Source organism: Lyngbya sp. PCC 8106 (assembly GCF_000169095.1).
In the GTDB taxonomy this organism is placed as follows: domain Bacteria; phylum Cyanobacteriota; class Cyanobacteriia; order Cyanobacteriales; family Microcoleaceae; genus Capilliphycus.
In genome coordinates this window covers 1-57,671 of sequence record NZ_AAVU01000018.1, presented here as the reverse complement: position 1 = coordinate 57,671, position 57,671 = coordinate 1, and the positions used below count along the sequence as shown (strand labels likewise).

Sequence of the window (57,671 nt, the reverse complement as noted above, 5' to 3'; positions counted from 1 at the left end):
ACAAATACAGCAGTTATTACTCGTAATGATTTGGGTGGGCCGCGTTTTCCAATGATTCCCTATGCGGATACGGCTTTACATGATGTTCGCTTTGATTTTGAATCACCTTACGACAGTCAACAAGCTTGTACTCAACGAGGAACAGACCTCGCTTCTGGGGGAATTTATGACCATGTGGCGGGTGGTTTTCATCGATATACGGTTGACCCCACTTGGACAGTACCGCACTTTGAAAAAATGCTCTATGATAATGGGCAAATTGTCGAATATTTAGCTAATTTATGGAGTGCTGGAATCACAAAACCTGCTTTTGAACGGTCAATTTCAGGAACGGTGAGTTGGTTAAAACGAGAAATGACGGCACCAAAAGGGCATTTTTATGCGTCTCAAGATGCCGATAATTTTACAACTCCTGAAGATGTTGAACCGGAAGAAGGGGAGTTTTATGTGTGGAATTGGCAAGACTTGGAGGAGATTGTTTCACCGGAAGAATTCGGAGAACTTCAAGCCCAGTTTAGCATTACAAAGTCAGGAAATTTTGAAGGTAAAAATGTTTTACAACGTTGGAATTGTGATGCACTAAGTCAACCTATTGAATCAGCACTCGCAAAATTATTTGCTGTTCGTTATGGTGCAAAACCTCAAGATTTGGAAACTTTTCCTCCTGCTACCAATAATCAAGAAGCAAAGTCTAAAAATTGGTCAGGTCGGATTCCTCCGGTTACAGATACAAAAATGATTGTGGCGTGGAATAGTTTAATGATATCCGGTTTAGCAAGGGCTGCAACGGTTTTCCAACAGCCTGAATATCTAAAAATTGCCACAACAGCCGCTCAATTTATTTTAGAGAATCAATGGGTTGATGGACGACTACATCGGGTAAATTATGATGGAAATCCTGATGTTTTAGCCCAGTCTGAAGACTATGCGTTGTTCATTAAAGCGTTAATTGATTTGCATCAAGCCAGTTTAATCGAATCAAGTTTTCAACTCCCTGAATATTGGTTTGAAAAAGCAGTTAAAGTTCAACAAGAATTTGATCAGTTTCTCTGGAGTGTCGAGTTAGGGGGTTATTACAATATCGGAACGGATACAGGTCAGGAATTATTAATGCGAGAACGGAGTTATACTGATAATGCCACCCCAGCGGCGAATGGAGTCGCGATGGCGAATTTAGTGCGGTTATTTTTACTGACTGAACAGTTAGATTACCTCGACAAAGCTGAACAAGGAATTCAAGCTTTTAGTAGTATTATGGAAAAGTCGCCCCAAGCTTGTCCGAGTTTATTTGTGGCGTTAGATTGGTATCGGAATAATACTCTAGTTCGTAGCAGTTCAGAACAGATTAAAGCCTTGAGTTCTCAACACTATCCAGTGACGATTTTCAGAGTGGATTCTAATCTTCCAGAAGGGTTTACTGGGTTAGTTTGTCAGGGGTTGAAATGTAAAAAACCCGCTCGAACTTTTGAGGAAATGCAGCAACAACTCCAAGAGAGTCAAACTCGTTCATAAGTCGTCGGACAAAATGAACATTTGAAACGAATAAACTTCTACTCTCTGGCTTTCTTTGATCAAAAAAATGGGTTTTGGGTTGAATCCTTTATAGAGATTATTTGAGTGAAGTTTTCAGCTTGGGGAATGATGATATTGCAGTCGGTGAAGTTTGGCAAAGAGTCCGTTAAGCTGTAAAAGATGCTGGAGATTGCCTTGTTCAGCAACTTGTCCTTGATCAAGTACAATAATTTGGTCTGCTTTTTCAATCGTAGACAAACGATGAGATGTTCAGAAATCGTGTCTAGGGCGTTGGTGGCCTCGTCAAGAATCAGAATTTCTGGGTTGCGAATAATGGCACGGGCTAGGGCAATTCGTTGTCGCTGGCCGCCAGAGAGTCGAACACCGCGATCGCCAAGTTTGGTATCATAACTATCAGGCAGTTCTAGGATAAACTCATGGGCATTTGCCTGTATAGCGGCGGCAATAATTTCGTCTTCAGTTGCATCGAGACGACCATAGGCGATATTGTCTCTAACATAGAGGAAGAATATGATGTAAAATTTTCTCAGCAATTACTTTAATATCAGTATTGACTTGTTGCTGAGTCATTTCTTCAATTGTTTTCATAGGACGATTAGACTTCAAAAAACCAGATTTTTGTTTGATAAAAAATTGATTCTTGTTTGCAATCTTAGAAGCGATAGGCTGAGTCAGCATCATCAAAATACTTTTCAATGGAAGAAGATACAAACCTAACCGTAAAAAAGGTGTGATGCCATCGGTTTGTAAGGCTTTGTATACCCAAAATAGTGTACTCTGATGTTGACCTGTACGACTGCTAGCGCTGGCTAAGTACATATAAAAATACTATTCGATAACTGCTGAATAATAGCAGGCATCCGGGGATATTTTTGGCGGATCGATTCCCAAATCAATTCCCGAGATATAGAGGGGGAGATGATTTTTATTCATTTTTGGGATAATTGACTCATCATTGAGGACTGGTATAGTCTTGTTAAATGAGTTAGGAAAAATTATTAATCTGAAAAAAGAACCCAACTAGCAAGAGACAAGACTACTATTTTTATATTCAGTCAAAGTGCTATAGCTATAAATTTATGCTTAAATAAACTATAGCAATTTTCATCTAATTTTGTTAGATTAATGCCTAAACATCCTCAGTCAATGTGGCGACAGCTTAATACATCAACGCTACTGCGTTTTTTATTACTATTTATGTGCGGTTGGGCGATCATTCAGTTGATTAATTACTTTTATTCTGTAATTGTAATTTTTACAATTTCGGGGACGTTTGCAGCTTTACTCAATTATCCAGTTCAAAAGGTTTCTCGTTATATTCCCCGAGGTTTTTCAATCGCAATTGTCTGTACAACAGCTTTTGGGTTATTAATAGGTTTGATTGCCGTTTTAGGAATAGAGGTTGTTAATCAAGGACAAGGATTTGTGACCAGTTTACTTGATTTTGTTCAAGATTCTGATGTAAATCCGGTCGAAAATTTTTTAGATTCTATTAATATTGAAAAGATGATTCAAGCCTTACAAGCCGGACTATTAACGGGTTTGGGCTTTGTTCAAGGTGCTTTTTCTAACTTTTTAAGTTTGATTTTTATTGTTGTAATTTGTGTTTATATGCTGATTGATGGGATTAAGATTTGGTCAGCTTGCTTAAAAATAGTACCGATTGAAATTCGAGATCGCTTTTCTTTAACGGTTCAAAAAAGTTTTATTGGTTTTTTTCGCGCTCAGTTTTTGTTAGTGCTATTTTTATCAATTTCTGGGTTTATTGCTTTTAAAATTCTAGGCGTTCAATATGCTTTATTTCTCAGTATTATTTTAGGCTTAATTGATGTGATTCCAGGGGTTGGTGGAACATTATGTGTCATTATCGTGAGTTTATTGGTATTTCTCTCTGAAGGAGGTTGGATGGCGATTAAAGTGTTAATTGCCGCAACAATTGTACAGCAAATTCAAGATAACCTGATCTCTCCTAAACTGATGAAAGACAACTTAAATATTAACCCAGTGTTTCTTTTTTTTGCTTTATTTGTGGGGGAAAAAATTGCCGGGATTTTAGGAATATTTCTCTCAATTCCCATTGCTGGAATGCTGATTATCTGGTTTAGTGAACCCCAAGATCAAGACATTTTCTTGGAAGAACATCAGTGATTTTTTATTCACTGGTTTCTTTTTGGGGACGGGAAAATAACGCTCGAAACCAACTCGCTTTACTGAGACTATTTCCCCAAATCACAATGCCTGTAATCAACATAAATAGCAACCCCAACCCATTTAAAAGAACATAAATCGGTTCGAGTTGCTTCCCGAGATATTCCCCTTCGTGAATCACCATTAAAAAGTGAACTTGATCGCGAGACAAACCGAACCAACTTTTTCCTAAACGATAAGCAACTCCTGTCGTTGCAGTAATCAAAAACGGCAGAATAATAATCGGTGCGAGTTGGCGATGAAATTGACGAAGGGTACGGAGATTCATAGGAGAACGGTTAACAAAATACTCTCATTCTGAGTTTATCGAATATCTGAAACTTTGTTAATAGTGAGCGGCTTATTCAACTCTACAGAATCATTATAGGGTTGAGAAGGGGTTTGAGGTTGAAGGGCTGGAGGTTGGGGATTGGGTTGCTCGGGTTGGCTATTATAATCTTGATAACTATCATAATTATCGTACCCATCATTATAATTTCCATAGTCGTTGTAACCATTAGAACGAGGGGGTTCAGGTTCAGGTGGAGGTGGATTTAGCCATTCTTCCCAAGTTTGAATTTGAGGTTGAGCCGCATTGTAAGCATTAGTACCGTAAGGAATTTTCTTCAACGTGGCGATCGCCGCCGGTAAATCATAAACCGACTCATCCAAACCAATTTCTAACATTTCTTGACTCCATTGACTGATTAAATTATCCGCCCGTCCTCGCCAAGAACTTGAAGGAGACACCTGAGATGCTAATTGAATTGCTTTTACATAGCTTTCGACAGTACCACTAGCGGCGATATTTTCTGCATTTTGAACATTTTTAGTATCTTGAAGTTCGGCTTTCCACTCATCAACCTTCATTTTGGCTTCAGGATAAAGCACAATTCCGGGTTTAATTTGTTCAGCAACAGAAATCGCTCGGGCTAAATCTCCATCGGAAGCAATTTGAACGGCTCGATCTAAAATAGGTTGATATTCTAAGCGTTGGCTTCTTTCTGTCCACTCAGAAATCCGATCTTGAGCTTCATCATAAAGCACCCGTCCTTGGCTAATTTGTTTAGCTTGAGAAATAGCTTCTTTGAGAGATTTCACATCACCAAAACTGGCGAGTTGATCCGCATTTTCTAATAAAGGACGATCTTCAATTTCTTCAATTTTCTGAGTCCACCGAACCATCTGAACCTGTGCATCTTCGCCCCGAGGATTAGAGGTCGGAATACTTCTGAGTTCAGCCACAGCAGCTTTTAAGTCTTTTACCGCACCTGAACGGGCTAATTTACGAGCTTTGTCTAAAGTCGCAACATCAACAATTGCTTGTTGCCAGTTCCGAATATATTGTTGAGCTTTATTATGAAAAGGACGACCTCGGCTGATTTTTCGAGCTTGAGCGATCGCATCTTTCAAGCCTTCGGCGGTATCCAAAGAGGCGGGAATATGAGCGCGAGACAAGACGATAAAATCTTCGATCTCTTGATCCAATTTTGCTCGTTTAGGGATTTGCTGCGCCATACTAATCGAACGTTGCCAATCTCCTGATTTTAAATTATCTTCTGCCAGTTTCAGGGCAACTTTGCTGTATTCTGTAATATCTTTACTCGCCTTTTCATACAGATAGCTTTCTGAGCCAATTACTTCAACTTGTTCGATAGCTTTGATGATACTATCAAATCCTCCTTCTTCTGCGATGCGACGGGCGGCTGCCAATTTTTTGCTTTCTTCTCGAACAATTTGCACAAAATCGGTGAGTTCTTGATACTTTGTCGTTTCCCAATATTGATTTCCGATATTCAGTAAACGACTTGCTTCCCGAAAAGCCAAATTCGTCTGTTCTTGGCGCAAATGATCTTCAGATTTGCGATAAATTTCCTCAGCGTCTTTCCAGGTAGAATTCCATTCTTTAATCCGTTCTTCTACTTTCGCTAATGCGGGAGTATCTTGGGGAACTTTGCGAGCGCTTTCTATGGCTTTTTTGAGTTCACCCGCTTGATACAAGTTTTCACTCACCTCTAAAATACCCATCGACCATTGTTCTATGCGACGGTTAATTTCTGGACGCAAGGGGTGAGTTTTCGACAAACTATCAATCAATTCAATTGCGACCAATAAATCAGAAACCGTTTCTTTTTTGGCGGCTGTTTCTGCACAGTAAAGACGCAAGGAAGCCGAAGCGATTGGCCAGAAGATTTTCGGACAATTGGGTAACGAAGGCGATCGCAACAGCATCGAACTGGCTAAATATCCCACTCCACCTGGGGTGATGATCATCAATACCAACCACAACGGCGTTAGCTTCAGCAGCAGCCTTCCCTTAGACGGCTTGGAGGTCTGCTGGGGTGGCGGTGTCAAGATGGGTTCAGCCGGAGGAATCGTCAAAGTTGGCGGAATCACTTTTTGCGGAATAACTTTTTGGGGTTCGGGGTCTGGCTTTGGTGTTTGAGTTGATTTTTCCTCAACCCCCGACTCCAACAACGCCCGCAACTCCTTAAGTCGTTCAGCACGACTTTTCCGCAGCGACGAATGTTGTACGGACAATTGAGGATCTTTTTCTGGTTGCGCGGATAATCGTTCTATCCAACGGCTTTGTTGATTGTGCTTTTCACTCATAGGTACGCTAACCCAAAACAGCTCTCACCACACACACGCCTGACTCCCGACCCAACAGTAGAAGTAGGGGCGATCATCTACCGTAAGATGAAGGGGGAGAGAGGTTCAAGCTCAGAGTATAGCGGCCATTGGTATACAACTGCTCTAACTCGATGATTCCTATGCTCCCCGACTCCCCCATCCTGATTTGGCATGACCAGGGTTTTGATTTTAGTCTCGATCCGATTACAATTTACAACTTTACCAAGCTGCCATCAAAATAGGATCGATCTTTTCCGAATCTTAGGTGAATCGGTTCGCGATCGCAACTCCTCAATCAATTGAGAGAGATGATCACAATTGGCTTGATAGACTTCCCCGCAAAATTCACACTTGGCTTCGGCGCCGTTGTCTTTTTCGATCATGTCCCGGAGTTCGGCTTGTCCAAACATTTTTAAAGCGTTTAAGACTCGTTCAAAGGAACAACTACAATCAAAGCGGACGATTTGCGCCGTGGGTAGAATATTTAAGCCCATATCCCCCAACAGGTGTTGGAAAATGTCAGGTAACGTTTTACGCTGACGTAGTAGGGGAGTAAACCCTGATAATTTTTCTACACGAGATTCTAGGGTCTTTACTAATTCTTCATCGGTTGCGGCTTTGGGCAGGACTTGTAGTAATATTCCTCCTGCGGCTTGGACGCCATCACTATCGACAAACACCCCCAACACTAAAGCAGAAGGGGTTTGATCGGAGTTGAGAATATAGTAAGTTAAATCGTCGCCGATTTCACCAGAAACTAATTCTACGGTACTCGAATAAGGGTAGCCATAGCCTTCATCCCGCACCACATACACAAACCCATTGCGACCAACAGCACCTCCAACGTCGAGTTTTCCTTTTTCGTTGGGTGGAAGTTCAACTTCAGGATTTTCGACATAGCCTCGGACAGTACCATCTAACCCGGCATCAACGAAGATTCGACCAAGGGGACCGTCTCCTTTAATTTGAATGTTGACTCTCGCTTCGGGTTGCTTCATACTCGAAGCCAATAATAATCCTGCTGCCATTGTGCGACCCAAGGCGGCTGTGGCAATAGGGGAAAGTTTGTGGCGTTGTTTGGCTTCTTCGGTTAAGCGGGTTGTTATGACTCCCACCGCCCGAATTCCATCGGCCGCCGCCGTAGCGCGAATCAGTTGATCAGCCATGCTTACATTTCTTTACACTACCTATTCTTCACTATTGTAGTTTTTTCTGAGGTCTTGGCTGAGGTCGAGTGCGATTGCCTCTGTCAATGACGCAGCGCGCGTCAATCGCTTACCATATAAGACAGTGATTAGTGTTTTCTGTAAAAAGCTATCAATCCCATTTGAACTCCTGTACGGGTAATTCCTCAATTATCCTGACTATACTCCTGAACTTCTGACTAACAACTTTAAAAGACTATGCTGGGTACTTTTCAACAAAGCAATCTTCGTATTGAAGTCGAAGCGTCAGAAGTGGCGATTCGCGAGAGTTTATTGCGTCCAAGTCAGCTTCAACAATGGTTATGGCCTCAACAGTTTTCACCCGGGCTTCCGGAACAGTTTCAAACTGGGATGACGTTTACCAGTTCTATCGGGCCTGTTACTATTCAGCATTATGTGGATGTGGCGGAGTCGAACTGTCTCCGTTTCCTGTTGAGTCAGGGAATAGATGGTTTTCACGAATGGTATTGGGGTGAGGGTTGGATTCAGTCCCGACTTGAAGGAATTTCGGTGATTCCATTGAATTTAGGTCAAACGATCAATTTAGTGCGATTAAAAGATTTTTTAAGTCATCAAAAAAAGGGTGTGACTAATTCGCCTTCTTCTTGAATACTGAGTTGGGCGGGTTGATTGAGGTGATCTGTTAGTCTCATTGTTGGAGAACCCGTCCCGACAGTTAGGTTGTTATTTTGTGTTATTATTTTTATAAATTAGATTTTTATAATTACTTTCTATGTTAACAATTAAATCCTCTCAAGTCCCTTTACTGGGGTTGTCTTTAGAAGAATTAACGAATTGGGTTCAAGAACAAGGACAACCTGCCTATCGCGGCAAACAACTCTATCAATGGATTTATCAAAAGGGTAGTAAATCTCTATCAGAAATCACAGTTTTTCCGAAACAATGGCGAGAAACTGTGGCAAATTTTTCTATTGGTCGTTCTACAATTCATTATCGATCAGTTGCGCCTGATCAAACGGTTAAATATCTGTTAAAGTTAGCGGATAATAATATCATTGAAACCGTTGGAATTCCCACCGAAAAGCGCCTAACAGTTTGTGTTTCCTCTCAAGTTGGTTGTCCGATGGCTTGTGATTTTTGTGCAACGGGAAAAGGGGGATTTGTTCGCAATTTAGAAACCCATGAAATTATTGACCAAGTATTAACGGTTCAAGAAGATTTTGGGCGACGAGTTAGCCATATTGTATTTATGGGAATGGGAGAACCTCTGCTGAATACAAAAAATGTCGTGGCGGCGATTAAATCTCTTAATCAAGATGTAGGTATCGGACAGCGAATGATCACGGTTTCAACTGTAGGAATTCCCCAACAAATTCGTGATTTTGCGGGCTATCAACTTCAAGTTACTCTCGCAGTCAGTTTACACGCTTCTAACCAAAAGCTACGAGAAAAGTTAATTCCTAGTGCTGACCATTATCCCCTCGAAAAACTGATTGCAGATTGTCGAGAATATGTCAATACAACCGGAAGACGAGTCAGTTTTGAATATATTCTTCTCGCAAATTTCAATGATAAACCCGAACACGCGATTGAACTAGCAACTCATCTACGCGGCTTTCAAAGCCATGTGAACTTAATTCCTTATAATCCTATTTCTGAAGTGGATTATCAGCGTCCGACTTCACCACAAATTAATACCTTTATGAAAGCGTTAAAAGAGCGACATATTGCCGTCAGTGTGCGGTATTCTCGCGGTTTAGAAGCGGATGCAGCTTGCGGACAGTTACGGGCTTCTCAAGTCAATGCTTCTCAAAATTAGCAAACACTTTGACTCTTTTCTAAGGATATTTTTCTCTTGTTGAAAACCTTAGTATTGAGATGAAGTTAAAGGAGAGTTAACCCCTCCTTATTTTAGCTTCTCAAGGCTACTTCACATCAAAAACAACCGATTTAACAGACTGTAATTTACTGGCATAAAGACCTGGTGCCTGTGCTTCGATCACATTTCCCGTTTGCGGACAAGTGACCATCAAATAGTCACAAACTCCGCATTCAGTTTGAGTGCGATCGCTGTAGTGCCAACGTTCGGCTAATGCACCACAATTAGGACAGTGAACTGCTTGTTTTGTTACCGTTTGAATGGATTTTTGTGTTGTAGTCGTCATTTTAAACACCGATTGTGTAATTGAGTAAAAATTTTAAAGTGAGGTTCAATTCATTCCCGAATTCAGACTGTGGGGATGTAAACCGATATGAATCTCTATCATTCCGACAATTCTAGAGTCATAGAAAAGCAGGATAAATCTTTTTCTACTTATCCATCCAGTTTGTCATCAGCCATATCCCTTACAAATCCTTCTTTCGGCATATTTCATTGATCCCCTACAATAAATTCTGTATATTTTACTTATTTAATAGACTATCTTATCACAGTTTTCTCTAAAAACAAGTAAATATCTTCGTAAAGATAGTTTAAAGCCACTTCTCGAAAATGATTACAAAAAGTAAAACAAATCAGACAAAAAGCACCAACAAGATTAATTTAATATCATTAGCGATCTTGTGCCTCAACTGATGCCACTAAAGCGTCAAGTTCTTGCTGCATTTGAGTCTTAACCCGTTGATAACAAACATCAACATAATCCTGATTTTGAGAAGCTTCTCGGCCAGACCGTTCAAAATGAATCGGCGCACAAATTCGGGTATACATCTGAACAGGCAGGGGCAAATTAGGCAATGGCCCGATGCTAATTCCCCAGGGAAGACCGAGATAAATCGGAAAAACTTCAGGGTCAATATCCATGAACCAAGGCATTCCCAAGTCATGTAATTGTTTGACTTGTTTGTAACAATCTGCTAAGACAATTAAAGTGTCGTGAGCGCCCCAAGAAATCACCGGGATAATATCAGCTTCTTCTCGTAAAGCCAATTTGATAAAGCCTTTACGTCCCGCAAAACAAATTTGATTTCGCATAGAATGGAGACGAAAAACATCCTCAGCGCCTCCAGGATAGACCGCCACTGCTGCATTCCGTTGAAAAGCGGCGATCGCCATTCGCGGATGAGCAACCACAGCGCCACATTTGACCGCCTGACTCGCCACTGAAGGGGCTACTTTCCACATATTCCGGTGCATCAACCCATAAAGTAAGCGATCGCTCCCAAACCGCCGAAACCAGTCATACAGACACATATGTGTATCCGGTGAAGCTAAACCGCCATTGTGAGAACCGACAAGCAAAATTTTCCCTTCAGAGGGGATATGATGCCAACCATCGGTTTGAACTCGAAAATAGTAGCGATAAAACCATTCCCAAAAGGGCATTAAAGCGTTAATATAATCGGGATCGCGTTCATCTAAAGACCAACCATCGTAGCGAGAACGAGAAGTGGGCGGACTGGAATAAGCGAAATCTGACACGGGAGTTAAGAAATGTAAACACTACCAAAACCTAAGATAATCTAGTTTTCCTACAAATGGCAATAAATTAGAGATTGGTTTTGCTTGTTACACAGTCTAATGGCAAACTTAAATCTAGAGGGTCAAGCGGTGTTATCAGAATTTTGATCTGAAATTGTCTCAGAAGCGATCGCAATTCAAGCAAAAACGGTTTGGGGACAGTTGGGCGTGATGGATGAAACTGTGACTAAAGTTGCTGATAATTCTAGTTTAAATCTGATTATGGATCGCTGTATTAAAGTTGAGTATACACGCCTAAATATAGAGCATTTTCGTTCTCAAGCCAATTGAGGTTCTGGATGTAAAGAATAGGTATCCCGTCCCCGTTGTTTCGCTTGAGATAAAGCTCTAATCGAGGCACTCATTAAGGCTTCTGCGGGACAAGATTCTGAACTGGGAACAACACTAGAAACCCCTAAACTTAAGGTAACAAATTCACTAACGTTAGATTGACTATGAGGAATTTGAAGTTGTTGAATGAAAGAACAAATTGCTTCAGCCACTTGGGAAGCTTCTGAGGAATTTGTATGAGGAAGAACGACTGCAAATTCTTCACCCCCATAACGAGCAACCAGATCCGCCGGGCTACGAGTGGTTTGTAAAAGGGCTTGAGCAATTACTTTTAAACAGTCATTTCCAGCTTCATAACCGTAAGTATCATTGTAGTGTTTGAAGTAGTCAACATCGCATAAGATAAAAGATAAAGGAGCTTGTTCACGTCCGAGTTTTCCCCATTGTTGACCCAGATATTCTTCAAAGCGCCGACGGTTGGCAATTTGGGTTAAATCATCAATCGTTGTAATCCTTTCTAATTCCTCAGTTGCGCGTTGAACAACAGCTTTTGCTTGTTTGCGATCAGTGATATCGTTGGGAATCGTGAGTAAATAATCTTGTCCGTCATATTCCAATATTTCTGCGGATAAGAGTACGGTTCTAATCGTTCCTAATTTAGTTCGATAATTAAATTCTTGATTGCGAATTGTTCCTTCTGATTGTAATTGTTGAACTACTCGTTGTCGATCATCTGGGTTTACCCAAAAGTCTAAATCATCGGCTGTTTTTCCGATAACTTCATCAAAACTATAACCCGTTAAGCGACAAAAGCTTTCATTCACTTCGATATATCGTCCTTCGGCGAGGGTGCTGATCGTTAGAGGATGAGGACTACAGCGAAAGGCTTTAGAAAACTTTTCTTCTGATAATCTAAAGGCAGATTCTGCTAGTTTTCGATAGCGAATTTCTTCTTGTAAAAGTTGATTTTTTTCTTCGAGTAGGTGATTTTGTTGTTCAAGTTGTTTGGTTAAACTGCGTAATTTTAGGTGAACATTAACTCGGGCGATTGCTTCTTCATGTTGTAGAGGTTTTGTAATATAGTCAACGGCACCCAAAGTAAATCCTTTAAGTTTATCTACGGGATCTGTTAAAGCAGTCATAAAAATTACGGGAATGTCTTTGGTAGAGTCTAAAGCTTTAATGCGGCGACAGGTTTCAAACCCATCAACTCCAGGCATCATCACATCTAACAAAATTAAATCTGGCTTAATTTTTTCGAGTTTGTGGAGACAACTTTCACCATCTTTTGCAATTAAAACTTTAAAGCCAAAATCCTTTAAAAAATCAGACAATACTTTAATATTTGTAGGATTGTCATCAACAATTAAAATCAGTTCTTGTTGTCTGTTTTCCATCATAACTTAACTCCTATAAAGTAACTTTATTTGATTAGGTTTATAATACCTTCTTCGTCAAATTCCTGTGCCATTTCCAAAAGTTTAACCGCAAAGCCAATGTAACTTTGATCTAGAGATTTAAGTCTTTCAGCTTCCTGCTCAATTGTTTCAAAATCACCAATTTCTAAAGCTTCTTTGACAGCAATCAACTCTGAATTATCAGGAAGCAAGACATCTACATTTTTATCATATTTTGCAGAATAACTCATACCTGTTGGGATTTCATTATCTTCATATATCCAAGAGATTTGCAGTAAAGTCTGTAAAGTTTCTAACAAATCTTCAAGCTGTAACGGTTTAGGTAAAAAAGCATCACAACCTGATTCTTGGCTTTTTTGACGATCCAAACTAAAAACACTTGCAGAAGTTGCAATAATATTAGTGTGCTTAAATTCTGGAATTTGGCGGAGTTTTCGAGTCATTTCAAATCCATCCATTTGTGGCATGACTAAATCCGTAATAATAATATCAGGTTGACAGATAATTGCTTTTTCAACCCCTTCCTCACCGTGAGTTGCTTCTACCAGTTGAAAACCAAGCGGTTCTAACATATTAATCAGAATTGAGCGATTATCCCAACGATCATCAACTACTAATATTGTATATTTTTTACCTTTATACCCTCTAATAATTGCAGGCATAATCAAACTTGCATCAACCCATTCTGAAGATTCATGTAGATCCAAATCAACCCAAAATTTACTCCCTTTCCCAACAACACTTTCCACATTTAATGTACTCCCCATCATTGAGACAATTTTTTGGGTAATCGCTAATCCTAATCCCGTACCTTCAGCTTTACGAAAGCGATCACCGACTTGTTCAAACGGAATAAAAATCTTCTCTATTTGTTCAGAAGGAATACCAATTCCCGTATCTTGAACTAAAAATCTAATTTTGTGAGTTGCACATTGAGGAGGCGTAAAACATTGATCTGGATGTCCGACATCACAAACCTTTGCCATGCCATTTTCGATCAGTTCAGTCGTAAAGATTACACACCCTGTATCGGTAAACTTAATGGCATTACTAATCAAATTAATCAACACCTGACGGACTCGTTTTTCATCCGCATGAAGACTTTTAGGGAGATGTTGACTGGTTTGATAAGTAAAAGAAATATTCTTCTGTTCAGCCCGAACTCGACAAATTTCTGACACACCACAAAGAAAGGTTAAAAAATCAAAATCTGTCGGATGAAGTTCAAGTTTTTGAGCTTCAATTTTAGAGAGATCAAGGATATCATTAATTAATGTCAATAGGTGAGAACCACATTGTTTAATCACTCCTAAACCTTTTCGTTGCTGTGGGGTAATATTTTTATCCCGTTGTAAAATTTGAGCATATCCTAAGATACCATTTAAAGGTGTTCTTAATTCATGGCTCATATTGGCTAAAAATTCACTTTTTGCCCGACTCGCACTATCGGCTGCTGCTTTAGCCCGCTTGAGTTCTTCTTCGGCTCGTTTCCGTTTGGTAATATCCCGAACAAATGCAGTATAAATTCGTTTATTTCCAAGTTCTAACTTAGAAATTGAAGCTTCAATCGGAAATTCTTCACCATCCCGTCGCCGTCCAAATACCGTATTTCGTTCGCTCATTTTACGAGCCGATAATGGGGCTTGAGTGAAATCTTGGATATGCTGATGATGAGCGTCAACAAATCGTAACGGGAGTAAAATATCGAGGGCTTGACCGAGAACTTCGGCTTGAGAATAACCAAAAATCTTTTCTGCACCTTGATTAAAAAGAGTGATGTGTTGAGTTTCATCAATGGAAATAATCGCTTCGTCTGCATTATCTAAAATTCCAGCAAATCTGGCTTCTGAGTCTCGTAAAGCCCGTTCAGCTTCATTTTTAGCTTGAGCAATCGCAATTAACGCTCCGACTCGTTGCACTAAATTAATATCCTCTTGAGTCCAAACTCTTGGCGATCGCACATTGTCAAGACCAATAAACCCTACATTTTGATTAACATCTGCCCCGGTTAATTGCATGGGAAGAATTAATAAAGATTGAGTCGTCAGACGCTTAAGTTCAGCTTTTTCTGCTTCGGCTTCATCCGGTAATTGAGTAATACTGGAAACTTGAAAAGGTTTTCCTTTCAAAATCGTTTGCACAAACCAAGGAAAAACTTCAATCGGAACACCTTGATAATCTTGAATGAAAGATGGAACATTGAGGGCGCACCATTCATGAGTTTGAGTGAGCTTCGTATGATTATCGGTATACCGAAAAACATAGACCCGATCACAATCCATAAATTCACCTGTCGCTTCCAAGGTGAGATGAATGGCTGTATCAGTATCTTGGTTGAGAAACTGTTCGGAAATACGACTGAGCAAGTTATCTTTTTGGGCGCGATATTCGAGTGCTTCTTCGGCTCGTTTGCGATCGCTAATATCGGCATGAGATCCGGCAAACCGAACGGCTTCCCCATTTTCATCAAATAAGGCTTGTCCGCGAGATAAAATCCATTTATATTCACCATTTTTACAGCGCATTCTAAACTCAAAGGTAAAGTAAGTGGTTTTGCGCTTAATATGGTCTTCAATTGCAGCTAAAGTTGGAGGTAAATCTTCAGGATGAACTCGCTCTGACCATTCATCAAGGGTGTTTCCGATTTCATGATCTTCATACCCTAACATTTCTTTCCAACGGGGCGAATAGAAGCTTTCATTGGTTTGAACATTCCAGTCCCAAATCCCATCATTGCTTCCTCGTAAGGCGAGCTGCCACCGTTCTTCACTTTTTCTCAGTTGTTCTTCTTCACGTTTAAGTAGACGATTTTTTTCTTCAAGTTCCCAAGTTCGTTCAGCCACTTTTTGTTCAAGAGAGGCATTGAGTTGTTCTAATTCTTGATTAATTTTATGGAGGGCGGCGTTTTGTTCTGAGAGTTGTTTGTCTCGTTGATAACTTCGTAAAGCGGCTGTTACCGTCAAACATAGATCGGTTTCACTCCACGGTTTAGCAATATAGCGATAGAGACTTGCAGAATTGACAGCATTGCCAATTGCGTCGGTACTTGCTTGTCCGGTGAGCAGAATTTTTAAGGTTTTACGAGAGCGTTCGTGAATCTGTTTGAGAAGTTCATCCCCGGTCATATTGGGCATGATTAGATCAGAAATAATCAGGGGAATTTCAATCTGATCGAGTTGTAGTTCTTCGATAATTTCTAGTGCTTCTTCTCCACTTTCTGCCAGTTCAACGTTGTATTTTTCTCCCAAATAGGGTAAGAGCTGATTTCGGAGACTAATCAGCACAACTCGTTCATCATCTACACAAATAATAGTAGGTTTTCCCATCACTTTCCCCTCTAAATTTGAGGTTTTTCTAATCTTTTCGCCGGGATATTTAGAAGTTTTTATAGAGATTTTTAACTTTTATTTTATTTTTCAGGTCTAGATTTTAAAAATATCAATTTAAAGTGCATATTATAGTTTATGATGTGGACTGATTAAAATGAATCAAGGAAATCTTAACCCCAATCGTAATTTTTACTAAGTATGGAATTGATTCCTGACTAAATTGACCCCCTCGGATGAGCGAGTCAACAGATGAATGATGCGATTAACCCTACCGAAATAGTCGGTTTCAAGACAGACTATTTTCCCACCTTGATCAGAGGATAAGCTAAAATTTCCACCCAATCAGTTCAATCTGAACAAATTTCTATCTAAGATTTAGCGGTGTTATCAATAGGTATCCATACCGTAAAACTTGTCCGTCCCGGTTGACTCTCCACTTCAATATGTCCCTGATGTTGCTCGACAATCTGGCGGCAAATATCTAATCCTAAACCTGTTCCCACTCCTGCTGCTTTTGTGGTGAAGAACGGGTCAAAAATTTGGTCTTGAATCTCGATCGGAATCCCACAACCGGAATCGGTAATTTGTATCCGGATAAAGTTCTGATGGCAAGTTCCAGTAATCTCTAGTTTCCCCTGAGTTCCCATCGCCTGAATTGCATTCTGAATGAGATTCGCCCAAACTTGATTGAGTTGTTCAGGATAACACCGAATTCCGGGTAGATTTTCATAGGTGGTACTCACTTGAATGCCTTGTTTCAACTGATGTTGGTAAAGGACTAAAACGGTATCAATCTCCTCAGAAATTTGGGCGGTAATCATGCAATTACAGCGATCTGAATGCACATACTCTTTCAGTGCTGTAACAATCGTGGAAGCTTTATCAACGGCTAATTTAATATTTTCACTATTTCTATATTGCAACACCAGATAATAAGCAGTCTCTAAAATCATCATCGCGTTAGACGCTTTTAAAAGGCGTAATAGAGGAGGTTCTATATCTGTGATTCCTATTTCGACTAACATTGAAGCGAGGGTTTCTGCTTGTTCGATTTTGTGGTTGCTTAACTCTTTTTCTAATGTTCGTTTTAACTGACGTTCTTCCCGAAAAGATAGGGGGAGATTACTGGGGCGGGTTGCGGCGAGTAAAGTCAGAAAATCTTCTTGCTGAGTTGTCGAAAGTTCTTTGAGAAGAAGTGGCAGTTTTTCTAACGTATGTTCTAGGGCGTTAGATAGGTTTTGAACAGAAGCATAAATTGCCCCTAAAGGAGTATTAATTTCGTGAGCAATGCCAGTAATCAGTTGTCCGAGAGCGACCATTTTCTCGGATTGTACAAGTTTTTTTTGTGTTTGTTTTAATTCACAAATTGCTTGTTCTTGTGCTTGAGTCTGTTCAGCTACTGTTTGATGAAGATGATTGTAGCGGTAAGCATTATTTAATGAAATTGCGATTTGAGGAGACAGGCGGTTGAGGAGTTCTTGAAAAGCGGGTGTAAAAGCGTTCGTAATCAAATAGTTTTCTAAATACAAAACCCCAATGAGTTTATCCTGACATCGGAGGGGAAAACAGAATAAAGATTGGGGTTGAATCAGACAACTCGGAATCAAATCAACCTCTTGAGAAATATCATTCAACACCAGAGAAGTTTGAAGGTGAAGGACACGATTCACAATCGGCATCAAGAGGGAACTTTCGGCTGTTTCTAACGGTAGGGATTTTAAGATTTGTATAGAATTCGACTCAAGACTTCCAGAAGCTTCGATTACCCAATCCCCGGATTTTTCTAAAATCAACCACGCCTGACTGACCATTTCGGTTTCGAGGATAAGATTGATCAGGGTCAGCAGGAGTTTGTCAAGTTCGAGTTCTTGAGAGAGGCTTTGATAAGCGGCGAGTAGCCAATCGAGATCAAGCGTTGTTGAAAGGTTGGAGCCGGAAGCCCCCTGTCGAAAGAAAGGTTCACCAAGAGTCTGTCTATCGGGAAGTTGACAAGATAGAAAAGACGCTGCACCGGATGATTGAAAATTATTGTGATCGCGAAGCCTGGGCTTGCTGGTCTTGTGATTCGGTCGCCTGATATATTCCATTAGTCCCTCTGAACAATCAACCCGAGTCCCTGATGGGTAAGTTTCCCGTGACAACACTATACATGGTGCTGAAAGTCAACCTTTATTTTAGCGATGTGTTCTAGCAGATTACGATTTGGGGTTTTTTTCAAACTCTCCTCAAGTCGGATACATTTGGGGTCGTTCTCCTATATTATTAACCTCATGTCTTTTTCTCTGGATAGATTTTGAATCAGAATCAGCAATTGCATTTTCAGAAACGCGGCCAATCATCAGTAGTTCACGGCTATATTGTTTGATCCCGAGTTTGATCTTGCCGTTTGCGACTCTAACTGCTAGGCTAGCTGACTAAGACGGTGGTGCGAATTTTATCTTTTTAAATTTGGGTATCCTGATTTTAGAAAGGATTGACTGAAGCTGATCAACACGATCGCGCTGAGGCAATCTCAATATTTTTTTCAAAAAAACACGATTTACAACAAAAACACTGAATATTATGCTTTCTGTACAATACAAATCAAATAAAAACCGTTTTGCTGCCGTTTCTCAAGCGTCTCGTTCACTTTTAAAAACAGTCTTATTGGGATCTCAGGTCATTGGCGCATCGTTATTGTTCCTGGGGGCTAATCTCCCGGCGGCAGATAGCCAAACTCCTTCCTATTCTGTGGGTTACACGATGTCTTCCCCTTCTCCTTCCGAAAATGTCCCGGCTTCGATCTCTGAAATGGCACAAAAGGTAACAGTAAGAGTTTTTGCCAACCGAAGTGTTGGGTCGGGCGTAATTATCAATCGTTCTGGACAAGGATACACAGTTGTCACAAATGCTCATGTTGTTGAAAATAACTCCGGCAATTTTATGATTTTGACCGCAGATGGCCAAATGCACGGAGGCCGCCTGGTATCTTTATCCCGAAATCTTGATGTTGCGGTACTACAGTTTAATAGTAGTGGCTCCTATCAAGTGGCAAAGCGGGGAGATAGCAGTCGGGTTGCAGTCGGAGAAACAGTCGTTGCTGCGGGATTTCCGAATTGGTTGAATAGTCCAGGACGGATGCAAGACACTCGGGAGTGGGGAAATCGGCCGTTTCAACTCACTCAAGGTCAAGTGGGAATGGTACCGAACCGAAGCTTAGTTGAAGGGTATCAACTGGGTTATACCAACGACATTCGTAGTGGAATGAGTGGTGGCCCGGTGTTTAACCAACGAGGTGAACTGATTGGCATTAACGGTCGTTCTAAGTTTGCCCTCTCCGCAGATAAGGTCTATCGTTATAGCGATGGCTCTAGTCCTTCTCCAGAACAAGTTCAACAAATGAAAGCTCTGAGTTGGGCAATTCCGGTTTCTTATCTGTCGTTACAAGGCTTGTCTTAACTGCTTTCACGTTTGGTTGGACTTCAACGATTTTTAACCGATCTGTGGTTTTTATGAGTTTGTCGATGATTCGTCAATCAACCGACATCTCTGAGTTGTTGTCACTCTACTTCTTGTACCTGCTGACCGGAGAAACTCTCATCTCCAAGATTACTGGTTTTGAATTTTGGAGACAGAAATCTCTGAACCTGTTGTCGGGTCTGTCACTTCGTAGCGATAGATGGTGACTCCACCTTGTCTAATCCGATTGATTTCTTCGGTATGATCTTCGTTGTGGTATCGAGCCGAAGGTGTTCTCGGAGTTTCGGAGATCACACCGAACATTCCAATCGTGACTAAAGCAAGAGCAGCAGAAATTTTGAAGGGGTTATTCAGGCTTTGGTTGTTGGGTTTGATGGATCTGCCAAACATGATAGATTCTCCTGTTGATCGGGTTGAGATAGTTGAATTGAGATAATTGCAGGGTGAGCAGCACTGAGGTGATGGACTTTTTCTAGATGTCAGAAAGCTTCATTGTCCAACTTGATTGGAGATTTTCATCTCAGAAGTCTTACACTCTGTTAAAGATTCAAAGTCTGATTCGAGGTTCGCTGCCAGTTGACGGTTTTGTGACTTAGCATGAGCCTGAAGACTGAGAGCGGTGATCATGGCGATCGCCATAATGCAGGCTTCTGTGATGGTGAGGTTTGAGCTTTCGTTGCTCTGTGGAATAGATGCTTTCTTGACCGAGTTCATAGAAACTAGAAGTAACGTTTGAGTTTGTTATTCTCCCAGTCAACTTCTACTTCCCATCTCTGATGATTTTTATCCATCTGTGAGTTAATATTTTCACTCACTTGATTGAGATTGTTGCGCGATAGCCCAGGTTGAGACTGAACTTCTAATTGATCTAAACTGACGCTCAACTGATTATTGTTGAGATTTTGATCAATAACTTGATTGTTAGTCTCGTGAACCTCTTGCACTCTAGAATAAGAAGTTGTTGTCACTGCGGAGATTTCTTCTTGAGCTGCGGAGGGATTGGCAAAGCTAGACAATAGAAGCAGTGCGGTAGTGAGTTGTATTGCTTTCATGGTTAGCCCTCGTGAAGTTCTAAAGGTTGACGATTCTTCAATCAAGGCGATCAATAAGTTGAGCAGCGTTTAGCTTTGGAGAAAGACAGGAGTTGTACAATAACATCTGTATCTATGAGCGGTTTTTGACAACTCCTGAAATTCTTGGGGTAAGCTCAATTAGTTGTAAAGCGGCTCACCACTCGCAGTTGCATCTCCAAAGTCTTGGAGGTGTTCAACGAACACGTCGCCTTGATCCCGATTTCCTGGAGATAAAGTGAACACTACATTTTGGAAGTTAGCGTCACCGGGTTCTTCTGAGGCGAAGATTACGCCTTCGTAGTTAACGACTCCGGCTTGGTACATTTCTTCTAAAGAGGTCACACCTAAAGAGTCAGCCAAGTTTGTTAAACGAGTGCTAACTGCCGCAGCGCGACGGTCAGGAGTGTAAGATCCTTGAGGATCACTAGAAGAAAGAGTAACTTGCCAAATTACTAAAGGTTCAGATGCAACCTGGACGACTTCCCGTTTCAGTAAAGAATTTCCACCGAGAAGACCAGGATAACGAGTGTCGTAGGTTTCCCGTACAATCATGGGAACCGTACCGTATTGATTGTTTTCGGCGTCAATTTCAACAGTTTGAAAGACAACCCGTTCTTGAGTAAAAGTATCAGGTTGAGCTTTGGCTTGGGAAATACCAACGACTAAACCAGCAGTTACGATAGCAGTGGTGACGAATGCTTTGATTGTGCTTTTCATGAGTTAGACCCTCCAGGTGCTTTAAAGAGAGGTTGTTTTGTTCGGTATGTTCTTAGATTAAAACAATCCTATAGCCCTGTCAGTAAGAACAAAGTAATGTGTTCCAGTAGTTTTATGGGTGGGTGTGTTACCTGAAAGTTAGCCAAAAGTGATCGAAAAGTAAGTGAGATTTGAGAGTGTTGTATTTCTTCCTACAATCTCAAGGCTACTTCTTGATATCTTTGGTGTTCTATAAGTAATTTTACTCCTAATTTCACTTTTTGAATAAAAGCAAAAAAATATTATTTAAAATTTGATGAGAGGAATTATCTAATGTCTCAGTTCAGTCGATTATCAGGATTTTTCTCTATCTAGAGTAACGAATGTGAAAAGGTTCTAGATAGATTAGATAATAAGGTTGCCAACCCAAGATAGAGTTATTTTATATCTTTTGAGGAGAGGATTTACACTCTATCGTCCTAAAAAGAAGATAAGCTATTTTACCATTGTTTTATTTATTTGGTCGAATAAAAAACAAAAATTATTCATCATCAACGTTTCTCTTTTTATTAGATGAACGGCTCAAAAAAGAGTAAACAATCGTCAAATTTCTGTTACTAAAGTTACAAAATAGAAAATTTTAGACATTCTGCTTTTGATCGAGTCAGATGATGATTCAGCATTTGCATACCTTGTCTCTTATATAGAGTGGTATGAGCTTGGCTTAGGACATATTTTCCAACCCGAACCGAGTTAGGGAGGAGAATTGTTGTACTCACGGAATTGAGTTGCTCTATATATAGCGCTACGCGCTAGGGAACAGGGAACGCCGGATCAGGGAACAGGGAACAGCGCAAAGTGCGGTGAGTCTAGTGCGGTCTTGCGGTCAGACCCCGGCGAGGTTTCCTCGCTTAGGGAACGCTGACCAAGAGAGGGGGTTTCCCCCATGAGCAACTTTGCAATCTTAGGGAACAGTAGACTGTGAAGGAGTTTTAGGATTTAGAAATGACAATCATGTATTCACGTAGTGCTATAGCAATGCTAAATGAGTCATGATGATCAATCAGCCTGAAACCCAGGCACAGTAAGGCTCCAATATTACAACCTATTTAGGATTGCTATATATATATAAGGTGTACTAAAGTCAGCACCCCTGAGTTACAAGCATCGCTGTACGCGATCATCAGACAAAAATTTGATGAGTGAGGTTCACGGGAAGACAGTAAGTGTGAGGTGTAGTATTCTTTTTTCAATTTGATATAGGGACTACATTATCGACAAGTATTAATCGTCACAACAGCCAAATTAATCAAGCTGGGTTTAAAATCTCCTTAGTGGGTGATAGTCTCACCCCAATCTCTGTAATTTTAAGGCTGAGTCAGTACAATTTTTCTTTTTTCTTATCCGATACCATTTTATATAAAGTTAACTTAATCCAAAAAGCCACTCAAAATCTTACCTCATGAGGAAGTGTTGTCATTCACTCAGGTCAATAGTTTGAACAAACTCTGAGTTAATCATAAATTAGACCAAAAATTGTTCGATTTAACGAATTAATGAACGGATATTAGTCACGGGTCGCATCAATTTTTATTAAAACGAACTCTCTGCCTATTGGCAAAATTGTCAAGAATTCTAAGGCTCAACTGGATAAAAACCCTGGCTTTACAAAACCTTTATAACTTGTTTGTTGTTTTTACAAAAGCTTTACTCACTTCTCTATCTTTAGACTGATTTTTTTCACAATTTTGTTTAAGATGATAGAAGAGAAAAAGAAACCAAAGATCACCCTCAAAGCAACTATGATCAATAACTGTTCAGCTCCTAAGCCAACGATATCAGTTATTATTCCTGTCTATAATGGCGGCGAAAAATTTCAGCGATGTCTTCAAAGTTTGGCAAAAACTTCACTCAATGCAGAGGAAGTGATTGTAGTAGCTGATGGAGATACAGATGGTTCTTGGTTGCTCGCTGAGAACTTTGGAGCAAAAGTAATTCGACTCCCCAAAGCAGGAGGCCCTGCAAGAGCGCGTAATCTCGGGGCTGAAGCTGCAAAAGGTGATATTCTGTTCTTTATAGACGCAGATGTAGAAATCTATCCGGATACGATTGAAAAGGTCGTCAATGTGTTTACAAATGAGCCGGATTTATCAGCTCTAATTGGTTCCTACGATGATGCACCGGGAGCAGATAACTTTCTCTCCCAATACCGAAATTTATTTCATCACTATACTCACCAAATCAGTCAAGAAGAAGCATCTACATTTTGGGGAGCTTGTGGTGCCGTTCGTAAAGAGGTTTTCTTGGAAGTTGGAGGTTTTGACGAAAAATATCGTCTTCCTTGCATTGAAGATATTGAACTCGGCTATCGACTTAAGAAAGCAGGTTATAGTATTGGCTTACGGAAAAGTATTCTAGTTAAACATCTGAAAGAATGGCGACCGATTTCCATGGTAAAAGCAGACTTTTTCTGTCGCGCATTACCTTGGACTGCTTTGATTCTACGCGATCGCCAGTTAAATAATGACTTGAACTTACAATACTCCAATCGGATTAGTGTTGTCTTAGTTTATGCTAAGATTGGTGCATTATTGGCAACACCTTGGTTATCTCAAACTTCGATCATTGCCTGTCTCTTAGCCTTAGCGTTTGTGGTTTTAAATGCACCAGTTTATCAATTTTTTCATCACAAACGAGGCTGGTTTTTTACCCTTCGAGCTTTGCCTTGGCACTGGCTGTACTATTTTTATAGTGGGTTAGCGTTTGCAATTGGTTTCGTTCGTCATTGGTTTCAAGTACAACTCACTTATCGCAAAGCATAAAGCGTGAATGATATTTTTTGTGATCATCGACTCAGCAGTTTTTCAAACTCGCTCAAGACAATATCACTACAATTTGTTTTGTGATCGATTCAGCAGCTTTTGAAACTTGCTCAAGATAATATCACTAAATTAAGACTTTTGATCTTTACATCAAGTGAGATTTATTCTGGGTTGATAAAATGTTGATGAAATCAAGAAATAATTGATATTTTTTGAAGTTATTTCTCGCAAATTTTTTCTTTTGTGCGAAATTCTGTACTCAGCATCCTATAAAATTACAGAGTTCTCCGAAGACTGCTGAAAACGAATATCTGTTAAAATCTAAACTCATCGGAGTTCAACCTTTTTAGCAGACACATATTTCGGCTCTCAATTCCTGCAAAAATTACGTCATCAGAGGTTACAAATGCTACATCACCCCGTTGTCATTATCGGAGCTGGTCCTGCTGGTTTAACTGCGGCTTATGAACTCACGAAGCGTGGAGTATATCCTCACGTCTTAGAAGCAGCAAGTCAAGTGGGAGGAATTTCTAGAACGGAAGTATATAAAGGATATCGCTTTGATATCGGTGGTCATCGTTTTTTTACTAAAGTAGATGTTGTTAATCAATTATGGCAAGAAGTTTTGGGAGACGAGTTTATTCAAGTTCCTCGACTGTCTCGCATCTATTACCAGAACAAATTTTATGACTATCCACTATCGATTTACAATACACTCTTAAATCTAGGTGTAATTGAAAGCTCGTTAATTTTGATGAGTTATTTAAAAGCAAAAGTCAAAGCCAAATTACAACCCGATCTAGAAGCGGAAACCTTTGAAGAATGGGTTACAGATAGCTTTGGAAGTCGGCTTTATCGAACATTCTTCAAAACCTACACCGAGAAAGTTTGGGGAATTCCCTGCAACAAAATTGAAGCCGAATGGGCAGCTCAACGGATTAAAGGTTTATCTCTGAAAAAAGCAGTCATCAATGCTTTATTTGGCAGTAATGATACCAAAACTTTAATCAAAAAATTTGACTATCCAATTTACGGCCCGGGTATGATGTGGGAACGTTTCCAACAAAAAGTAGATGAAAAAGGCGGTCAAGTTTCCCTCAATACTCGGGTGATGAATGTTAAGCGAGAAGGTTATCATATTACCGAAATAACGGCTTATCAAGACGGTCAAGAAATGACAATCACAGGCGATAATTTTATTTCCAGTATGCCTGTCACTGCATTGGTTAATCGACTTGATCCTTTGCCTCCTGATGAAGTTCTACACGCTGCAAAATCTCTGTCTTATCGAGACTTTTTAATTGTTGCTTTGATTATTGATCAGCCTAAACTATTTCCTGATAATTGGATTTATATTCATAGTCCAGAAGTTAAAGTGGGTCGAATCCAAAACTTTAAAAACTGGAGTCCGGCGATGGTCCCTGATCAAACAAAAACCTGTTTGGGTTTAGAATATTTCTGTACAGAAGGCGATGAAATTTGGAAGTTGTCAGACACCGAACTTTTAGATTTAGCAACTCGAGAAATAGAAAAGCTAGGTTTAGCAAAAGCCAGTCAAGTAGAGGATGGAACAATTCTCCGTCAACCCAAAGCTTACCCCGTTTATGACCGAGACTATCGCCGTCATTTACAAGTCATTCAAGATTATTTATCACAGTTTGACAACTTACAAACCATTGGTCGTAACGGAATGCACCGTTATAATAACCAAGACCATTCGATGTTAACTGGACTGTTGGCTGCACAAAATTTACTCGGCGACAATCACGATCTTTGGAATGTTAACACAGAGCGTTCCTATCACGAAGAATTTACTAAAGAAGAATGGAAAGGTCGTGAAAAACCTGAATTAGTAATGAAATAAAATTAATGAGTTGATGGGGTTAATATTTCGATAATTCCCATTAACTCTTTATCTGTTTGCTTTCTCTGGTAAAAGCCTTAGCTAAAATTTCCTGGAAATGGAACATTCATCTAGACCTTTCGTGTCCGTAATTGTTCCTGTTTATAATGATACGGAACGCTTAAAACACTGTTTAAAAGCACTGGATCAGCAGACCTATCCTCAAAGCTGTTATGAAGTGATTGTAGTGGATAATGGTTCTGATCCGGCTGAAAAAGTAGACCGTGTTGTAGCTTTGTTTAATCAAGCGTTTTGTATCAATGAAAGCACTCCAGGTTCCTACGCCGCTCGAAATCACGGAATATCGGTTGCCAAAGGGGAAATTATTGCTTTCACTGATGCTGATTGTATTCCGGCTTTAGATTGGCTCGAACAGGGTGTAACGAATTTGCAAAAGGTTCTAAATTGTGGATTAGTTGTAGGAAAAATAGAGATTTTCTTTCAAAATTCTGATAAAATCACACCAGTTGAACTCTATGAAAGTATTACAGCTTTTCCCCAAAAAGAACTTTTAGAAAAATATCGATATGGAGCCGGAGGAAATTTATTTACTTGGAAAAAAGTCATAGAAAAGGTTGGTGTTTTTGATGCAACATTGAAATCAAGTGGAGATGTCGAATGGTGTCGGCGAGTTTTTGATCAGGGCTATCAGCAAATCTATGCGGAGGAGAGTTGTGTTCAGCATCCCGCTAGGACATCTTGGCGAGAATTGTATAAAAGAACAATTCGGCTCGTAGGAGGAATCTATGATTTACAGCAAAAGAAAAACCTGAGAAATTTTCCGAAAAACCTCATTTTTATCTCCTTGTTGGTGAAAAATTTAATTCCGCCTTTGAACTTTGTCATCAATACATTTTTAGATGAACGATTGACAAGTCTCAAACATAAACTTCAGGTTTCCCTAGTAATGTTTGTTGTACGGTATATCAGCGCTTGGGAAATTCTCAGACTGAGGTTTGGAGGATTATCTGCCCGAGAGTAATATCGATTAAAAACCATGAAAATTGCATTTATAGTCGGTCATTTTCCGCAGTTGTCGGAAACCTTTATTATCAATCAAGTTATAGGTTTAATTGATCGAGGTCATCAGGTTGATATTTACTCGAGTTCTCTTGGTGATACAACTAAAACTCATCCGGCGATCGCTAAGTACAATCTGCTTGAACACACCTATTACTTTCCTGAAATTCCTGAAAATATTCTCTGGCGAGTAATGAAAGGAATCGGATTACTACTCACTCAGGGCCATCAAGAACCCGGGCGTTTTCTCGATGCTTTAAATTTTTTCAAATACGGTCAGCAAGCTCTTTCTCTGTGGTTGCTTTACACGATTATTCCCAAATTTGATCGCCAGTATGATATTATTCATTGTCAATTTGGAACTCAAAGTTATCGAGGAATGTCGTTTCGGACAATTAATGCTCCAAATGCTCGATTAGTCACAACGTTTCGAGGAGATGATATTAGTCGATTTGTGCAGGAAAGAGGCCAAAAAGTTTACCAGAAATTATTCAAGACGGGCAACTTATTTTTGGCAAACTGCGAATTCTTTAAACGTCGAGTTGTAGAGCTAGGGTGTGATGAAAGTCAAGTATTTGTACATCGTTCCGGTCTAGATTGTCGTCGATTTCCTTTTACTCCTCGTTCATATCCAGCCGATGGAAAAATTCGGATTGTTACAACAGGTCGGCTGGTGGAAAAAAAAGGAATTGAATATAGTATTCGAGCGGTAGCCCAACAAGCTTTAGTCAACCCCAATTTAGAGTATAATATTATCGGAGATGGCATTTTAAGGGAAAGCTTACAAAAATTAGTGGACGACTTAAATGCCAGTAATTTCATTCATTTATTAGGTTGGAAAGATGAAGATGAAATCATCGAAATCCTCAATCAATCCCATATTTTTATGGCTCCGAGTGTCACAGCGGCTGATGGAAATCAAGATGCTCCCGTCAATGTTTTAAAAGAAGCGATGGCGATGGGTTTACCTGTAATTAGTACCTATCATGGAGGAATTCCAGAGTTAGTAGAAGATGGAGTTACAGGTTTCTTAGTTCCTGAACGAGATGTAGATACTCTAGCTGAAAAACTCGGTATTCTGGTGAAGAATTCGCAATTATGGCTAGAGATGGGAAAAGCTGGACGAACCTATGTTGAAGAACACTACGATCTCAACAAACTGAATGATATTTTAGTCGAACTATACCGAAAAAGTTTGACATCGGGTTGTCAGAATAAGAACTTAAATGTTCAGATTCCACCGTCAGTTAAGAGTATAACTCAATCATCACTTTAATCATTTTACAGAGGTTATCGAAATGGAAAACTTATCAATAAAAACCGAACCCCAAGTGACAATTGTTGCTGTTCCTCGCGAACGGTTTAGCTGCACCCGTGAGTCCCTAGAAAGCATCTATGAACACACAAAGATACCGTTTGAATTAGTCTATATTGATGGAAATTCTCCCAAACATATTCGAGCTTACTTGCAAGAAAAAGCTGAAGCGAAAGGCTTTAAAATCCTACGAACCGATTATTATCTATCTCCCAACCAAGCAAGAAATATAGGTTTAGCTGAAGTTCATACAAAATATTTAGTCTTCATTGATAACGATGTTGTTGTCACACCCGGTTGGTTAACTCAGTTAATAGAATGCGCCGAAGAAACAGATGCGACAGTTGTCGGCCCTCTCATGTGTCAAGAAAGACCCTTGCATGAAATTGTTCACTGTGCGGGCGGAGATTCTCATATTTGGGTTGATAAAACGGGTCGGCGACGGTTTCGAGAAAAGATGTGTTTGCAAGGTAAACGGGTGAGCGAAGTTCGCGATCGCTTAAAACGCCAAGAAACGGAGTTAGCCGAGTTTCATTGTACATTAATTCGCCGCTCTATCTTTGACGAAATCGGTTTTCTAGACGAAGCCATACTGAATACAAAAGAACATTTAGACTTTTGTATGTTGGTTCGTCAAGCGGTCGGAACAGTCTACTTTGAACCCGATTCTATTGTCACTTATGTACCCGGCCCTCCACTAGAATTTAGTGATTTACATTACTATATGTTGCGCTGGAGTGATGCTTGGCAATTGGCAAGTTTGCACCGTTTGCGAGAGAAATGGAATCTGGCTGAGGATGAGTATTTCAAAACTAAATACAAAAAGGTCGGATGGCGACGATACGGCACTATTATTGTCCCCTTAGTTTTGCGTTTAACTTGGGGTATGGGAAGTGATCTTTTAGCTAGAATTATTGGCAAAATCGACCATATATTTATTAATCGCTTCTTGACTACCCGCCATGCTCATCAGCAACGGAAACTTCATCAATCAATGTCAACTAACCCTTAAACCAATTAAGGTATTCTTGGGATGGGAAAATCCTAAAGCTTAAATATGAGCATTAAACAGAAGGCAATTCAAGGTGTTGTTTGGTCTGTCATACAAAATTGGGGAAGTCAGGCAGGTTCGCTAATTGTATTTTTAATACTAGCTCGCTTGCTAACTCCAGAAGCCTTCGGTTTAATTGGTCTAGCGAATGTTTTTTTGGCGTTCATGCGAATCTTTCTAGAACAAGGATTTTCCCAAGCCTTAATTCAACGTCAGGAAATTGAGCCGGAAGAACTAGACACGGCTTTTTGGACTCATGTGGTGAGTGGCTTACTACTGACAATTATTAGCTTTTTATTGTCGGGATTTATTGCAGGTATTTTTGATCAACCAAAGCTAATACCTATCATCCAATGTTTCTCATTTTTGTTTTTCTTTAAATCTCTAAGTCATGTTCATAAAGCAATTTTAAGCCGGGAATTTGCGTTTAAAGTCATGGCAGTTCGGACAATTATCGGTATTACCATCGGTGGAATTGTGGGAATTGTCATGGCTTTATCTGGGTTTGGAGTTTGGAGTCTGGTCAGTCAGCAATTTATATATGAAGCGGTAGAAGTTTTTATTATTTGGGGTGCAATTGACTGGCGACCAAAACTGAGATTTTCTTTCAAGCATTTGCGAAGTTTGTTAAGCTTTGGCTCGAATATCCTAGCTTTAAAATTTCTAAGTTTTTTTAACAAGCGAACGGACAATTTACTCATTGGTTACTTTTTAGGAGAAGTGGCATTAGGATATTATATGATTGCTTTTCGGGTTTTAGAAGTGATGAATCAACTTTTAATTAGTACAACCAAACAGGTGGCATTGCCAACTTTTTCTCGGCTACAAACCGAACCTGAGCGCTTTCGACAAGCATTCTATAAAGTTACTCTATTCACGAGCTTAATTGCTTTTCCGACCTTTTTAGGAATGATCATTTTCACTCCCGAATTAGTCTTAGTGCTATTTGGAGAACAATGGCTACCTTCAGTTCCTGTGATGCAAATTCTAGCTTTCGCTGGAATTATTAATGCTATTTCTTTTTTTAATAGTTCTGTATTTATAGCTATGGGTAAACCTTCTTGGAAGTTGAAAGTGAGTTTACTTAATGCAATATTGAACTTTATCGCTTGTTTACTAGCAGTAAAATCGGGAATTGTTGCAGTCGCTGCCGCCTATGTGATAAGTAGTTACTTGGGTTTTCCGGTTAGTCAGTGGGCAATTAGTAAGCTCATTCATATTCCTGTGCGTACCTATTTGAAACAATTTATTAGTCCAGCAATTTGTTCATTAATTATGATTTTTGGAATTGTAACTTTTAAATATTTTCTGATTAATTTAGTTGATGAAAAGATATTAATCATTCTTGGTACAGCAATAGGAATAGTAATATATGGATTGTCTGTTAGAGTTTTATATCCTCCGATCTTTGAAGATTTACTTAAGATAGTAGAGATGATTAAATCTCCCTCTAAAAAGCTCTCAAAAAGTTAAAATTAAGTCAACTTAGTTATAATAAATAGTATAGGGCATCAAATTCTACACGCTCACATTATGTCACAATTAAACTTACCGATAAAAATAGACTTCAGCTTCTCTAAAAACCAAGCTTTAATCGAAAATAGTATCATTATTGCTTTTCTTCTTTTCGGCTTGGTGGGTATTCTTCACCACGAAATGTGGCGGGATGAATTTCAAGCTTGGTTACTGGCTAGAGATAGTGCATCCCTGATAGAACTTTTTCACAATATGCAGTATGAAGGACATCCGGGTTTATGGCATCTCTGTCTATATGGGTTAAGCCGAATTACCCACAATCCTTTAATTATGCAGATTTTTCATCTATCTGTATCGGTTATCATTGTTTCTTTAATCGTCAAATTTTCTCCCTTTTCTCCTTTACATAAATTTTTACTCAGCTTTGGATATTACTTTTTTTATGAATATACAATTATCAGCAGAAACTACAACTTAGGAATATTATTTATTTTCCTATTTTGTATTATTTATTTAAAAAATAAGGTCAAACCTATATTAATTGCTACAGTATTAGCATTAATGGCAAATGCCAATGTTTTTGCTTTCATTCTTAGTTTTGCATTTGCATTGACTTTAATTGACAATTTTTATTCTCAGATTAAAGCAAATAAATTTAACAAGCAAAAATTTTTGACAAGTTTATTGATTTTATTTTCCGGTTGGGGGCTTTCATTATTACAAATTATTCGGCTCTCAATTTCCCAAGAACAAGTTATTCGCCCTATAAAATCTTCTGCAAAACCGATTCAATCTAGTGTAAGTTTCTTCCAAGAAATTAAGCTTGCAGGTAGTACATTTACAGACATCTGGAGAAGTTATGTACCTATTCCATTTCACCTAAATAATGAATTTTGGAATAGTAACATTCTGATTGATAATAGCATGAACACTCCCACTATAGCGGATATATCATTAAATACAATGATTGCAGCCTTAGCTTCTTTGGCTATCCTACTGATTAGTATTAAACTTTTATGTCAAAATCGGCTAATACTAACAATTTATTTGCTAGGAACAGCTAGTATTTTAACTTTTAACTATTTGATTTTTAGAGGAGAAATGAGGCATCAAGGTCATCTTTTTATTTTATTTATAGCCTGTCTCTGGATCTTAAAAAAACTGTTATTAAATAAATACAAATTTACTTATAAACAACAATTTATAAATCAATTTATAACTGTCATTCTTTCGATTCACTTACTGGCAGGTGTTCATGCCTATAGTGTTGATTTATTATATCCTTTTTCTGTGGGTCGAGAAACCGCTCAGTATATACAAGAAAATGATCTGGATCATTTAATCATAGTCGGTCAAAAAGACACTCAAGCAGCCGTTATATCTGGCTATCTTGGTCAACAAATTTATTATCCAGAGAGGGGAGAATTTGGGAGTTTTTGGACTGTTCAAACTAAGATGAAAGATATAAAAATGATTGCAGGACTCATCCGTGATCACCCCAATGACACTTTACTGGTTTTAACTTATAAACTAAAATCCGATTCTGTTTTCCCACCGGATATTAATATTACTGAACTGAAACACTTTGTAAAACCCACCATAGAAACTTACGAAAGCTCATTCTACATCTATATAGCTAGAGAGATAGAACCCAATCTAGACAACCAAAATTCAGATCAATAGATTATATATTTTAAAAGTAAAAATTTCTCTATCAATAAAACTCGCAAAACCTTAAAACCGATGTCACAATTAAACTTACCGATAAAAATAGACTTCAGCTTCTCTAAAAACCAAGCTTTAATCGAAAATAGTATCATTATTGCTTTTCTTCTTTTCGGCTTGGTGGGTATTCTTCACCACGAAATGTGGCGGGATGAATTTCAAGCTTGGTTACTGGCTAGAGATAGTGCATCCCTGATAGAACTTTTTCACAATATGCAGTATGAAGGACATCCGGGTTTATGGCATCTCTGTCTATATGGGTTAAGCCGAATTACCCACAATCCTTTAATTATGCAGATTTTTCATCTATCTGTATCGGTTATCATTGTTTCTTTAATCGTCAAATTTTCTCCCTTTTCTCCTTTACATAAATTTTTACTCAGCTTTGGATATTACTTTTTTTATGAATATACAATTATCAGCAGAAACTACAACTTAGGAATATTATTTATTTTCCTATTTTGTATTATTTATTTAAAAAATAAGGTCAAACCTATATTAATTGCTACAGTATTAGCATTAATGGCAAATGCCAATGTTTTTGCTTTCATTCTTAGTTTTGCATTTGCATTGACTTTAATTGACAATTTTTATTCTCAGATTAAAGCAAATAAATTTAACAAGCAAAAATTTTTGACAAGTTTATTGATTTTATTTTCCGGTTGGGGGCTTTCATTATTACAAATTATTCGGCCTTTGATTTCACAAGAACAACTCATTCGCCCCATGCAATCTTCTGGCGAACAGATTCAATCTAGTCAGAGTTTATTGCAAGAATTGACAATTTTAGGGAAAATAGTTACAGATATATGGAGAAGTTATGTTCCTATCCCATACCAATTAAATAATAATTTTTGGAATACTAATATCCTCATTCACGGCAACATTTTTCCGACTGTAGGGGGTATATCATTAGGGGTGTTTATTGCAGCTTTAGGTTCTTTTATTCTTCTACTCATTGCTATTAAAATTTTAGCTTCAAAACGGTTAATATTAACCCTTTATCTGTTTGGAACGGTTAGTATTATGGCTTTTAGCTACCTCATTTTTCACGGGGTTATGAGACACCGAGGTCATCTCTTTATTTTATTAATTGCCTGCTTATGGATACTCAAAAAAGAGTTGATAAAACAGCACAACTTAACTTCTCAACAAATAGCTGAAAGTCGATTCAGAAATCAATTTTTAACGGTCATTCTTTCCTTTCATTTACTCGCAGGTATTCATGCCTATAGTATAGATTTATTTTATCCTTTTTCCGTTGGTCGAGAAACAGCCCAATATATTCAAGATAACAATCTTGATGAGTTAACAATAGTCGGTCAAAGAGACAGACAAGCATCTGTTATATCTGGCTATCTTGGTCAACAAATTTATTATCCAGAGACAGGAGAATTTGGGAGTTTTTGGACTGTTCAAACTAAGATGAAAGATATAAAAATGATTGAAGGACTCATCCGTGATAACCCCAATGAAACTTTATTGGTTCTAACTTATCAACTGGAATCTGATTCTGTTTTCCCTCCCGACATTAAAATCACTGAACTAAATCGCTTTGTTAAGTCCACGATAGAACCGTTTGAAAAATCGTTCTATATCTATACTGCTAAAGAGGTAGAATCCAATCTAGAAAACTAAAATGATCCGATAAAAGTAACTAATTTTGTTGTAAAATAATATTAAAATAGTCAGATAAAAATGATGAATCAGCCTTTTTTCTCCATCGTAATTCCGACCTATAACCGCCCAGATAGACTCCAGAACTGTCTTCAGTCAATTACTCATCTCGACTATCCTCGCGATCGCTTTGAAGTCATCGTAGTTGATGATGGTAGTCAAGTCTCTCTCGAACCCATTGTTACTCCTTTTCGTCAACAAATTGAGATCACTTTCATCACCCAACCGAATGCAGGCCCCGCTTCTGCACGTAATACGGGGGCGGCTCAAGCCAGGGGAAAATTTATTGTTTTTACCGATGATGACTGTCAACCCAAACCCAATTGGTTAAACAGTTTAGAGACTCAATTTACTCTGACTCCAGATAGCCTATTAGGAGGTAAAACACTAAACGCCTTGCCCGAAAATTTGTATTCAACCGCCAGTCAATTACTGATAGATTATCTGTACGAATATTATAATACTGACCGCGAACAAGCCAGCTTTTTTGCGTCTAATAACTTTGCGCTTTCTAGAGATGGTTTTCATCAAGTCGGACGGTTTGACACTACATTTCCCCTCGCTGCCGGGGAAGATCGGGAATTTTGCGATCGCTGGTTATATCAAGGTTATCAAATGGTTGCTGTCCCCGATGCTCAAATTTATCATGCTCACAAGTTAACATTACGCAGCTTTTGGCGACAACATTTCAACTATGGTCGAGGTGCTTTTCACTTTCATCAATTACGTTCTAAAAGAGGAATCGGAGAAATTAAAGTTGAACCTTTATCTTTTTACTTTAAGTTGCTGAGTTATCCCTTTTTCCAACCCGAGCATCATCAACCCCGATTAATCCTTTCTGCACTGTTTTTTGTCTCGCAAGTTGCCAATGTTTTAGGCTTTTTCCGAGAACGCATAAATTCCAAATCAAAAGTTAATCCTTCTCCACTTTCCGTTGAAAGCCATTGATTTCGTCTGGACAGATTGGAGATAATTTATAACACAAATACGGAGAAATTAATGTTGTTAGAACTTCTGCTTAAAAATAAAAAGCTTAAAAAACTTCCCTGGTTGCTTCAACTTAGTCTGGCTCATGGGGCAACTCTAGGAACTAGCGCTCAATTTGCTGACGAGTTTGCAGAGGTAGAAACCTACTGTACATTTATTGGCTATTCCCGAAGCGGACATAGTTTAGTAGCAGCTTTACTTGATGCCCATCCCCATATTGTCATGGCTCACGAACTGCGTGCGGTCAAGTATGTCAATTATGGCTTTGGGCGAAATGCCCTCTATTATCTACTATTTCAAATGACTAAAGTTAGAGGACATTCTTGGATGCGTGGGGGCGGATACACCTACAATGTACCGGGTCAATGGCAAGGTTCTTTTGAAAAGATTCGGGTGATTGGCGATAAGCATGGTGAGTTTACGGTTTGTACCCTCGCTGACAACCCAAAGTTACTTAAAAAGCTGCGAGATGTGGTCAAAGTACCAGTACGATTTATTCATGTTGTCCGTAATCCATTTGATAACATCGCAACGATGGCACTGAGGAAAGCAAAGCAGAATTCGTTGGATATTCGGGGAACTATAGATCGCTATTTTAGTGTTTGTGAATCGGTTATGAAGGTGACAGCAATGGTTGATCGAGTAGATCTATACGATCTTCGTCAAGAAGATTTTATTGAAGATCCGAAAGGGCAACTTCGTGACCTATGTCTCTGGTTGGGAGTAGAGCCATCATTAGATTATTTAGAGGCTTGTGCAAGCATCGTTTTTGAGTCGCCGCATAAAAGCAGATCTAAAATAGAATGGAGCGAAGATTTAAAGCAAGAGGTTGAAAGTAAAATGCGCTCGTTCCCGTTTCTGGAAGGATATACTTTTGAAAATTAGAAAATAAAAAATCCATGATAACTATGCGCTTAAAAAGGATAAAACTGGCTCCTGGATATCACGAATTTTCCCTAAAAATGCTTTACTGCTGTCTTTTTTCGGGAGTATACAGTGCCAATTTTTCTTTGAAAGAAGGCGTCTTTTCCTTCGTTCAGGTCAAGTCTTTCCACTTTCAAGTTGACTCCGAGCAATCAACGAGCCGCCGTCTCTTTTTTCAACCTCGTAAGTGGGAGGTCAAGCCATGAATAATCCCCGGATCAGTATTATTATTCCAACACATAATCGACCTCATTTATTACCGAGAGCGGTTCAGAGTGCGCTTAATCAAACCTACCCAGATTTAGAAGTAATTGTGGTCGATGATGCTTCACAAGAACGTGCAGATCTCCCAGATGATCCAAGATTACGAGTCATTTTTTTAGAAAAGAACATAGGCGGCGCGGGGGCGCGAAATGTGGGAACTAAGGCAGCTTTAGGACGCTGGGTGACTTACTTAGATGACGATGATTATCTACTGCCTCACATGGTAGAAGTTTCTCTGTCAACATTGCAAACAACAACCGCTAATCCTCCTGTTGCGGTCGTTTCGGGACTTCAAAAAGTAGATGAGGCGGGTAAAGTGATTGCCACACGCATTCCCCCCACCGTTTGTCAGAAAGGAAGCCATTTCTTTTTAGAAACCCCAGAACCAGGACGTTCTTTCCACACCAAACAAACCCTAGTTGTGGAACGGGATCTGGTTTTAAAAATTGGGGGATGGGACGAAACCTTTCGCTCTCGGGTTCATTCTGAATTCTTTTTACGACTAAATCCCCAATGTACTCTGATAGGTTTACCGAGCGTAACTTATCATCTCCTCTCTCATACTACTGATCGAGTATCAGGCAATCAACAGCTACGACAAGAAAGCTTTTATCGTTTGATTCAAAAACATCAGGATGTCTTTAGGAACCATCCTAAAATGTTTGCTGAGTTTGTCTACAAACACGCAGTAACATCCTCTGAAATCGGACAGAATAAAGCCGCTTTTAATCATTACCTTTGGGCTTTTAAACTTCATCCCGCTCACACCTTTTTTCTGAGTGCTTGGTCTGCTTTTTCTCAACTATCAAGAAGCTAAAAAAGCTATTTTTAACGGCTTAAAATTATTCTTGATTATCTTTTATCTTCATAAACAAGACATAGGAGCTTACATGATTCTCGACATTTTAGAACTTGATGAACAAACGACATTAAAAGGTCAAGTAATTGTTCTTGGCTCCGGCATTGCGGGGGCTGAAGTGTCAACCCATCTCGCCCGTCATGGCCGGGATGTAATCTTAGTTGAAAGTGGACGCGATCGCTTTGATCCCGCGATTCAAGCCTTAAACGATGTGATATTTCTGGGGAAACGCCACCGCGAGTTAAATCCGAATACATATTACCATCGATACTTACCTCCTGAGCTACGGGGAGTCAGTCGGGTACGTCAGTTTGGGGGAACCAGTAACGTCTGGACGGGGAAATGGAAATATCTACAGCCTTCTGACTTCGACGGAAGAGATTGGATACCCAACAGTGATTGGCCGATAGACTTTACCGATCTTTTAGAACATTATCGTTCTGCTGCCAAAGATTATGGATTTGGTGATTTAGAGGCCGAAGCGGTACGCCCTGAAATCTTGGAACTTCGAGCTAAAATTGCAGCCTATGGCTTGAAAATGAGCAGTTTTTATTGGGAGAAAACCCCTACCCGCACAGCAATCCGTTTTGGGGAAGAAATGCGTCGTTCGCCTAATCTACAAGTGATTCAAGGTGCGACAGCAACGGAGTTAAAACTCGATCCTTCAGGCCAGCGAGTGACTGCGGTGGTTTGTCGCTCTCTCGAAGGTCGAGAAATCTTGGTTGAGGGTAATGTCATTGTTCTTGCTACTGGGGCGTTGGAAGCAGCACGTCTGTTATTGGCATCTAACCGCCAAATTCCCGAGGGTATCGGTAATACTCATGATCTGGTTGGTCGTTTCTACACCGATCACCCGAAACATCATACTGGCACCCTCTTGCCGGGTCATCTGACTCGACAATACGCCCACGAGTTGCAATATGCGCCCAAACCTCGGTTTTGTATTTGTTTTGCTTTAGATGATGATACTCAGCGCGAACACCAGCTTCTCGAACACGTCTTATACATTAAGCCAATCTACGAAAAACTAACAGACCGACTCAAACGAATCATTCAACGTCGGCCGATTTGCAAGGATAATAACGGAGTGGTGGCTACATACCAAGTCAAGTTTGTGACGGAGCAACTTCCCCAAAAAGATAGCCGTCTTAAGCTCGGTACTGAACTGGATGCCCTTGGTGAACGAAAATTAGAGGTTGACTGGTGCTTTACTGAGCATGATCATCGTTCTATGAAGAAAACCTTAGAATTATTGACCCAACGTTTTACTGATGTTGGTATTGGCACATTTGAGTTTGGGGATGATCCGCCCTGTATAGATAATATGACCGACGCCGCCCACCAAATGGGAACAACGCGCATGGGTAGCTGTCCTGAAGAGGGGGTGGTTGATATTAATTGTCGGGTGTTTGGCACGGATAATCTTTATGTCGCTAGTTCTGCCGTCTTCCCAACTGGGCCTTCCTATTCTCCTACTTTTACTATCTTAGCTCTCGCCCGTCGTCTTGGTCAGCATTTGCTCAAGCAGACAACGTTTAAATCAGTTGATTGTCTTAATATAGCTTCTGTAAATGACTCTCATACAACTTTGGTGACTGATGGGGTGACAAAGAGACTAGAAGATTGACTCAATAAAGTTGCTTGAATCAATTTTTCCCCAGGTAATAATGATTTTTGATTCGAGTTCTGGTGTCTAGATCTTAATCATTTTTTAGATTAAAAGCATCACAAATAGAGCGATCGCTTTGACTCATCTGAGGATAATTGTGCAAATAATTTTGCACCCAAGCACATCCTTGATGTAACAGTTGATCTTGATCCAAAACTTGGGGGATATTCCACAGAATCACACTTTGATCTTCACTAGCGGTCGCCAACGTTTGACCATCAGAACTAAACGCAACTTTCCGAACCGGGCCATTGTGACCGTTGAGAGTGGAAAGCAAGACCCCTTGATTGTCCCAGAGTTTCACGGTTCCATCTTGACTCGCGGACGCTAGGGTTTGACCATCGGGACTAAATGCGATACCCAAAACTTCAGCATCGTGGCTATTGAGGGTGTGGACTAACCTCGGGGGTTGATTCGCCTGCAATTTCCAAAGTTTAACCGTTTGGTCTTCACTACCTGTTGCTAACATTTGACCATCGGGACTAAACGCCACAGTCTTCACTCCCCCTTGATGGGCCTCCAACGTGGCTAACAAAACACCGTTAACATCCCAAAGTTTAACGATTCCCCCCCGACTTGAGGCTGCTATCGTTTGACCATCGGGACTCAAAACGACATCCCAAACCTCTGTGTCAAAACCGTTGAGAGTTTTTAAGACAATCGGGGGATTCTTTGGGGACAGTTGCCACAATTTCACCGTTTTATCGGAACTCGCGGAAACCATCATTTGACTATCGGGACTGAAAGCAACAGCGTAAACCAAATCTTGATGGTCTGTTAAAGTCGTGCGTAGCGTTCCGTCAGCATTCCAGAGTTTAATCGTTCTATCCCAACTCGCCGAAGCCAGGGTTTGACCATCAGGACTAAATGCGACCCCACTCACCTCAGCAGTATGACCTTTCAAGGTTGAACGTAAACTGCCGTCTGGGTTCCAGAGTTTCACCGTTTTGTCACGACTGGCGGTGGCAATCGTCCGGCTATCCCCACTCCAGGCAACGCCCCAAACCTCGTCCGCAGAAACTCTCAACCGTGTCAGTAGGCTGTTGTGAAGCATCCAGAGTCTCACGGTTTTGTCGCCACTAGCCGAAACCAAAGTTTGACCATCGGGACTAAAGGCCACTTTCCAAACTTCATTGTCATGCCCAATCAGGGTATTTTGCAAGCTGCCGTCGCGGTTCCAGAGTTTAATCGTTTGGTCGCCACTGGTTGAAGCTAAGGTCTGACCATCGGGACTGAACGCCACGGCATACACTTGATCATTATGCCCTATCAGGGTATTTTGCAAGCTACCATCGCGGTTCCAGAGTTTGACAGTACCATCAAAACTCGCTGAGGCAATGGTTTGACCGTCGGGGCTGAAGACGACTCCACAGACTCCCGCCCGATGGCCGTTGAGGGTGGTTTGTAAAACTGGGGTTTTCAGTGTCTTAATCGTCCAAAGTTTGAGGCTGTTGTCTTCACTAGCAGATGCTAAGGTTTGACCATCGGGGCTAAAGGCAACCCCTCGAACGGGGCCTTGATGACCTTTTAAAACACTGATTAAGGTGCCGTCAATCTTCCACAATTTAACGGTTTTATCTCGACTTGCTGAGGCAATGGTTTGACCATCGGGGCTAAAAGCAACCCCATAAACTTCTGCATCATGGGCGTTTATTGTGGTTCGTAAACTGCCATCAATATTCCACAATTTAACAGTTTTGTCTCGACTTGCTGAAGCAATAGTTTGACCATCGGGGCTAAAAGTAACCGCATAAACTTCGAGTTGATGACCGTTGAGAGTGGTGCGTAAACTGCCATCAAGATTCCACAATTTTACCGTTTTATCAGAACTCGCTGAGGCAATGGTTTGACCATCCCGACTGATGGCAACTTGCCAAACCCAATCTTGATGTCCGACTAAACGGTTAGATTCTACTACACCATAAAGGGATTGATTTAAAACTTGTTTGACTCTATTTTTGAGAGTGGGATTTTTGACCGTAACTTGTTGTAATTTTTGCTGGGCGCGTAGGGCTTCAACTAACGCATCTAATTGATGGTTTGAAGTAAATAAGGATTGAGAATATTGAGTAATTGCTCGGATTTCGTTCGTGAGTGAATTTTGCCATTGTCCGACTGCTACTGTTGCTAAACTACGGCTAAAAATAAACCTCCACTTAATCCAGAAAGGGTTAGTTTTCGGCGTTGCTTTTTTTGTTGAGTTTCACTATCGCGCAAAGCGATACTTTTTTCAATAAAATATTGATCACTTGAACTTAATTCTTGAGGGCGTTGCTGTTGCCAATATTCAGCATCGGCGAGTAGTTTTCCCCGTAACAATGCACCTGCATCATGATCGCTTTTTTCCCATTGATGAAATAGGGTGCGTAACTGTTCTTGCCAGGAGCGAAAGTCTCCATCTAGTTTTATCCACTGTTCTAGTCGTTGCCAATTTTTGATTAGGGCTTCGTGAACGATTTCGACAGTTTCTTCTGCGGTAATTTCGTTACGGTTTGTCACTACTAAACGGGCAGAAGCCAGATGAGTTACAATATCCCAATTTTCGGGGTTTATTTCATCACAAGTGGCAATTCTACGACTAAAATCGGTTCCTTCTCCGGGTTGAACTAACTGTAAAAATATTCGTTGTGTTCTGAGTTTATCGCTTAAATCAAGTTGATTATAAATTCCTTCAGCGTGTCGAGCCAGTGCTTTTTCTACGCCTCCAATTTCTTCATAGGCTTCATGGGTTAGCCAGCCTTGTTGTTGTTGCGGCCAAAGTTCTGTTAAGGCAAATTCTAATAAGGGTAAACGACCGGGTTCTAAGGTGGCTTCAATTAGTTTTTCAGTGAGTCCAGCTTCGAGTTGAACCTGCATTTTATCAGCAGGCTTTTCGATAACGGTTTGTAATTCTTCTCGACTCATTGGACCGAGGTTATAAACTGAACCTTGCAAAGCATCACTTAAGGGCCGATAAGATAAAGCATGACTATAAAAATCAGCTCGTAATGTTACAATTAGAGAGAAGCGAGGAACTAGACTAATGACAGTTAATAATCCGTCTAAAAAAGCTTGACGTTCTGCGTCGCTGGTTTGGGTATACAGTTCTTCAAATTGATCAATAATTAAGGCAATTCGTCGATGGAGAAAGTTTTGAAGATAGCGATAGATAATTTCTGCTAAAGCGTGTTTATCTTGCTTGAGTTCAACGGCGAGTTCAAGTTCGAGTAAACGATGATGATAGGGTTGATCTTGAGTGGTATTATTTGAGGGTTTCCAGTGAATCGCCTGAATTAATGCAACTGCTAAAGCTTCAATCGGATTTTGACCCGGACGGATAGAAATAATTTGCCATTGTTGAGTGATATCTTGGCGAAGTTGAGGTACTAATCCTGCAAAGACTACGCTTGATTTTCCACTTCCACTCGCCCCAACTACAGCAACTAAGGGATTATTTTTAACAGCAGAAACTAAGGTTTCAGTAAAGGTTTCTCGCCCGAAAAATAAGTCGGTGTCTTCTTCGCTAAAAGCAAATAAACCCCGGTAAGGACAAGGTGGACTTCCCCCTAATTGTAACCAAGTAGGAGCCTGAACTGAGGGATTTTGACAAATAATCGGTAAACCCGAAGCACCTGGAAATTCATTTTCGAGGGTTTGGAGTTGAAAACGGGCTTGTTGAACCGAGCGATAAAAAGAGAGTCGTTGAATAGCAAAAGTCTCTAAAAAATGCCTTAAAAATTCCTGGGCGACATAATTGGGTACGGGTTCGCGCATGACAATTACAGTCGGAATATGCAAATGTTCTAAAGCTTTGGCGAGTCCTAAACCGTCACAAGAATTAAAAATTGCCAGTTTTAATCCATTAAAAATAGCTTTCTGGAGAGTTGTTGAAAGTTCCTCTAAAGTGAGGTTATTATCTGTAGGATGGTCGTTGAGATAAATGCGCCCGGTTTGGCTTTTGGTTTGACTATGACCTGCAAAAAAGAGAATATCCCAACCTCGACTATCTGCGAGATGTGTTTCAAATTCTTGACGAGTGGGATTAATTAAAAACTGGGGTTCTGCATCAATTAAATTTTGCAGAATTTTCCGTTCCGTTGTTAAATCAATTCCTCGACTATTACCAAAAACAGCTAAGATTCTAACGGCAGTTTTTGTAGAGTTAACTTGAGAAGATGCAGGAATGCGATATTCAGGTTGACTGAGGGCGAGTTCTGCGAGAGGATAATCCTGAAAAAATTCCCAATTTTGCCACGGAAGACGTCGTAAAATTTCATCTGGCGTTTCGAGAATCACTCGAATTTCTTGGGTAGAGTTTAGATGAAAACGTAACTGTTTTTCGAGGTTAGAAAAAGATTCCGATTTTAGCCAAGAATTGAGTTGGGCTTGAAATTGATGATTTAATTCTTCAAAACTGACTTGGGAAACATTTGTCACCCCTCCAAGTTCAATTTCAAAATCGTCGTCGTCATCATCTTCTTCTTCACTCAAAGACAGTAAAGCATGACGCTGACACAGACTTTGATAAACAATTTTCCAGCTTTGATAGAGTTCAATTAAGGCTGGTTCTGGTGGTAAACTGGCGACAAATTGTGCTAAAACAGAAGACGTTTGATTGCGAATTTGTACACAAATACTCGGAAAACCGACGTGTAAATTCCCCATACCCAACGACAACACAACCACTTGGCTGAGTTCAGATTTCAAATTCTTCTCTAATTCGGGTATCATTCCAACTGACCTCAATAATAAATTTTTGTCCAGATTTTCCTGTAAAAGGATTAAGTTGGATATAGTTGTCGTGGCTACGGGAAGTGACTTCTTGACATATTTTACCTGCTTTTGATTGCCAAGTCAATTGCACAGAAGGTGGTAAATATTCATCATTTACAGTGGGATGAAGTTGCACTAAAACTCGTGTTTTTTCATCGGGTTTTGGGGTGACTGTTACTAACATTATAAAGCGGCGACTATTTAACTGCATCCCCAGATTAATCAGCTTTCCCCGTTTGATTTCTTCAGAGACACAGCGAGTATTAAAAGACAAACTCAGTTCGGGAGAAACTAAAGCTTCGAGGGGTTGCCAAGCCGACTCAAAAACATTCTTAAGCCACTCATAAATTTTGGCACAGTTGGAAGATTCAGGCGCTACTTCTGGTTCCAAATTAAACTGTATAAAGTTACAGTAAAACAATAAATGATTGGGTTCAATATCAAATAGATCTAGTGGGATAAAATGATTTATTTCTGATGATTTACAAGGATAACGATCAGTGATTGTTAAAAGTTTTTCCTGAGAAATCGAACCTCTAAACAGCATTTCTTCTTCTTCTTCCATCACTTCAGCCACAACATAAAAGTCAGCCAAACGTTTAGGTTGAATAAAAATCTCTTGAGGCAAAGAAATAAATTCATCGAGTACGTGTTCAACAGCAATAATACCAATCTTGAATTTTCCAAACTGAAAATAACCAATTTTTTCTTGGCTAGAATTAAGATTTTGATGAATTTTTCCGGGAGACAAGCGTTCAGTAAACCATCGTTCCAAACCTAATAATGCTAACGCATTTAAGTAAGTTTGCCATTGCTTTTCTTCTTCCATTATAGGATTACTGACAATCATCGCCTGTTCAAAATCCTCACATTCTAGCGTGATAACTTCTGAGACCATGAATTTTAAATCTTTTGTAAGGTTTTGATTTCCTGACATGACAAACTCCAATTAGCTAGATAAGTTGACTAAGATAAGCACGTAAATATTCAGCGTAAATACTTTTGAAAGAACGGTTTTTTCCAGTTCTCATTTCTTCAGTCGCATTCTGAAAAACTTCCTGATCTGCGAAAGCTTCAACCGCTTGTATGATTGTGTTTAAATAATCCGGTTTTGGCGGAATTGAAGTCAAACCCATTTTTTGAGCTTTTTTTAAGACTTCTTCCAGAAGATTTTGAACTGTCATCGTGCGAATTTTATTTAAAAGTTCACCCGGATTTAAAATTCTTCTGGTTTGATCCCAACTTGTCATTCCCAATACAGGAGCAATTTCTTTAAGGGACATTCCTTGATTATAATAAAGTTGTAAACCCGGAATAAATTGAGAAGCTTTCTCCGCATATTTTCGACTTTTTTTGAGTTTGTGAATCTTGTGCTGAACTTCTTTTTGAATGGCTTGGCTTAAAATTTTACTCAGTTTTTGATGTAAAAAATCAACGATTTCCTGTTGTTCAATTTCGATTTGAGGTTCATACTCTTGTTGAATATCAGGGCGGATTTCATACTGATTCTTATCTTGATTATAGACCTCTAGACATTCTCGGTTACTCCAAACTTCATATTGTCTGAGTTGTTTTGCAACTTGCTTGAGATCTTTAAAAACAAGAGCTTCACTGCTAATAATTACCTGATGTTCTTGAAGTTTACTTAACATTTCTTGCAGTTGCTCAGGAGATGGATCAGGACATTTTCTAGCTCCTTTTGATTGTTGACGGCGATCGCGACGATAAACCTGATGAAAAGCTTCTACTAACAGGCGATCACGAGTTGAAAGAAGTTCAAGTTGTGTAGAACGAGTTCGATTTAACAACGCCCAATCACTAATTTTTTGAAATCCATAATCAGATAAAAAATTCTTAATGTCTGGATGTTGTTTCGTTTTAAAATAAACCCAATTTTTCAAACTCATGTTTGTAGGATGATCAGCCTGGAAACTTTGTAAGATTTCCACCGAAAAAAATGGAAAACTATTAAGCTTAAGACTCCCATTTTTTTGCAAAATCAATTGAGTTTTTTGGTCTTGATCTAGCACAATAAAATGCTGACCATCATCGTTGAGAACAAACGGTAATAAATCTCGGTATTTAAAACTGTGTCCTCCTCCAAATAAACGCTCAATTCTTTGACAAGCTCTCAAAATCGGTTCAGAAACTGCACAACGTAAGCAAAGTCCAGCTAAAGCACGAGTTTGTAAGTCTATTTCTATATTTTGAGCTTTAAAATAACTCAAAAGTAGGGTTTCAAAAGACTCCTTAGACGAAGGTGAATGTTCTGATTTGAGCAGTTGTTGTTCTAAAAATTCTTGTGCTAATGTAATCCCATCAGTTTGATATCCAACCTTTTCACTAGCTGGATGAATTCGGAATATTTTGCAATATCTCGACAAAACACCCATAAACACAGCATTTCTATTTAAACTCATTGAGGTAGATGTTTGGCGGTTCTGGTGTGAATAAGATGCTATAACACCCCGACCTTTAAAATCAGGCATAACTTGAGGTTTCCTGCAACAAAAGGAGTACAAAGTAAGTTCAATTTTTGGGCTTTACTAATCTCCTTTAGGTTTCTAGACTATATTTGATCTCTAGATGTCAGCCTTTTAAGCTGATGCAGTTTGGAAAAACTTCTGAGCTATACGGATCTGAGTCATCCGGTGAGTGATCAACCGATCAGCCCTTTTCGGAAATTCATCACTGCATTAACCCATGATCTCAACCTCTATCTAGCAGACGGTAGAAAAATTCAACTTTCTGCGACAACTCAGTGCATCAGAGCGATCTGATCACCAGGAGATTGAGATATTATGAACATCCTACCGTCAATTCTCTCTTTTTTGAATTGGTATTTTCAACCTGCCGAGAAGGTTTTGACAACCCACTCACCCACGAGTTCACCTGTTGAGTCACCCCAGAAAATTGAGGGAAAAATCATCCCAGACCCCAGTGATCTTCAAGATCCCATTCAAATTAAACCTGACAATTTCTATGACCCTCGATTTCTGCCCAATTTTGCCAGTGATAATTTCAACGATTTGAGTCGTTATCATGCAATAAAACCGCATTTGAAGTGAACTTAATTTCTACACTTTAGAGACATTAAATTCTCCAAAAATTGATGATCACTAAAATTTAGCACAAGCATTTAATCCATTCTTGTGACTGTCTAAGATTGTTTTATTGTTGTTACCCAAAAACTCGGTTTAACTTTTCCTCCTCATCCCCTCTCCGAGAAGAAGAAGGGGAAGTTATGCTTGACTTCAAAAAAAATCAACTAAAATGATTCAATCTTTTCTAGCGAACTTGACTGTTCAATTTCTTCTAAACCCCGAATATTATCTGCAATTTTCTTGACTAAACTTGCAGTAGGAACCGCTAATAGCAAACCCAAAACTCCGGCAATTTTGACACCTGCTAATAGAGAAACAATCACTAAAGCTGGATTGAGTCCCGTAATTCCGCCAATCAACCGAGGGGCGATCACATTCTCATTAATTTGACCGATAATCAAAGCAATAGCTAAGACCTTTAGCCCCAAGAAAACATTATGCAATGCCAATAAGGTACTAATGACTAAAACAGCAAAAGTTCCCCCAAAAGGAATCAAACTTAATGAACCAATTCCAAATCCAAACAGCAACCAAAAAGGAATTTGAAAAATCAAAAAAGCGAAAGATAAAGCAATGCTGAGAATTAACGCTAAAATCGCTTGCCCAGAGTAATAGCCGCGAAAACTTTGTTGAATTGTGAGCTGTATTTGCTCACTCCATTCTCCCGGTAGCCAGCTTATTAATCCGTCCCAGAGTTTCTCCCCATTGAGAACTAAAAGAATGGTAAGTACAACCGTAACAATCAAATTTAAAGCACTATTAATCGTGTTTAATGTCAAGTCAATAATTTCAGCCGTCAGAGATTTTAAAGTTCGAGAAAGTTGACCACTAATCTGAGCAGTCAAATCACTTATATCCATCGGTAAATATTGGAGTATCGTCTGTTCATCGAGAGTATCCAACTGTTTTCGTCCTTCTTCTATCCAAGCGGGTAAACGATTCACAAATTCAATCAATTGTTGAAACACCAAAGGACTTAAAACAAAGATCAAAAATCCCAAGAACACAAGAGCCAGCAGAATCACTCCTGTAATTGCAAACCCTCGGGGTACACCTCGTTGTTCTAAAAAAACGATTGGATATTCGAGTAAAAAAGCAATCAGACTCGCGGTTAATACAATACCAGGAACAGGCTGTAGATACTTAAACAACAGCAAAAGAAACCAAGCATTAAGAAATAACAACGGAAAAGCTAAGGCGAGGTAAAACCAGCGAGGTAGTTTTTGAGTTGAATTCATAGATCTGCACAATGATAGGGGTACTGAAGTGATATCTTAATCTTTCTTTTATCCGTTTCATCCCGAATTTTGAGGGTCAAAACTGATCCCGTCCAAAATTGTCCATTATCCCATCGCTGAACTGCCCGTGTTACAATAGCTTTCGAGATTAGGCATAGGTTCTCGCTTCTGCTTTCAGTGCAAATTCATTGTTCTGTTTGATTAAACAGAGCTTGACATCCGAAATCTCTCTACATTTTCAGTATGACTTGGAGCTCATGTATGTCTATTTACGTTGGTAATCTCGCTTATGAGGTTACAGAGGAAGACTTGAAATCAGTATTTGCCGAATATGGTGCTGTACAGCGCGTGAGTATCCCTACTGACCGGGAAACAGGTCGCCCTCGGGGTTTTGCATTCGTAGAAATGGGAGCAGAGTCCGAAGAAGATGCTGCGATCGAAGCCTTAGATGGGGCTGAATGGATGGGCCGCGACCTGAAGGTAAATAAAGCCAAGCCGCGAGAAAATAAGGGTTCTTTTGGTGGAGGAAATCGTCAACGGGGCCGCTACTCCAATGATTATTGAGCTTTAAAATCTCAATTTTCACCCAATTCCTTAATTGATTAAATTTCAGGACAGGGAATATATTCTGTCCTGTTTTTGTTAGATTGACTTCGATTTCTGGTTTGACCCCAATACTTTTGGCTGATCAAACGTTAAGATTATCATTCCATATTAGCGTGGATTGTGGGAGGCTTTAAGAACAATGAAAGTTTTACTAATTTATCCCGTATTTCCAAAAACATTTTGGTCTTATGACAAAATTCTGGAGCTAGTGAACCGTAAGGTTTTATTGCCTCCCCTGGGACTGATTACAGTCGCGGCTATCTTACCTCAAGATTGGGATTTTACGTTAGTTGATCGCAATGTTCGCTCTGTTACTGAGGCTGAATGGGAAAGCGCAGATCTGGTCATTATCTCTGCAATGATCGTTCAGAAAAGTGATTTAATCTATCAAGTCAAAGCGGCAAAACAACGGGGTAAATTAGTTGCTGTTGGCGGCCCTTATCCCACCTCTGTACCCAAAGACGCTTTAGACGCTGGGGCTGATTTTCTCATTTTAGATGAGGGAGAAATGACACTTCCTTTATTTTTAGACGCTTTACAACGAGGCGAAACTTCGGGAGTCTTTCGATCCGAAGAAAAGCCCAATATTACCTTAACCCCCATTCCTCGTTATGACTTATTAGACCTTAGTGCTTATGATTCGATGTCCGTACAATTTTCGCGAGGATGTCCTTTTCAATGTGAGTTTTGTGATATTATTACTCTCTATGGTCGTAAACCCCGAACTAAATTACCCAGTCAACTTTTAAAAGAATTAGATTGTCTCTACGAACTCGGTTGGCGTCGAGGAATCTTTATGGTTGATGATAATTTTATTGGTAATAAACGCAATGTTAAATTGCTTTTAAAAGAACTCAAAGTTTGGCAAGCAGAGCATAAATATCCATTCCGATTTAATACCGAAGCATCTATTGATTTAGCCGCCGATGAAGAATTAATGGATTTGATGCTTCAATGTAACTTTGATGCTGTATTTTTGGGAATTGAAACGCCCGACGAAGATAGCTTAAAACTAACGAAAAAGTTTCAAAATACTCGCAGTTCTCTCAGCGATTCTATCGATAAAGTCATGCAGGTAGGATTGCGACCCATGGCTGGATTTATTATTGGGTTTGATGGCGAGAAACAAGGAGCAGGTGAGCGTGTAATTGAGTTTGTCGAACAAGCTGCAATTCCCACTGCTATGTTTGGGATGCTACAAGCGTTACCCAATACCGCATTATGGAATCGTTTAGAAATCGAAAATCGTTTACTGATTGACTCCAAACAAGATATTAATCAAACGACATTAATCAACTTTATTCCAACTCGTCCCATTGAAGAAATTGCTCAAGAATTTATCACCACTTTTTGGACACTCTACGAACCTGAACGTTACTTAGATCGCGTTTATCGCTGTTTCTTGAAACTGGCTCCCTCTCCTTGTAAAGCCCCTTTTAAAACTCCAGAGTTATCGGATTTAAAAGCGATCGCGATTGTTTTTTGGCGCCAGGGCTTTAAACGTCAGACCCGATGGAAATTTTGGCATCATTTATTCGGCATTCTCAAACACAATCCGGGTGTCTGGGAACATTATCTGACTATTTGCGCCCATAACGAACATTTCCTAGAATATCGTCAAGCTGTTCGGGAACAAATAGAAGCCCAACTCGCCGAATATATCGCCCTCATAAATGCCAAACTTGATCCCCACATAGAGGAAAAAACAGATGCTGAACTTTCTTTAGCAGAAACAGTTTAAACCCCACATCTATAACGCTGAAAAATTGTGTCAATCTGTGATATGTTTTTCGATCTTTAGGGGAAATAAATCTCCCAATACAGGCCAGACAGAAAGCAAAAAACCAATTTATTCTTGAGAGTGTAGATTATCGTTTTCTAGTCTGGCATAATGAATTTATAGTGATTTGATCATTAACAGCCCCCTAAACGGAGAGTTCAGTCTTGGGTGTAGAATTACGCAGTTATGTCTATCTAGACAATTTACAATCTCAACACGCCGCCTATATCGGAACAGTGGCGCTTGGATTTTTGCCCCTACCTGGGGATGCTTCTTTATGGATTGAAATTTCACCGGGAATTGAAATTAATCGCATTACCGATGTTGCACTCAAATCAACCTCCGTTCGTCCAGGTGTTCTATTTGTTGAACGTCTCTATGGACTATTAGAAATTCACTCTAGTCGTCAAGGCGATACTGTCACCGCCGGACGAGCAATTTTAGACGCTTTAGGAGTTGAAGAACGGGATCGTCTCAAACCCCGAGTTATATCCAGTCAAATTATTCGTAATATTGATCCCCATCAAGCCCAACTAATTAACCGAAATCGTCGTGGACAACTTTTGCTTTCGAGTCAAACCCTGTATGTTCTCGAAGTTGAACCCGCAGCCTATGCCGCTTTAGCCGCCAATGAAGCCGAAAAAGCAGCTTTAATTAATATCCTTCAAGTTCAAGCCGTTGGGAGTTTTGGACGGCTTTATCTCGGAGGGGAAGAACAAGATATTTTTGCAGGTTCTCAAGCCGCTTTAACCGCCTTAGAAAATGTTTCTGGTCGTTCTCGCGATAACGTTAACAAAAATGAATAAATATTCTCAACTCTGAGAAACAATTCCCCTGTTTTGATTGTCAATTTTAATAGCTCTGTATGGTTAATATCGAACATCTTGCCCTATTAAAACGAGGTGAAAATATTTGGACAGCTTGGAGAACCACTCACCCCGAAATCGAACCGGAGTTAGACGAAGCCAACCTCAGAGGCGTTAATCTTAAAGGAATTGACTTTAAATTAGCTCATCTCAAAGGTGCTAATCTTTCTCAAATTCAACTGATCGATGCTTGTTTATCTCAAGCCAATCTCAGCCATGCTAACTTATATCAAGCCCAACTTCAAAATGCAAATCTTCACCATGCAAATCTTACCGAAACTAACCTCAGCTATGCCAATTTAATTGGTGTTAATCTCAGTGAAGCAAACTTAATGAGTTCAAACTTAAGTTATAGTAATTTACAACAAGCAGATTTGAGTCAAGGGAATCTAATTAGTACCAATCTCAGCCATACTAACCTCAAACAAGTCGATTTGAGTAACGCTCAATTGAGACGAGCTAACTTAAGACAAGCCTGTTTATATCAAGCCACCGTTTGTCATGCTAATTTGAATCATGCAAACCTCCATCAAGCCGAGTTAATTGCCGCTTACCTTTATCGAGCTAACTTGTACAAAACAAATTTGATGGATGCTCATTTAAACGGGGCTTATCTATTTCATGCTCATCTGATCGAAGCCAATTTAATGCGGGCAGATTTTCGATTTAGTAACCTCAGTAAAGCCAATCTTTATCAAGCCGATGCTAGAGGGGCAAATTTTCGAGGTGCGAACTTGAGACAAGCCAACTTAGAAAAAGTAGACTTGAGTTATGCTAACCTAAGAGGAGCGAATCTACAAAATGCGAACTTAGAAGGTGCAAATCTCAACTCTGTAGACTTGAGTACAACAGAACTTCAGGGAGCGATTATGCCAACGGGAAACGTTCATCCGTGATTAGAAATCCATGTAAATTTGTCGTGTCAGTAGATTTATAGTATAAAACGGCTCGGTCAAATGGTCAATCGATTTCCGGATATCGTATCCCCGAAAACAGCAATTTTTTTGAACCTTTGAATTGCAAAATTGGATTTCAAAATGAGAAGCCCAAACCTGTTTAAAATCCTCTTTAAAAGCCTGAGTTTGACGGGACTCACTTTTACCTTTGTTCTCAGTCTTCCCGTCTGGAGTCAAGAAGCTGATCATCGATTTTCTGAACTTCCCCATCTTCCCCAACAGCTTGCATTAACCCCCACAGATATTAACAAAATTGCCAGTGATATTACTGTGCGAATTGAAGGGCCAAAAGGCGGATCAGGAGTGATTATTGAAAAGCAAGAAAATACCTACTATATCCTCACCAATTGGCACGTAGTTAGTCAAGCGGGGGATTATGAAATCATCACACCTGATGGTCAACGTCATTCAGTTTATTATAGCTTAATTCGTCAAATTCCCGGACTGGATCTCGCCGTTGTTCCGTTTCAAACTTCCCAAGGTTATCCCCTCGCCAAATTAACAAATTCAGACAGTGTTGATGAAGGAAGTGTGGTCTATGTTGCCGGATGGCCTCGTTCAGCTAGCACCTTGGGACATCGATTATTTTTGAGTACAAAAGGAACAGTAGAATATCGGCAAAAACCCCGCCAAGGATACACTTTAGTTTACAACAATTTAGTCAGAAGTGGAATGAGTGGCGGCCCTGTCTTAAATGAAGTAGGAGATGTTATTGGAATTAATGGTATTGTTCAACTCGGCGTTAATCCCGATCAAATTGTTTCCGCCGGAATCGAAATTAATCAGTTTTTAGCCTGGAGACAAGCCACAAGTTTACCTATTGTTCCTGAACGTTTAGAAGCGAAATCGTCTTCTTCTCCACCCCAAATAACACCCAATTTACCTCCAGCTACTCCAGCCAATCGCAGCATTGCAACTGGCGATCAAACTTATGCTTTAGCAACCAGTTTAGAGGAAAGTTCTGGAGAGATTTTATCTGTAGAAATTGTACCTCCTTATGCGATTAGTGGTAATAGTAATGGGAGTATTTCTGTTTGGAATTTAGCGACAGGTGGACTCCGAAAAACCTGGAAAGGTCATAATAGTTCTATTAATGAGATTGCTGTTAGTCCAAATGGTCAGATTTTAGCAACAGCGAGTGATGATGGTAGTATTAAACTCTGGGATTTAATGACAGCGATTAATACCGATACCCTGCCCTTATTATACACTTTAAAAGAACATTCAAATGCTGTTTTATCCGTAGAATTTAGTCCCGATGGTCGCAAACTTGCCAGTGGAAGTTGGGATAATCTGATTATGATTTGGGATACCCAAACCGGAGAATTATTAAATACTCTGATCGGACATTCTCAAATGGTTAGTGCGATTGCGATTAGTCCTGATGGTAAAATATTAGCTAGTGGAAGTAAAGATAATACGATTAAAATTTGGAATCTAGAAACAGGAGAATTGATTCACACATTAACAGGTCATGCTCTCCCCATTTTATCTTTAGCAATTAGTCCTGATGGTAAAATATTAGCCAGTGGAAGTGCAGATAGTACAATTGCTCTTTGGGAATTGCAAACTGCTCAACCTATTCGTCGAATGAGTGGTCATACTGATGGCGTTTGGTCAGTGGTAATTAGTGCGGATAATCGAACTTTAGTGAGTGGAAGTTGGGATAGAACGGTTAAACTTTGGGATCTACAAACAGGTGAATTAAAGGGTAATTTAACAGGTCATTCTAGCTATGTGAATACTGTTGATATCAGCCCCGATGAACAAACAATTGTTAGTGGGGGTTGGGATGGTCAGGTGAAAATCTGGAAAAAGCCTTAATTTATTTTTGATCTTGCTGTCAAAACAAATTTTATTCTCAATACATTAAATTTATATTGTAAAGTTTGTGTATTGTCGCCAATATTCTAAACAATAGTTATATGGTTTGTGATAAAGCTTTGTTATAACTCAGTTATAATAATAAGTACACTTAATCAAGGTATAGGCTTTTTCATACAGGAGATCGGATACAAAATGGGTGTTATACATGAGCTTGTCGAAAAAACGCTCGATACAGGATATCTAACTTTAGAGACTGAAAAACAGTTAAAAAAGCTTTTACAAACGACTAAATATGGTCGAGAGGACTTTGAAGCTTTTATTCAACTTCAAAATGCAGCCATTGATGGTTTAGTGAAGCAAGAATCGCGCGAGTTATTGCAAACTTTGTAGAGAAGTTTAATTCATAAAAGAGCAAACTTCTAACCCTTGTAATTGATCTGATTTAGTTTATTTGAAGAATTAACCTCAATCGGATAACCTGTTAAACTCATCTCCCCTAGCATCTCTCCTAAAAGCCTAAAAGGCAAGGCGAGAAATTTTAGGATGATTAAATCTCTAAAACTATTAATAACTTCTTATTCCCTTTAATATTGGTCAAGCTATCGCTTATTGGCGATCACTTAACAGTTTACCACAAATTTTATACAGATTTTCAGCAAATAAAGTTGGATTCCATAACGGCGCTAAACGGGTTGATTCTTTCGCCTGCATAAGCTGAGTTTGAACGGATTTTCTCAACTCAATATCTTCCCCAAACCGCACTCCCCAGTTAATATAATCTTCCCACGACTCTGCTATTCCGGCTTCTACACCGACTCCTTGTAGAAAAGAATAACCCATTCGGGATAAAAATTGTTCGCCTTTGCGAGTCACAACCGGAACTTCAAACCACAAGGCTTCTAAAGTGTGAGTTCCCCCATTATAAGGATAGGAATCTAACAATACATCCGCTAAAGCATACACCTGACGATGTTCTTCTTCGGTGGGAAATCGAGGAATAAACTTCACCCGATGTAGACTGACTCCAACGGCTTGACAAGCTTGTTCATAAGCACCTTGAAAAACAGCGACATCTCCGGCGGCTTTATGAATTAAAATACTATTAGGAACTTGTTTAAGAATGGCAACTTGCGCCTCTACTAATTCTCGGTTAAATTTGCGCCCAGGTGCGACACTCAGATAAATAACTTGATCTAAACCAATCCGATAAGCTTTGCGAAACTGTTCACGATTTACCGCCATTCTCTCAAATCCAGAAACGGCTACAAAACTATCAGGCATTCTAACTAACTGTTCAGTATAATACTGTTCGTATCCTTCGGAGTGAGTGTGCCAGTCACACAAAAAGTAATTTTTTTCGGAAAGATAAGGCGCATCAAATCCTAGCCAAGACAAACACACGGGGGCGGGTTGAGTATACAATATTTCGGTATGAATCGGCATACTAATCGCATCTAAATCGAGTAATATATCAATCTCATCCTGTCGAATTTCTTGGGTAATTTCGCTAGCATCGGGTAAGCCGTTTGGATAGCGTTTGGGTTCGTAGAGTTTGCGAGCAATCTGTTGAAATAGAGCCGTGCGATCATCAACTTTGGGTCGATCTGTAAAATAGAGATAAATCTCCGGTGTAATCTCAGATAATGCCCGAATAATATCCAAACTACACCAACCCACGGCATGACGATTAAAATGACTGGAAATAATCCCAATTTTTAATTTATTTTCTGGGGAAGGCTGAGAATATTCAAGAAAGTAAAGGCTGCGGTTGGCTTGGAGAATTTGTTCGATATAGCGTTGAGTGATTTTTTGAGTTAAACGAGAATTTTGGGTGATATTATCGCGCAAATAGGGTAAACTAAATAATAGATTAGAATACAGTGAACGAATTTCGATTTCTGTGGTGCGGTTGAAAGACTGATCGAGTTGAGATTCTAACTGCAAAAATTGATCTTTAGCGATTTGATTTAAACCCGAGACTTGATGGGTACTGATCGAATAAATCGCTGTCATAATCGGATCAGTCTCACTACACATTTGGCAATAGTGATTGACAGCCTGACGAGCTGCTGCTAAATTTGAAGAATCCCGAAAAATCCCACACAAATGCTGATGAGCCGGAACTAAATTCGGTTGGAGTTCCAAAGCCTTCTCAAAGTAGGAAAGGGCTTGCTTCGGTTCACCTCGATAGCGTAAAATCATCCCAATCTGACAGTAAGCTTCAGCGAGATTAGGATCAATGGCGATCGCATTTTGCCACGATTTCATCGCCTGATCTAATTTTCCGTTATAAGCAAACTTATTGCCTTGATTAAACAAAAAATTGGCGGTGGCGAGTTGAGGCTGGTATTCAACCGCTTTTTGTTCACAAATTTGGGCTTCTGCTTCGTTTCCCTGCTTTCGTAACGCTTGGGCTAAATTCCAATACACCTCAGCAAAATCGGGCTTCAGAGAGAGGGCTTGACGATAACAAGTCATCGCCTGATCGAGCAACCCTTGCTTGTAAAACATACTACCTAAATTGGTATGAGCTTGTGGTAAATTGGGATCGAGTTCTAAAGCCTGGGTGTAGGAACGAATCGCCGCATCGAGCAAACCTTGAGCTTGTCGGACATTTCCTAACGTCACATAAGCCGGCGCCCAAGTGGGTTGTAACAAAATCGCTTGCTCACAATTGGCGATCGCCAGCGCAAACTGTCCCTGAGCATAACTAATTTCAGCCTGTAGAGTCAAGGCTTCAGGGGTATTAGAATGAGGGTCAGCCGAGGAGGAACTGAAATCAGGAGACATCAATACAGTCTGGATCAGGGGTCAAAAAGAAGTTTAACTGGAATTGGGTTCACCTGACCAGATCTGAGTTGAAAATCATTGTTCCGGTTTCCTATATTTTCCCCGTAGAACCGCCAAATATAGCACTACACGAATATATTAGGACATTTCTAAATCCTAAAACCCCGACCTAGTATACTGTTCCCTGATCCGGCGTTCCCTGTTCCCTAGCGCGTAGTGCTATATATGGTCAAATGTCTCGTCTTCTGTTATGTTAGGCGAGAGTTTCACAGGTTTTTTAGCCTGTACCAGCCAATTATCCGGTTGGATGAACTGAACACCCAACACTTTACCCATTGAAGCCCAAAGAGTTGCTATGAACTGGATCAAAACCAACGGCCGAAAACCGCTTAAATCGAAACTAATTCGCGCTATCGTGTTGTTAAGCTTAACCTTAGCTGTGCCTTTAGGTCGCTTGGGTGTAGCACAAGCTCAAAATAACTACGAAAAACGCTTATTTGATGCAGCTTTAGGGTTTACGCTGTATTTTGAAGGTGGGTTTAGTGATCATCCCGCTGATTTGGGGGGTCGAACCTATCGAGGAATTATCCAAACTGAATATAATGCTTATCGGTCTAGACGGGGTTTACCACCGCTTGATGTTGCACAAATGTCGGAAGTTGAACTGTTAGAAATTTATCAGGGATATTGGGATGCTTCTCAATCTGGTAAAATGCACCCGGCTTTGGCGATTGTGATGTTTGATACTGCGGTGAATTTTGGCATTCAAAACTCGATTACTTTTCTTCAACAAGCTTTAGGTTTACCGCAAACA

The 57,671-nt window shown here is 39.7% G+C and carries 47 protein-coding genes and 1 pseudogene (1 of these 48 running past the window's edge); 27 read left to right on the top strand and 21 right to left on the bottom strand.

The window, feature by feature from the left end; all coding sequences use genetic code 11:
• Positions 1-1,512: the 3' portion of a thioredoxin domain-containing protein gene (locus L8106_RS13795; RefSeq protein WP_009784938.1), read on the top strand. It extends 555 nt beyond the left edge of the window; 1,512 of the gene's 2,067 nt are visible here — the last part of the coding sequence; its start codon lies off the left edge, out of view; the stop codon is at positions 1,510-1,512.
• A gap of 59 nt (positions 1,513-1,571) precedes the next feature.
• Here L8106_RS13795 and L8106_RS13790 read toward each other — a convergent pair whose 3' ends face one another.
• Together L8106_RS13790 and L8106_RS13785 are read right to left on the bottom strand one after the other, a co-directional pair.
• Positions 1,572-2,066: an ATP-binding cassette domain-containing protein gene (locus L8106_RS13790; protein ID WP_009784937.1), complete on the bottom strand. Its 495-nt coding sequence runs from the start codon at positions 2,064-2,066 to the stop codon at positions 1,572-1,574.
• Entirely contained in the window at positions 2,026-2,352 is a 327-nt protein-coding gene (locus L8106_RS13785) for a hypothetical protein (protein WP_009784936.1), read from the bottom strand. The genes L8106_RS13790 and L8106_RS13785 overlap by 41 nt, the downstream gene beginning before the upstream one ends.
• Positions 2,353-2,658: 306 nt before the next feature.
• Here L8106_RS13785 and L8106_RS13780 point away from each other — a divergent pair, with 306 nt between their 5' ends.
• Complete coding sequence (locus L8106_RS13780; protein WP_039896286.1) at positions 2,659-3,681, top strand: AI-2E family transporter; 1,023 nt, start codon at positions 2,659-2,661, stop codon at positions 3,679-3,681.
• Between the two features lie 4 nt (positions 3,682-3,685).
• Here the strand turns inward: L8106_RS13780 and L8106_RS13775 are convergent, their stop codons facing one another.
• The 3 genes from L8106_RS13775 to hslO all read right to left on the bottom strand — a co-directional run bounded on the left by L8106_RS13775 (position 3,686) and on the right by hslO (position 7,520).
• Entirely contained in the window at positions 3,686-4,009 is a 324-nt protein-coding gene (locus L8106_RS13775) for a hypothetical protein (RefSeq protein WP_009784934.1), read from the bottom strand.
• 35 nt (positions 4,010-4,044) lie between these two features.
• Entirely contained in the window at positions 4,045-6,333 is a 2,289-nt protein-coding gene (locus L8106_RS13770; protein WP_009784933.1) for a hypothetical protein, read from the bottom strand.
• Positions 6,334-6,587: 254 nt separating this feature from the next.
• On the bottom strand, positions 6,588-7,520 hold the full coding sequence (hslO, locus tag L8106_RS13765; protein ID WP_009784932.1) for an Hsp33 family molecular chaperone HslO: 933 nt from the start codon (positions 7,518-7,520) through the stop codon (positions 6,588-6,590).
• Positions 7,521-7,757: 237 nt separating this feature from the next.
• On the opposite strand from hslO, the gene L8106_RS13760 reads away from it, so the two are divergent.
• On the top strand, positions 7,758-8,168 hold the full coding sequence (locus L8106_RS13760) for a hypothetical protein (protein ID WP_009784931.1): 411 nt from the start codon (positions 7,758-7,760) through the stop codon (positions 8,166-8,168).
• 124 nt (positions 8,169-8,292) lie between these two features.
• On the top strand, positions 8,293-9,339 hold the full coding sequence (gene rlmN, locus L8106_RS13755; RefSeq protein ID WP_009784930.1) for a 23S rRNA (adenine(2503)-C(2))-methyltransferase RlmN: 1,047 nt from the start codon (positions 8,293-8,295) through the stop codon (positions 9,337-9,339).
• 106 nt (positions 9,340-9,445) lie between these two features.
• On the opposite strand, the gene L8106_RS13750 is transcribed toward rlmN, so the two are convergent.
• Positions 9,446-9,685, bottom strand: a complete 240-nt coding sequence (locus L8106_RS13750) for a hypothetical protein (protein ID WP_009784929.1) — start codon at positions 9,683-9,685, stop codon at positions 9,446-9,448.
• A gap of 386 nt (positions 9,686-10,071) precedes the next feature.
• Positions 10,072-10,941, bottom strand: a complete 870-nt coding sequence (locus tag L8106_RS13745; RefSeq protein ID WP_009784928.1) for a lysophospholipid acyltransferase family protein — start codon at positions 10,939-10,941, stop codon at positions 10,072-10,074.
• A 153-nt stretch (positions 10,942-11,094) separates the two neighbouring features.
• On the opposite strand from L8106_RS13745, the gene L8106_RS30535 reads away from it, so the two are divergent.
• Positions 11,095-11,271, top strand: coding sequence for a CoA-binding protein (locus L8106_RS30535; protein ID WP_083798409.1), 177 nt, complete (start codon positions 11,095-11,097; stop codon positions 11,269-11,271).
• Here the strand turns inward: L8106_RS30535 and L8106_RS13740 are convergent.
• The 3 genes from L8106_RS13740 to L8106_RS13730 all read right to left on the bottom strand — a co-directional run bounded on the left by L8106_RS13740 (position 11,259) and on the right by L8106_RS13730 (position 18,105).
• Complete coding sequence (locus L8106_RS13740; protein WP_083798408.1) at positions 11,259-12,671, bottom strand: diguanylate cyclase domain-containing protein; 1,413 nt, start codon at positions 12,669-12,671, stop codon at positions 11,259-11,261. The genes L8106_RS30535 and L8106_RS13740 overlap by 13 nt on opposite strands.
• Before the next feature lie 23 nt (positions 12,672-12,694).
• Positions 12,695-16,015: a PAS domain S-box protein gene (locus tag L8106_RS33005; protein WP_009784926.1), complete on the bottom strand. Its 3,321-nt coding sequence runs from the start codon at positions 16,013-16,015 to the stop codon at positions 12,695-12,697.
• 371 nt (positions 16,016-16,386) lie between these two features.
• On the bottom strand, positions 16,387-18,105 hold the full coding sequence (locus L8106_RS13730; RefSeq protein ID WP_009784925.1) for an ATP-binding protein: 1,719 nt from the start codon (positions 18,103-18,105) through the stop codon (positions 16,387-16,389).
• A gap of 475 nt (positions 18,106-18,580) precedes the next feature.
• Between L8106_RS13730 and L8106_RS13725 the strand changes: the two genes are divergently transcribed.
• Positions 18,581-19,456: a S1C family serine protease gene (locus tag L8106_RS13725; protein WP_009784924.1), complete on the top strand. Its 876-nt coding sequence runs from the start codon at positions 18,581-18,583 to the stop codon at positions 19,454-19,456.
• 150 nt (positions 19,457-19,606) lie between these two features.
• Here L8106_RS13725 and L8106_RS13720 read toward each other — a convergent pair whose 3' ends face one another.
• From L8106_RS13720 to L8106_RS29615, 4 genes are all read right to left on the bottom strand, one after another.
• Positions 19,607-19,867 (bottom strand): hypothetical protein, encoded by a 261-nt coding sequence (locus tag L8106_RS13720; protein WP_009784923.1) that lies wholly within the window; start codon positions 19,865-19,867, stop codon positions 19,607-19,609.
• Between the two features lie 99 nt (positions 19,868-19,966).
• On the bottom strand, positions 19,967-20,191 hold the full coding sequence (locus L8106_RS13715; RefSeq protein WP_009784922.1) for a hypothetical protein: 225 nt from the start codon (positions 20,189-20,191) through the stop codon (positions 19,967-19,969).
• Positions 20,192-20,196: 5 nt separating this feature from the next.
• A complete protein-coding gene (locus L8106_RS13710) occupies positions 20,197-20,529 on the bottom strand; it encodes a hypothetical protein (RefSeq protein WP_009784921.1) in 333 nt (110 codons plus the stop codon).
• Between the two features lie 159 nt (positions 20,530-20,688).
• Entirely contained in the window at positions 20,689-21,267 is a 579-nt protein-coding gene (locus L8106_RS29615) for a COP23 domain-containing protein (RefSeq protein ID WP_009784920.1), read from the bottom strand.
• A gap of 1,781 nt (positions 21,268-23,048) precedes the next feature.
• On the opposite strand from L8106_RS29615, the gene L8106_RS13700 reads away from it, so the two are divergent.
• The 12 genes from L8106_RS13700 (at position 23,049) to L8106_RS13645 (ending at position 38,896) form a co-directional block, all read left to right on the top strand.
• Entirely contained in the window at positions 23,049-24,068 is a 1,020-nt protein-coding gene (locus L8106_RS13700; protein ID WP_009784919.1) for a glycosyltransferase family 2 protein, read from the top strand.
• A gap of 406 nt (positions 24,069-24,474) precedes the next feature.
• Positions 24,475-25,932 (top strand): NAD(P)/FAD-dependent oxidoreductase, encoded by a 1,458-nt coding sequence (locus tag L8106_RS13695; protein WP_009784918.1) that lies wholly within the window; start codon positions 24,475-24,477, stop codon positions 25,930-25,932.
• A gap of 97 nt (positions 25,933-26,029) precedes the next feature.
• Entirely contained in the window at positions 26,030-26,953 is a 924-nt protein-coding gene (locus L8106_RS13690) for a glycosyltransferase family 2 protein (RefSeq protein ID WP_050779120.1), read from the top strand.
• A gap of 15 nt (positions 26,954-26,968) precedes the next feature.
• A complete protein-coding gene (locus L8106_RS13685) occupies positions 26,969-28,267 on the top strand; it encodes a glycosyltransferase (RefSeq protein WP_009784916.1) in 1,299 nt (432 codons plus the stop codon).
• A gap of 22 nt (positions 28,268-28,289) precedes the next feature.
• On the top strand, positions 28,290-29,318 hold the full coding sequence (locus L8106_RS13680; protein ID WP_009784915.1) for a glycosyltransferase family 2 protein: 1,029 nt from the start codon (positions 28,290-28,292) through the stop codon (positions 29,316-29,318).
• Positions 29,319-29,363: 45 nt separating this feature from the next.
• Positions 29,364-30,830 (top strand): lipopolysaccharide biosynthesis protein, encoded by a 1,467-nt coding sequence (locus L8106_RS13675; RefSeq protein ID WP_009784914.1) that lies wholly within the window; start codon positions 29,364-29,366, stop codon positions 30,828-30,830.
• A 60-nt stretch (positions 30,831-30,890) separates the two neighbouring features.
• Positions 30,891-32,516: a hypothetical protein gene (locus tag L8106_RS13670; protein WP_039896284.1), complete on the top strand. Its 1,626-nt coding sequence runs from the start codon at positions 30,891-30,893 to the stop codon at positions 32,514-32,516.
• A gap of 60 nt (positions 32,517-32,576) precedes the next feature.
• The gene (locus tag L8106_RS13665) at positions 32,577-34,196 is read left to right on the top strand and encodes a hypothetical protein (RefSeq protein WP_050779119.1); all 1,620 of its coding nucleotides are present in this window, start codon (positions 32,577-32,579) and stop codon (positions 34,194-34,196) included.
• A gap of 60 nt (positions 34,197-34,256) precedes the next feature.
• Entirely contained in the window at positions 34,257-35,183 is a 927-nt protein-coding gene (locus tag L8106_RS13660) for a glycosyltransferase family 2 protein (RefSeq protein ID WP_156803673.1), read from the top strand.
• A gap of 51 nt (positions 35,184-35,234) precedes the next feature.
• Positions 35,235-36,107, top strand: a complete 873-nt coding sequence (locus tag L8106_RS13655; RefSeq protein WP_009784909.1) for a sulfotransferase — start codon at positions 35,235-35,237, stop codon at positions 36,105-36,107.
• Positions 36,108-36,348: 241 nt separating this feature from the next.
• On the top strand, positions 36,349-37,227 hold the full coding sequence (locus L8106_RS13650; RefSeq protein WP_009784908.1) for a glycosyltransferase family 2 protein: 879 nt from the start codon (positions 36,349-36,351) through the stop codon (positions 37,225-37,227).
• Positions 37,190-38,896, top strand: coding sequence for a GMC oxidoreductase (locus tag L8106_RS13645; RefSeq protein ID WP_009784907.1), 1,707 nt, complete (start codon positions 37,190-37,192; stop codon positions 38,894-38,896). Before L8106_RS13650 ends, L8106_RS13645 begins: the two co-directional genes overlap by 38 nt.
• A gap of 73 nt (positions 38,897-38,969) precedes the next feature.
• On the opposite strand, the gene L8106_RS33000 is transcribed toward L8106_RS13645, so the two are convergent.
• The 5 genes and pseudogenes from L8106_RS33000 to L8106_RS13625 all read right to left on the bottom strand — a co-directional run bounded on the left by L8106_RS33000 (position 38,970) and on the right by L8106_RS13625 (position 46,179).
• A complete protein-coding gene (locus tag L8106_RS33000) occupies positions 38,970-40,748 on the bottom strand; it encodes a WD40 repeat domain-containing protein (protein ID WP_009784906.1) in 1,779 nt (592 codons plus the stop codon).
• A 3-nt stretch (positions 40,749-40,751) separates the two neighbouring features.
• Positions 40,752-41,012, bottom strand: a pseudogene (locus L8106_RS34455) (hypothetical protein); the annotation flags it as partial.
• A 53-nt stretch (positions 41,013-41,065) separates the two neighbouring features.
• Positions 41,066-43,648 (bottom strand): CHAT domain-containing protein, encoded by a 2,583-nt coding sequence (locus tag L8106_RS32990; protein ID WP_009784905.1) that lies wholly within the window; start codon positions 43,646-43,648, stop codon positions 41,066-41,068.
• Positions 43,614-44,627, bottom strand: coding sequence for a DUF1822 family protein (locus L8106_RS13630; protein WP_009784904.1), 1,014 nt, complete (start codon positions 44,625-44,627; stop codon positions 43,614-43,616). Before L8106_RS13630 ends, L8106_RS32990 begins: the two co-directional genes overlap by 35 nt.
• Before the next feature lie 16 nt (positions 44,628-44,643).
• Entirely contained in the window at positions 44,644-46,179 is a 1,536-nt protein-coding gene (locus L8106_RS13625) for a hypothetical protein (RefSeq protein ID WP_009784903.1), read from the bottom strand.
• 123 nt (positions 46,180-46,302) lie between these two features.
• Here L8106_RS13625 and L8106_RS32170 point away from each other — a divergent pair, with 123 nt between their 5' ends.
• Positions 46,303-46,470: a hypothetical protein gene (locus tag L8106_RS32170; RefSeq protein ID WP_156803672.1), complete on the top strand. Its 168-nt coding sequence runs from the start codon at positions 46,303-46,305 to the stop codon at positions 46,468-46,470.
• Between the two features lie 21 nt (positions 46,471-46,491).
• Entirely contained in the window at positions 46,492-46,758 is a 267-nt protein-coding gene (locus L8106_RS13620; protein WP_009784902.1) for a hypothetical protein, read from the top strand.
• Between the two features lie 200 nt (positions 46,759-46,958).
• Here L8106_RS13620 and L8106_RS13615 read toward each other — a convergent pair whose 3' ends face one another.
• Positions 46,959-48,032 (bottom strand): AI-2E family transporter, encoded by a 1,074-nt coding sequence (locus L8106_RS13615; RefSeq protein ID WP_009784901.1) that lies wholly within the window; start codon positions 48,030-48,032, stop codon positions 46,959-46,961.
• Positions 48,033-48,293: 261 nt separating this feature from the next.
• Here L8106_RS13615 and L8106_RS13610 point away from each other — a divergent pair, with 261 nt between their 5' ends.
• The 6 genes from L8106_RS13610 to L8106_RS13585 all read left to right on the top strand — a co-directional run bounded on the left by L8106_RS13610 (position 48,294) and on the right by L8106_RS13585 (position 54,457).
• Positions 48,294-48,596: an RNA-binding protein gene (locus tag L8106_RS13610; protein ID WP_009784900.1), complete on the top strand. Its 303-nt coding sequence runs from the start codon at positions 48,294-48,296 to the stop codon at positions 48,594-48,596.
• Between the two features lie 181 nt (positions 48,597-48,777).
• A complete protein-coding gene (locus L8106_RS13605; RefSeq protein ID WP_009784899.1) occupies positions 48,778-50,379 on the top strand; it encodes a B12-binding domain-containing radical SAM protein in 1,602 nt (533 codons plus the stop codon).
• Positions 50,380-50,582: 203 nt separating this feature from the next.
• Positions 50,583-51,224, top strand: a complete 642-nt coding sequence (locus tag L8106_RS13600; protein WP_009784898.1) for a hypothetical protein — start codon at positions 50,583-50,585, stop codon at positions 51,222-51,224.
• Positions 51,225-51,283: 59 nt separating this feature from the next.
• Complete coding sequence (locus tag L8106_RS13595; protein WP_009784897.1) at positions 51,284-52,180, top strand: pentapeptide repeat-containing protein; 897 nt, start codon at positions 51,284-51,286, stop codon at positions 52,178-52,180.
• Between the two features lie 141 nt (positions 52,181-52,321).
• Positions 52,322-54,064 carry a trypsin-like peptidase domain-containing protein gene (locus L8106_RS13590; protein ID WP_009784896.1) on the top strand — a complete coding sequence of 581 codons (1,743 nt, stop codon included), beginning with the start codon at positions 52,322-52,324 and terminating at the stop codon, positions 54,062-54,064.
• 195 nt (positions 54,065-54,259) lie between these two features.
• A complete protein-coding gene (locus L8106_RS13585; RefSeq protein WP_009784895.1) occupies positions 54,260-54,457 on the top strand; it encodes a hypothetical protein in 198 nt (65 codons plus the stop codon).
• Positions 54,458-54,673: 216 nt separating this feature from the next.
• Here L8106_RS13585 and L8106_RS13580 read toward each other — a convergent pair whose 3' ends face one another.
• Positions 54,674-56,857: a tetratricopeptide repeat protein gene (locus L8106_RS13580; protein WP_009784894.1), complete on the bottom strand. Its 2,184-nt coding sequence runs from the start codon at positions 56,855-56,857 to the stop codon at positions 54,674-54,676.
• A 355-nt stretch (positions 56,858-57,212) separates the two neighbouring features.
• Here L8106_RS13580 and L8106_RS13575 point away from each other — a divergent pair.
• Positions 57,213-57,671, top strand: a 459-nt coding sequence (locus L8106_RS13575) for a glycoside hydrolase family 108 protein (RefSeq protein WP_009784893.1), incomplete at its 3' end; no start/stop codon positions are given.

What these genes read in the sequence shown, in the direction of transcription:
- L8106_RS13785 (WP_009784936.1), bottom strand. Translation starts at nt 2,352, where the DNA reads ATGTACTTAGCCAGCGCTAGCAGTCGTACAGGTCAACATCAGAGTACA.
- L8106_RS13780 (WP_039896286.1), top strand. Translation starts at nt 2,659, where the DNA reads ATGCCTAAACATCCTCAGTCAATGTGGCGACAGCTTAATACATCAACG.
- L8106_RS13775 (WP_009784934.1), bottom strand. Translation starts at nt 4,009, where the DNA reads ATGAATCTCCGTACCCTTCGTCAATTTCATCGCCAACTCGCACCGATT.
- L8106_RS13770 (WP_009784933.1), bottom strand. Translation starts at nt 6,333, where the DNA reads ATGAGTGAAAAGCACAATCAACAAAGCCGTTGGATAGAACGATTATCC.
- hslO (WP_009784932.1), bottom strand. Translation starts at nt 7,520, where the DNA reads ATGGCTGATCAACTGATTCGCGCTACGGCGGCGGCCGATGGAATTCGG.
- L8106_RS13760 (WP_009784931.1), top strand. Translation starts at nt 7,758, where the DNA reads ATGCTGGGTACTTTTCAACAAAGCAATCTTCGTATTGAAGTCGAAGCG.
- rlmN (WP_009784930.1), top strand. Translation starts at nt 8,293, where the DNA reads ATGTTAACAATTAAATCCTCTCAAGTCCCTTTACTGGGGTTGTCTTTA.
- L8106_RS13750 (WP_009784929.1), bottom strand. Translation starts at nt 9,685, where the DNA reads ATGACGACTACAACACAAAAATCCATTCAAACGGTAACAAAACAAGCA.
- L8106_RS13740 (WP_083798408.1), bottom strand. Translation starts at nt 12,671, where the DNA reads ATGATGGAAAACAGACAACAAGAACTGATTTTAATTGTTGATGACAAT.
- L8106_RS33005 (WP_009784926.1), bottom strand. Translation starts at nt 16,015, where the DNA reads ATGGGAAAACCTACTATTATTTGTGTAGATGATGAACGAGTTGTGCTG.
- L8106_RS13730 (WP_009784925.1), bottom strand. Translation starts at nt 18,105, where the DNA reads ATGGAATATATCAGGCGACCGAATCACAAGACCAGCAAGCCCAGGCTT.
- L8106_RS13725 (WP_009784924.1), top strand. Translation starts at nt 18,581, where the DNA reads ATGCTTTCTGTACAATACAAATCAAATAAAAACCGTTTTGCTGCCGTT.
- L8106_RS13720 (WP_009784923.1), bottom strand. Translation starts at nt 19,867, where the DNA reads ATGTTTGGCAGATCCATCAAACCCAACAACCAAAGCCTGAATAACCCC.
- L8106_RS13715 (WP_009784922.1), bottom strand. Translation starts at nt 20,191, where the DNA reads ATGAACTCGGTCAAGAAAGCATCTATTCCACAGAGCAACGAAAGCTCA.
- L8106_RS13710 (WP_009784921.1), bottom strand. Translation starts at nt 20,529, where the DNA reads ATGAAAGCAATACAACTCACTACCGCACTGCTTCTATTGTCTAGCTTT.
- L8106_RS29615 (WP_009784920.1), bottom strand. Translation starts at nt 21,267, where the DNA reads ATGAAAAGCACAATCAAAGCATTCGTCACCACTGCTATCGTAACTGCT.
- L8106_RS13700 (WP_009784919.1), top strand. Translation starts at nt 23,049, where the DNA reads ATGATCAATAACTGTTCAGCTCCTAAGCCAACGATATCAGTTATTATT.
- L8106_RS13695 (WP_009784918.1), top strand. Translation starts at nt 24,475, where the DNA reads ATGCTACATCACCCCGTTGTCATTATCGGAGCTGGTCCTGCTGGTTTA.
- L8106_RS13690 (WP_050779120.1), top strand. Translation starts at nt 26,030, where the DNA reads ATGGAACATTCATCTAGACCTTTCGTGTCCGTAATTGTTCCTGTTTAT.
- L8106_RS13685 (WP_009784916.1), top strand. Translation starts at nt 26,969, where the DNA reads ATGAAAATTGCATTTATAGTCGGTCATTTTCCGCAGTTGTCGGAAACC.
- L8106_RS13680 (WP_009784915.1), top strand. Translation starts at nt 28,290, where the DNA reads ATGGAAAACTTATCAATAAAAACCGAACCCCAAGTGACAATTGTTGCT.
- L8106_RS13675 (WP_009784914.1), top strand. Translation starts at nt 29,364, where the DNA reads ATGAGCATTAAACAGAAGGCAATTCAAGGTGTTGTTTGGTCTGTCATA.
- L8106_RS13670 (WP_039896284.1), top strand. Translation starts at nt 30,891, where the DNA reads ATGTCACAATTAAACTTACCGATAAAAATAGACTTCAGCTTCTCTAAA.
- L8106_RS13665 (WP_050779119.1), top strand. Translation starts at nt 32,577, where the DNA reads ATGTCACAATTAAACTTACCGATAAAAATAGACTTCAGCTTCTCTAAA.
- L8106_RS13660 (WP_156803673.1), top strand. Translation starts at nt 34,257, where the DNA reads ATGATGAATCAGCCTTTTTTCTCCATCGTAATTCCGACCTATAACCGC.
- L8106_RS13655 (WP_009784909.1), top strand. Translation starts at nt 35,235, where the DNA reads ATGTTGTTAGAACTTCTGCTTAAAAATAAAAAGCTTAAAAAACTTCCC.
- L8106_RS13650 (WP_009784908.1), top strand. Translation starts at nt 36,349, where the DNA reads ATGAATAATCCCCGGATCAGTATTATTATTCCAACACATAATCGACCT.
- L8106_RS32990 (WP_009784905.1), bottom strand. Translation starts at nt 43,648, where the DNA reads ATGATACCCGAATTAGAGAAGAATTTGAAATCTGAACTCAGCCAAGTG.
- L8106_RS13630 (WP_009784904.1), bottom strand. Translation starts at nt 44,627, where the DNA reads ATGTCAGGAAATCAAAACCTTACAAAAGATTTAAAATTCATGGTCTCA.
- L8106_RS13625 (WP_009784903.1), bottom strand. Translation starts at nt 46,179, where the DNA reads ATGCCTGATTTTAAAGGTCGGGGTGTTATAGCATCTTATTCACACCAG.
- L8106_RS13620 (WP_009784902.1), top strand. Translation starts at nt 46,492, where the DNA reads ATGAACATCCTACCGTCAATTCTCTCTTTTTTGAATTGGTATTTTCAA.
- L8106_RS13615 (WP_009784901.1), bottom strand. Translation starts at nt 48,032, where the DNA reads ATGAATTCAACTCAAAAACTACCTCGCTGGTTTTACCTCGCCTTAGCT.
- L8106_RS13610 (WP_009784900.1), top strand. Translation starts at nt 48,294, where the DNA reads ATGTCTATTTACGTTGGTAATCTCGCTTATGAGGTTACAGAGGAAGAC.
- L8106_RS13605 (WP_009784899.1), top strand. Translation starts at nt 48,778, where the DNA reads ATGAAAGTTTTACTAATTTATCCCGTATTTCCAAAAACATTTTGGTCT.
- L8106_RS13595 (WP_009784897.1), top strand. Translation starts at nt 51,284, where the DNA reads ATGGTTAATATCGAACATCTTGCCCTATTAAAACGAGGTGAAAATATT.
- L8106_RS13590 (WP_009784896.1), top strand. Translation starts at nt 52,322, where the DNA reads ATGAGAAGCCCAAACCTGTTTAAAATCCTCTTTAAAAGCCTGAGTTTG.
- L8106_RS13585 (WP_009784895.1), top strand. Translation starts at nt 54,260, where the DNA reads ATGGGTGTTATACATGAGCTTGTCGAAAAAACGCTCGATACAGGATAT.
- L8106_RS13580 (WP_009784894.1), bottom strand. Translation starts at nt 56,857, where the DNA reads ATGTCTCCTGATTTCAGTTCCTCCTCGGCTGACCCTCATTCTAATACC.